We start from the raw sequence: 57,671 nt of genomic DNA, 5'->3' as shown, positions 1-57,671 counted from the left end.
ACACGACGCCGTCGGCCGCCGCATCGACGGGCGTGCCGCTCGGCGCGGCGAGATCGACGCCCGTGTGGAACGCCATCGCCTGCGACAGCGGATGGATGCGCTCGCCGAAGAACGAGCTGATGCGCGTCCACTTGACCGGCATCGTGAAGGCGGCGGCTTCGAGCGGCGCGCCGTCGAGCGTGTAGTACGCGCCGTGCTCGGCGCCCGGCGCGCGGAACCAGATCGCGCCGAACGTGCGGCCGGCCACACGCAGTTCGAACGCGGTGAGGCGCGGCGTGCCGTCGTTCGTATCGAACGCGACGCGGTAGTAGTCGCCGCGCTGCGCGCTCGCCCGCATCGCGACCTTGCCGCTGACGAGATCGCCGAGCTGGATGCGCACCTCGGGCGGCACGTCGAGACGGTTCAGCGTATCGGACAGCGTGAGCTCGATGTCGCCCGCGCGCATCCCGTGCTGTTTTTCAGGGGCGGCGAACTGGAACAGGGTCGCATAGCCGAGCATGTCGTTGCGGTGCGCGCTGAGCGGCGCGAACAGGCCCGGCTGCTGGCTGCGGTCGATACGTTCGCCGGCATCGTTGCGCTCGCCGATCGTGCGGGCGAGTTCGCTCGTCACGAAATGCTGCGCGGTGGGAAACGGGGTATCGGACAGCACGCGCTGCGGCAGCGCGGCCGTGCCCGACTCGACGGCGCCCGGCAACTGCGACACGGCCGGCAGCGCAGCGAGGCCGAGTGCGGCGAGGGCGCCGAGCACGGCGGCCGGCACGAGCGCGCGCACAATACGCTGCGCGCGGCCGGGCGCGAAAGCATCAGGTGTAGCGACAGACTTGACCAAGATGTCCACATCCAGGAAAGCGGTTCAAAGGGGTGTGGGCAGGGGCCGCCGGCGGCACATCCGTCGGGCGACGACGGGGCGGGCGGCGGGCGTGCAACAAAACAGGCCCCGCCAGGGGCCTGTGTCGTTTCCGTTCGACCCAACGCGCGGGGCGGGCCCGCTTCGAACGGCGGCGTGCATACCGGGTCGAACCCGGTTATCACGAAGACGCTAAAGAAAGATGACAGCGTCAGTCTACCGATGTTCCGCGAAACGTTAAAAATTTTAAAGAGGGTCAGCTCATTCGTTTCGCAGTGCGGTAAGTCGGGCTAAATCAGCATTTATTACGACGATTTACATCAGTCCGGCAATTTGTGCGCGCGGCTGCGTCGTCGGCTGCATCATCGGCAGCGTAATGCGGCGGACGTCCGCACGGTGTCGAAACCGGCGTCGAGCATCGCCTCGGCGTCGTTCCACAGGTTGCCGCGCAGCCGGTTGGTCCAGATCATCGACGCGAACACGCCTTCGAGCAGCGACACGAGATAGACGGCGGCCAGATGCACGTCGAGATCGGCGGCGATTTCGCCGGCCGCGATCGCGCGGCGCAGCAGCGCCTTCGTGATCCGCAGCATCTGCAGCTCGAGCAGCATGCGGCGGCGCTGCAGTGCGCCGTTTTCCTCGCTCTGCTCGCACTTCGTATAGAGGATCACGAGCACGCGCTGCATCGGCCCCGGCTCCCCGCATTCCTGCAGATAGTGCGATGCGGCGCGCCGCAGCGTGGCGAGCGGCGGCAGTCCGTCGCCGGCGTCGAAGCCTTCCGACGTGCGGGCGAACGCGCGGTCGCACATCGCGAGACACACTTCCATCTTGTTGCGGTAGTGGCCGTAGACGGCGCCGCGCGACATCCCGGCGGCTTCGGCGAGATCCGCCATCGCGGTTTGCGCGACACCCTTGTCGAGCAGCACCAGCTCGGCGGCGTCGAGGATCCGGTGCTTGATGGCGAGCGATTCTTCGCGGGTCTTGCGGGCCATGTGGGGAAATTCCTTACAGTTCGCTGTCGTTTTATTGAGACAGTGTGGCGGTCGGATTGAAACAGCGTGTATTTAATCAGTCGTGACTGATTATAATCGGCCACCCTGAGCCGCCGCATTGTATCGGTGGCGAACGATCCGAGGTCACACATGAATAACAATCGCTCCGTGTTGCGCCACCGGCTGGCGCCGTTCGCGCTGGCGGCCGTGCTGGCGCTGGCCGGATGTGGAAAGGGCGACAAGGACGCCGCGCCGGAGGCCGCGAAACAGGCGACGGTCGTGACGGTGCGGCCGACGGCCGTGCCGATGACCGTCGAATTGCCGGGCCGGCTCGACGCGTACCGGCAGGCGCAAGTGCGCGCGCGGGTCGCGGGCATCGTCACCGCGCGCACTTACGAGGAAGGCCAGGAAGTGAAGCAGGGCGCGGTGCTGTTCCGCATCGATCCCGCGCCGCTGAAGGCCGCGCGCGACGCCGCGCAGGGCGCGCTCGCGAAGGCGCAGGCCGCCGCGCTCGCGGCGAGCGACAAGCGCCGCCGTTACGACGATCTCGTGCGCGATCGCGCGGTGAGCGAGCGCGACCACACCGAGGCCGTCGCGGCCGACACGCAGGCGAAGGCCGACGTCGCGTCCGCGCGGGCCGAGCTCGCCCGCGCGCAACTGCAGCTCGACTATGCGACCGTCACCGCGCCGATCGCGGGCCGCGCGCGGCGCGCGCTCGTCACCGAAGGCGCGCTCGTCGGCCAGGACCAGGCAACGCCGCTCACGACCGTCGAGCAGCTCGATCCGATCTACGTGAACTTCTCGCAGCCGGCGGCGGATGTCGACGCGCTGCGCCGCGCGGTGAAGAGCGGACGGGCGACGGGTATCGCGCAGCACGACATCGCGGTGACGCTGCTGCGCGCCGACGGCACTGCTTATCCGCTGAAGGGCAAGCTGCTGTTCAGCGATCTGGCGGTCGATCCGACCACCGACACCGTCGCGATGCGCGCGCTGTTCCCGAATCCGGAGCGCGAGCTGCTGCCGGGCGCGTACGTGCGGATCGCGCTCGACACGGCGGTCGACCAGCGGGCGATCCTCGTGCCGCGCGATGCGCTGCTGCGCACGGCCGACCGCACGTCGGTGCGGGTCGTCGGCACGAACGGCAAGGTCAAGGACGTCGAGGTCGCCGCCGACCAGATGAGCGGCCGCGACTGGCGCATCACGCGCGGTCTCGCGGGCGGCGAGCGCGTGATCGTCGACGACGCCGCGCAATTCGCGCCCGATACGACCGTCAAGGCCATCGAGAAGGCGCCGCCGTCGAACGCGGCGCCGGCAGCGGCCGCTTCGCAGGCGGCTGCCCGTCAAACCTGACTGGTCAACACCACACCACCATGGCACGTTTCTTCATCGATCGCCCCGTCTTCGCGTGGGTGATCGCAATCTTCATCATGCTGGGCGGCCTGTTCGCGATCCGCGCGCTGCCCGTGGCGCAGTACCCGGACATCGCGCCGCCCGTCGTCAGCATCTATGCGACGTACCCGGGCGCATCCGCGCAGGTCGTCGAGGAATCGGTGACCGCGCTGATCGAGCGCGAAATGAACGGCGCGCCGGGGCTGATGTATACGTCGGCGACGAGCAGCGCCGGGGCGGCGTCGCTGTACCTGACGTTCAAGCAGGGCGTGAACGCCGATCTCGCGGCCGTCGAAGTGCAGAACCGGCTGAAGACGGTCGAGGCGCGGCTGCCCGAACCGGTGCGGCGCGACGGCATCCAGGTCGAGAAGGCCGCCGACAACATCCAGTTCGTGGTGTCGCTGACGTCCGACGACGGCCGGATGAGCGCCGTGCAGCTGGGCGAATACGCGTCGGCGAACGTCGTGCAGGCGCTGCGTCGCGTCGACGGCGTCGGCAAGGTGCAGTTCTGGGGCGCCGAGTATGCGATGCGGATCTGGCCCGACCCGGTGAAGATGGCCGGGCACGGTCTTACCGCGTCGGATATCGCATCGGCGGTGCGTGCGCACAACGCGCGCGTGACGATCGGCGACATCGGCCGCAGCGCGGTGCCGGCCAGCGCGCCGATCGCGGCGACCGTGTTCGCCGATGCGCCGCTGAAGACGCCGGCCGATTTCGGCGCGATCGCGCTGCGTACGCAGGCCGACGGCTCCGCGCTGTATCTGCGCGACGTCGCCCGCGTGGAGTTCGGCGGCAACGACTACAACTACCCGTCGTACGTGAACGGCAAGGTCGCGACCGGAATGGGCATCAAGCTCGCGCCGGGCTCGAACGCGGTCTCCACCGAGAAGCGCGTGCGCGCGACGATGGACGAGCTGTCCGCGTACTTCCCGCCGGGCGTGAAATACCAGATCCCGTACGAGACGTCGTCGTTCGTGCGCGTGTCGATGAACAAGGTCGTCACGACGCTGATCGAGGCCGGCGTGCTGGTGTTCCTCGTGATGTTCCTGTTCATGCAGAACCTGCGTGCGACGCTGATCCCGACGCTCGTCGTGCCGGTCGCGCTCGCGGGCACGTTCGGCGTGATGTATGCGGCCGGCTTCTCGATCAACGTGCTGACGATGTTCGGGATGGTGCTCGCGATCGGCATTCTCGTCGACGATGCGATCGTCGTGGTCGAGAACGTCGAGCGGCTGATGGTCGAGGAAGGGCTCGGGCCGTACGACGCGACCGTCAAGGCGATGACGCAAATCAGCGGCGCGATCGTCGGGATCACCGTGGTGCTGACGTCGGTGTTCGTGCCGATGGCGTTCTTCGGCGGCGCGGTGGGCAACATCTACCGGCAGTTCGCGCTGTCGCTCGCGGTGTCGATCGGCTTCTCGGCCTTCCTCGCGCTGTCGCTGACGCCCGCGCTGTGTGCGACGCTGCTCAAGCCGGTGTCGGGCGACCATCACGAGAAGCGCGGCTTCTTCGGCTGGTTCAACCGCTTCGTCGCGCGCGCGACGCAGCGCTACGCGACGCGCGTCGGCACGATGCTGAAGAAGCCGGTGCGCTGGCTCGTCGTGTACGGCGCGCTTGCCGGCGTCGCGGCGCTGATGCTCACGCAACTGCCGACCGCGTTCCTGCCGGACGAGGACCAGGGCAACTTCATGGTGATGGTGATCCGCCCGCAAGGCACGCCGCTCGCGGAAACGATGCAGAGCGTGCGGGACGTCGAAGCGACCCTGCGCCGCGACGAGCCGACCGCGTTCACGTATGCGCTCGGCGGCTTCAACCTGTACGGCGAAGGGCCGAACGGCGGGATGATCTTCGTCACGCTGAAGAACTGGAAGGATCGGAAGGCCCCGCACGATCACGTGCAGGCGATCGTCGCGCGTGTCAACGAGCGCTTCGCGGGCACGCCGAACACGACGGTGTTCGCGATGAACTCGCCCGCGCTGCCCGATCTCGGCTCGACGAGCGGCTTCGACTTCCGGCTGCAGAACCGCGGCGGGCTCGACTATGCGACGTTCAGCGCCGCGCGCGAGCAACTGCTCGCGGCGGGGCACCAGCATCCGGCGCTCACCGACCTGATGTTCGCCGGCACGCAGGACGCGCCGCAACTGAAGCTCGACATCGATCGCGCGAAGGCGTCCGCGCTCGGCGTGTCGATGGACGAGATCAACACGACGCTCGCGGTGATGTTCGGCTCCGACTATATCGGCGACTTCATGCACGGCACGCAGGTGCGGCGCGTGATGGTGCAGGCCGACGGGTTGCACCGGCTCGATCCGGACGACGTGAAGAAGCTGCGCGTGCGCAACACGCACGGCGAGATGGTGCCGCTCGCGGCGTTCACCACGCTGCACTGGACGCTCGGGCCGCCGCAGCTCACGCGCTACAACGGCTATCCGTCGTTCACGATCAACGGGGCGGCCGCGGCAGGCCACAGCAGCGGCGAGGCGATGGCCGCGATCGAGCAGCTCGCCGCGAAGCTGCCGGCCGGCGTCGGCTACGCGTGGTCGGGGCAGTCGTTCGAGGAGCGGCTGTCGGGCGCACAGGCGCCGATGCTGTTCGCGCTGTCGGTGCTCGTCGTGTTCCTCGCGCTCGCGGCGCTCTACGAGAGCTGGTCGATTCCGTTCGCGGTGATGCTGGTCGTGCCGCTCGGCGTGATCGGCGCGGTGCTCGGCGTCACGCTGCGGGCGATGCCGAACGACATCTATTTCAAGGTGGGGCTGATCGCGACGATCGGGCTGTCCGCGAAGAACGCGATCCTGATCGTCGAAGTCGCGAAGGATCTCGTCGCGCAGCGCATGTCGCTCGTCGATGCGGCGCTCGAAGCCGCGCGCCTGCGGCTGCGCCCGATCGTGATGACGTCGCTCGCGTTCGGCGTCGGCGTGCTGCCGCTCGCGTTCGCGTCGGGTGCCGCATCCGGCGCGCAGATGGCGATCGGCACCGGCGTGCTCGGCGGCGTGATCACCGCGACCGTGTTCGCGGTGTTCCTCGTGCCGCTGTTTTTCGTGATCGTCGGCCGCCTGTTCGACGTCGGCCCGCGCCGGCGCGGCGGTGCGCAGCCGGCGAAGATGGAGGGTTCGCAACCATGATGTCTGCGCTGAATGCACGCGCCGCGCTGCGGGCCCGGGTCGGGCTGGCCGCCGCGCTCGCGCTGGCCGGCTGCACGCTCGCGCCGCGTTACGAGCGGCCGGCGGCGCCGGTGCCGGCGACTTACGCGCCGCTCGACGGCGGCGCCGCGCCCGCGGCGGCGTCGCCCGCCGACGCCGCGCTGCTCGACGACTGGCGCACGTACTTTACCGATGCGTCTCTGCGGGCGTGGATCGACGCGGCGCTCGCGAACAACCGCGACATGCGGATCGCGGCCGGCCGGCTCGAGGAAGCGCGTGCGCTGTACGGCGTGCAGCGCGCGGACCTGATGCCGTCGGTCGACGCAAATGTCGGCTACGAACGTGCGCGCCAGTACGACCCGGTCGTGCGCCAGAGCGCGATCAGCGGGCTGTATCGCGCGGGCGTCGGCGTCAGTGCGTACGAGCTCGACCTGTTCGGCCGCGTCCGCAGCCTGTCCGATGCGGCGCTCGCCGAATATTTCGCGACGGCGGACGCGCAACGCACGGTGCGCATCGGCGTGATCGCCGACGTGGCGGGCGCGTATGTGTCGGAGCGCGCGCTGCACGAGCAGCTCGCGCTGGCGCAGCGCACGCTCGACGCGCGCGAGCGCATGGCCGCGCTCACGCAGCGCCGCTACGCGGCCGGCACGAGCGACGCGATCGAGCTGCGCTCGGCCGAGATGCTGGTGGCCTCCGCGCGCGCGTCGCAGGCCGAGCTGCAGCGCGAGCACGGGCAGTCCGTGCGGGCGCTGCAGCTGCTCGCGGGCGACTTCGCACGCAACGTGCCCGGCGACGCCACCGCGCTCGACACGTTGTCGATCGCGCCCGTGGCGCCCGGCGCACCGAGTGCGCTGCTCGAACGGCGGCCGGACATCCGGCAGGCGGAAGCGAGGCTCAAGGCGGCCAATGCGCAGATCGGCGCGGCGCGTGCGGCGTTCTTTCCGCGCATCGCGCTGACGAGCGACTACGGCTCGGTCAGCGACGCGTTTTCGAGCCTGTTTGCGGGCGGCACGAGCGTGTGGACGTTCGCGCCGCGCATCACGCTGCCGATCTTCGCGGGCGGGCGCAATCGCGCGAACCTCGACGTCGCGAACGCACGCAAGCACATCGCGGTGGCCGATTACGAGAAGACGGTGCAGACCGCGTTCCGCGAAGTGGCCGACGCGTTCGCCGCACGCGACTGGATCGATCGGCAGCTCGCCGCGCAGCAGGACGTGTATGCGGCCGACGGCGCGCGGCTGAAGCTCGCGGAGCGTCGCTACGCGGGCGGTGTCGCGACGTATCTCGAACTGCTCGACGCGCAGCGCAGCACGTACGAGTCGGGGCAGGAGCTGATCCGGCTCAAGCAGCTCAGGCTCGCGAATGCGATCGCGCTGTACCGCGCGCTCGGCGGCGGCTGGTCGCCGGCGTCGGCGGAGGCCGCGGCCTCCGCGTAATACCCGTCGCCTGATGCGAGAACGCATCGGGCGGCACGACGGCGGCGGTACGTTGCGACGTGCCGCCGCCGTTTCTTCTTCGGAGGAGGGCGCGGTTTTCGCGCCATCCTCTCTCTCCCGCGACAGTCCGGCCCGGACGTCTTTCACCCTGCAGCAGCACGCACGGACACGGTTCGCCACGGCGCGTGTGCGGCGAGCACGCGTGTCGCCATTGCGCGCGAACGTGTGCGGGCCGTTTCTCCGCTTCTCTTTTTTCCGCTCGAGATGCTGCCGAATATCGGATTCCGGCGGCCGCGGATGCACGTGATTTCCGATTCGCAATTGACGATCGGATTAATCAATGTATTGGAAATAATGGCGGCGGCAAAGTGTCGCAGTAAAACGTTTGTACGTATTTCGCAATCGTTTGCGCAAAATGGATGGCGCGATTGAATTGCCGTTTTAATTTCCTGTTTGTTGAAAATGATTTGATATTGGCGTTGTCGTCATGCAACGGTGGCGGCGTTGGACAGGGTTTTGTCATTTTCCGGGCGGGTCTCGTGAAAGCCAATACTGGCAATGGTGAGCCGGGCAGTGGCGGCTCGTTTCTGGAAATCTCTTTAATCTTCAATTGCTTCCTGAAAATGGAAAAGGACTGCTGATAAAAACGAAGCGATTGAGAATCGGCAGGAAATGGTGCCGAGTTAGAGGGAGGAATCGGACATTGTCAGAAGCATTTGACAATGATTTACAAAAAACTTTCACGATTATCTCGATAATGCGGCCTCGTGACGGACGGGAGCCCACCATGCGCTGCCGTTTGTGTCCGCCACGTCATCTATTCCATTTGCACTCCTTACGGGAAACGTCATGAAAAAATCACTCCTGACCGCTGTCGCACTCGCGGCCCTGTCGAGCTCGGCCTTCGCAGCGGGTACCGGCACGATCAACTTCACGGGCGAGATCGTCGCGGGCGCATGCGGCATCGATGCGGGTTCGGTCAACCAGACCGTGCAGCTCGGCAAGGTGCCGACCAACGTGTTCAAGCAGGCTGGCGACAAGTCCGGCCTGGTCCCCTTCGAGATCAAGCTGACGGATTGCGACACCAGCGTTTCGAAGCAGGCGAAGTTCACGTTCACGGGCACGTCGAACGCAACGCAGCCGAAGCTGATCGCGACGATCGGCTCCGCGACCAACGTCGGCATCCGCCTGCAGAGCTCGTCGGGTGAAGACCTCGACAACGGCGTCGAGCAAGCTGCACCGACGGTGCTGTCGAACGGCGACAACGTCGTGAAGTTCGGCGCGCGCTACGAAGCAACGGCTGCCGGCGTGACGCCGGGTACCGCCGATGCCGTTGCGAACTTCACGGTTCGCTACCTGTAAGCGTCGGTATCGGAGGAGGGGTGGACATCCCTTCCTCCTTCTTTTCTCTCCCTCGTTCTCTTCTCCCCGGACTTTCGGTAGCGCCGCGTGCGAATCAGACATTCCTTCCTTTGCGTCTCCGTGCTGGTTGTCGGCAGCCAGAGCCATGCGACGGAATTCAATTCGTCGTTCCTGAATATCGACGGCTCGAACAACGTCGACCTGTCGCAGTTCTCGCAGCCCGACTTCACGCTGCCGGGCGAGTACATGCTCGACGTACAGGTCAACGACCTGTTCTACGGGCTGCAGGCGATCGAATTCATCGCCGTCGATGCGTCGGGCGCGGGCAAGCCGTGCCTGCGGCCGGAACTCGTCGCGCAGTTCGGGTTGAAGCCGTCGCTCGTGAAGGACCTGCCGCGCTGGCAGGGCGGGCGTTGCGTGAGCCTCGACGCGATCGAGGGGGCGACCGTGCGTTACCTGAAAAGCGACGGGCGGCTCAAGATCACCATTCCGCAGGCCGCGCTCGAATTCAGCGACTCGAACTACCTGCCGCCGGCGCGCTGGTCCGAAGGGATTCCGGGCGCGATGCTCGACTATCGCGTGATCGCGAACACGAACCGCAATTTCGGCACGGGCGGCAGCCAGACGAATGCGATCCAGGCCTACGGGACGGTTGGCGCGAACTGGGGTGCGTGGCGCCTGCGCGGCGACTACCAGGCGCAATCGAACGTGGGCAGCCAGGTGTACGCGGACCGCTCGTTCCGCTTCAGCCGGCTGTACGCATTTCGCGCGCTGCCGTCGATCCAGTCGACGGCGACGTTCGGCGAGGACTACCTGAGCTCGGACATTTTCGACACGTTCGCGCTGACGGGCGCGACGATCCGCAGCGACGACCGCATGCTGCCGCCTTCGCTGCGCGGCTATGCGCCGCTGATCTCGGGCGTCGCGCGCACCAACGCGACGGTGACGGTGTCGCAGGCGGGCCGCGTGCTGTACGTGACGCGCGTGTCGCCGGGCGCCTTCGCGCTGCAGAACATCAACACGAGCGTGCAGGGCACGCTCGACGTCGCGGTCGAGGAAGAAGACGGCAGCGTACAGCGCTTCCAGGTGACGACGGCTGCCGTGCCGTTTCTCGCGCGCACCGGGCAATTGCGCTACAAGGCCGCCGTCGGCAAGCCGCGCCGGTTCGGCGGCGCCGGCATCACGCCGTTCTTCGGCTTCGGCGAAATCGCCTACGGCCTGCCGTTCGACGTCACCGCGTATGGCGGGTTCATCGCCGCGTCCGGCTACACGTCGATCGCACTCGGCGTGGGTCGCGATTTCGGCGCGTTCGGCGCGGTGTCGGCCGACGTCACGCATGCGCGGGCGCGCCTGTGGTGGAACGGCGCGACGCGCAACGGCAACTCGTACCGCATCAACTATTCGAAGCACTTCGACGGGCTCGGTGCCGACGTGCGTTTCTTCGGCTATCGCTTCTCGGAGCGCGAATACACGAACTTCGCGCAGTTCACCGGCGACCCGACCGCATACGGGCTCGCCAACAGCAAGCAGCGCTATTCGGCGACGTTGTCGAAGCGTTTCGGCGATACGTCGACGTATTTCTCGTACGACCAGACGACCTATTGGGAACGGGCGAACGAGCAGCGCGTCGGCCTCACGCTCACGCGCGCGTTCTCGATCGGCGCGCTGCGCAACCTGAACGTGAGCGTGTCGGCGTTCCGGACCCAGAGCGCCGGGGCGAGCGGCAATCAGGTTTCGGTCACCGCGACGTTGCCGATCGGCGGCCGCCACACGGTCACGTCGAACCTGACGACGGGCAGCGGCAGCACGAGCGTGAACGCGGGCTACATCTACGACGATCCGGATGGCCGCACTTACCAGATCACCGCGGGCGCGACCGACGGACGCGCGGCGGCGAACGCGAGCTATCGCCAGCGTTCGTCCGCGTATCAGCTGACCGCGCAGGCGTCGACGCTCGCCAACGCGTACGCGGCCGCGTCGCTCGAAGTCGACGGCTCGTTCGTCGCGACGCAATACGGCGTGTCGGCGCACGCGAACGGCAATGCGGGCGACACGCGCCTGCTGGTGTCGACCGACGGCGTGCCCGACGTGCCGCTGTCCGGCACGCTGTCGCATACCGACTCGCGCGGCTATGCGGTGCTCGACGGCATCTCGCCGTACAACGTGTACGACGCGACCGTCAACGTCGAGAAGCTGCCGCTCGAAGTACAGGTGTCGAACCCGATCCAGCGCATGGTGCTGACCGACGGCGCGATCGGCTTCGTGAAGTTTTCCGCCGCACGCGGCAGCAACCTGTACCTGACGATGACCGACGCGGCCGGCAAGCCGCTGCCGTTCGGCGCATCGGTGCAGGACGCGGCGAACGGCAAGGAACTCGGCATCGTCGGCGAGGGCGGTGCGACGTTCCTGACGCAGGTACAGCCGAAATCGATGCTGGCGGTGCGCGCGGGCGAACGCACGCTCTGCACGATCGACACGCTGCCGAACCAGCTCCAGCTCGAAGGCACGCCGATCCCGGTGACGTGCCACGCGCCCGGCGAGTCGCATGCAGCGGCCGCACGGGTCGAACGATGAATTCAAGGATCCAGCGATGAAAAAATCCTTCTCCTTTTCCTTTTCGCGGCACGCAGCGTGCGCGCTCATGACCGCCGGCGCGCTGCTCGCGGGTGCCGCGCACGCGGCGATCGTGCCCGACCGCACGCGCGTGATTTTCAACGAAGGCGAACAGGCCGCGATCGTCACGATCTCGAACAAGAGCACGACCTTCCCGTATCTCGTGCAATCGTGGCTCGAGGACGCGCAGGGCAACAAGATCACGTCGCCGCTGATGGTCGTCCCGCCGCTGCAGCGCATCGAGGCGAACGAGCGCAACGTGCTGCGGATCGCGAAGCTGCCGGGCACCGCGCTGCCGGCCGATCGCGAATCGGTGTTCTATCTGAACATCCGTGAAGTGCCGCCGAAGACCGATACGCCGAACACGCTGCAGATCGCGCTGCACACGCAGATGAAACTGTTCTACCGGCCGAAGGCCGTGCAGCCCGCGCGCGACGAGGACTGGACGCTGCCGATGACGTTGCGTGTCGATGCGGCCGCGCACCGGCTCGTGTTCGACAATCCGACGCCGTATCACATCACGATCGTCGAGGTGGCGTCGGGCGCGCAGAAGACGCCGGTGCCGCTGGACCCGCTGATGGTGAGCCCGATGAGCACGACCGACGTGCCGTTCAAGGCCGCGACGCCGTCGACGCTGTTCGTCACGCACGTGGACGACTACGGCGGCCAGGTGGCGGTGGAGTATGCGTGTGAGGCCGGTGCGTGCAAGAGCGTGAAGCGATGAGCGGCGTACGACGAAACGGCATGGTTTCGCATGTGCCGATCTGGCTCCGGTGGAGCGTGCTCGCGTTGTTCGTCGTGTTCGCGCAGCCGGCGTGGGCGCTGAAATGTATCGCGGACAGCGGCGGCCTGTCGCTCACCGAGACGATCGGCAACGTCGCGTCGTATCCGACCGACGCGCCGGACGGTTACGTGATCTGGGTGTCGCCGCCGCGCACGACGACGGGCTATTGCTACAAGGATATCGGCGGGCTGCAGAATTTCCCCGAGCAGATCTACTTCTATGCGAACCCGGAGAAACAGAACCCGGCCGCATGGGGGCTCGAAGTCGGCATTCGTTTCGAGGGTACCGACTACTACGGCCGCAGCAGCCAGCCGGGCAACGGCATCGACACGCACCTTTCGGTGGCAATCTGCAAGCTGAACGACCGGCAGGTCGACGCCGGGCTGTGTCCGAAATGGCCGATCAGCATCACGTACCAGGTGGTCATTCGCAAGCGGGGGGCGTGGACGCGGCCACCGTCGGATATCTACGCGGTGTTCCAGTTCGACGGCGAACGCGGGTTGAACAGCAAGGGAAGCTTCCGCTACAAGTTGAGCGGCCTGCAGAATCTCAAGCCGACGCCGTGCATGGTCGACGTGAAGGTGACGCCCGAGCCGGGTGTCGTGAAGTTCGGCCAGGTGCAGGCGACGGGCAACGGCTTCTCGCCCGCGGTGCCGCGCCGGTCGTTCAGCCTGGCGCTGACCAAGCAATGCAACGTGGCGGTGCGCGTGGACGGTTACTTCGAGACGTCGCAGACCGTGCGCAACGGGCTGCTCGTGCCGGATCCCAAGAGCAATTTCGGCATCGGCATCGAGGACCGCAACGGCAAGGCGATCGCGTTCAACGAACAGTTCGTGCTCGCCCAGATGCCGGGCAGCGTGAATTACGAGAGCGTGACGCTCGATGCCGTGCTGAAGGCGTTCGGGCCGCCGAAGATCGGCCCGTTCAACGGGACGGCGACGATCCGGTTGTTCATCTATTGACGTGCGTTGCGCGGCCAGTCAGCCCGGGACGTGTCGTCGTACACCGGACGTCTGTCGCGCGATCGTGGCCCCTGCGACGCGGTCGCCACCGCCGCGTCGATCAAAAAAAAACGCCGGCGAGCCGGCGTTCTTCACCTCAGCTGCGCGATGCTCAGCGCACCCAGCGGCACACCTTGTGATGGTGATGCTCGAAGTGGCACACGCGGTGCGGATGCGCTTCGGCGATGGCCGGCACGAGCACGGCGGCGGCGAGCGCCGCGACGGTCAGGGTTTTCAGTAGCGTTTTCATGTTGAGGTCCTGTCGTTGAAGTGTGGGTCACGGGGGCGGCCGCGCATTACCACTGCGGCCGCTGATCGTCGCGACGGTCGTCCCTGCGGTCGTCCCGGCGATCGTCGCGCCAGACGGGATGCTGTGCCTCCCAGTCGCGGCGTTCCCAGTAGCGATGTCCGTCCCAGTAACGGTCGCCATGCCAGCCGATCGTGACTTCAGCCGGTGCCGGATAGGCGACGCAACCGGTGAGCATGACGCTCGACAGCGCACCCACCATGACAGCGGATAAGACGATGGATTTCATGTTGTTCTCCCTTGGAAACGGCAAGTCGATCGTACGAGCCCTCAAAATTTCACGTGGTAATAAGTTGCTACCGCCGATGACAGGTGCAGGCGTTCCGCAAGAAACGTGAAAGGTCGCGGCGGCCCTGCGCGTGCCTTGCGCGCCGATCTGACGCGTCGCTATTGGCGTGCGGCGACCTTGCAGCCTGCGTCAAATCCGTTCGAACGACGGTTCCGTCGATTGTTCAGACAAATCCGGACGACTGAAAGGGGTACCAGTTAATCAGATTGAGAATGATTTGCGTTTACGTTAAATTGCGCTATCTCGAAATTTGACGGAGCAGATCGATGGCGATGGCGGAAGTGCTCGACCGACCGGCGGCGGCAGCGGCCAACCCGTTCCTCGGCAGTTATCCGGACCGGCCGCCGCGGGCGCGCCGTCCCGCGGAGCCTCGTGCGCAAGGCGCATTGCTCGACGTGCTGATTTCGCATCGCGCGATGCTCGTCAACGTCGCGCGCGGCTTCGTCGGCTGCGCGAGCCGTGCCGAGGACGTCGTGCACGACGTGTTCGTGAAGCTCGTCGAATTCCCGAACCAGGACGCGGTGCGCCAGCCGGTCGCGTACGTGACGCGGATGGTGCGCAACGCGTCGATCGACGCGTGCCGCCGGCAAAGCCTCGAGAACGTCTATCACACGGAAGAGGACGACGGCTTCGACGTGCCGTCGCCCGAGCCGACGCCGGAAGCCGCGCTGCTGACGCGCGACACGCTGCGACGCGTGTGGGCGGCCCTCGACGACCTGCCGGCGCGCAGCCGCGCGGCGTTCGAGATGGTGCGGCTGCGCGAGGAGACGCTGCAGACTGCGGCGCGCGCGCTGAACGTGTCGCAGACGCTCGTGCATTTCATGGTGCGCGACGCGGAGCGCCACTGCGCCGAATGCCTCGACGCGTGCCATCGCGGCGACGCGTGCCCGGTGTTCCTGGGCGGCCGCGCACGGCGCCGGTAAAAAACCGCGCCGGCCAAACGTCTATCAGACAGGAGCGGCCGAAACCGCCGCTTCGCCACCTTCAACCGCCTCAGCGATTTCCGATCATGACGCAAGCCACGACGCCTTCCGCCGACACCGACGATCTCGTCTATACGGTCGTCATCAACGACGAAGAACAGTATTCGATCTGGCCGACGTTCCGGCCCGTGCCGGCCGGCTGGCGCGAAGTGGGCGTGAGCGGCCCGAAAGCCGACTGCCTCGCTCATATCGAGACCGTCTGGACCGACATGCGCCCCGCGAGCCTGCGCCGCGCGATGGACGGCGAGCGCGCGACCCGCGCATCGTGACCCGCTGCGCCGCGCGAGCGGCGCGCCACCTGAAGAGGACGTTGCATGACCCAGCTTTCGTTGCCGACGCTCGACGACCTGCGTATCGAGCCGGGGCTACCCACCGTCGTGTCGCCGCGCGGCAGCGACGGGATGTCGATCGACGACGTCGCGCCGCTCGCGCGCGAGATCGCGGCCGACACGCTCGAACGGGCGGGCGGCGTGCTGTTCACGGGCTTTCACGTGCCGTCGATCGACGCGTTCCAGCAGTTCGCGGCGTCGTTCGGCGATCCGCTGATCGGCTATGAATACGCGTCGACGCCGCGCAGTCAGGTCGAAGGCGCCGTCTACACGTCGACCGAATACCCGCCGCACCGCGCGATTCCGCTGCACAACGAGCAGTCGTACACGCGCGAATGGCCGCTGCGGATCTGGTTCCACTGCGCGCTCGCGGCGCCGAAGGGCGGGGCGACGCCGATCGCGGACAGCCGTGCGGTGTATCGCGCGCTCGATCCGGCGCTGGTCGCGCGCTTCGAGAAGCGCGAGCTGCTGTACGTGCGCAATTTCGGGCAAGGGCTCGACCTGCCGTGGCAGCAGTCGTTCGGCACCGACGAGCCGGCCGAGGTCGAACGGATGTGCGCGGCGCGCGGCATCGAATGCGCGTGGCGCACCGACGACGACGGCGAACTGCTGCTGCGCACCCGCGAACGCTGCCAGGCCGTGGCGCGCCATCCGCGCACCGGCGATCGCGTATGGTTCAACCAGGCGAACCTGTTTCACCTGTCGGCGCTCGACGACGACATGCAGGAAGCACTGGTCGACGCGGTTGGGCTCGAGAACGTGCCGCGCAACGTGTACTACGGCGACGGCGAGCCGCTCGAAGCCGACGCGCTCGCGCAGATCCGCGGCGTGCTCGACCAGCAGCGCATCGTGTTCCCGTGGCGCACCGGCGACGTGCTGATGCTCGACAACATGCTGACCGCGCATGCGCGCGATCCGTTCGAGGGGCCGCGCAAGGTCGTCGTCGCGATGGCGCAGAGTTACACGGTCCCGCGCGACCGAACGGAGGATTGATGACGCGTCGTACCGCCGCGCTTGCCGCGCGCGGGCTGTCGGTGGGATATCGCGACCATGTCGTGATCGACGGGCTGGACCTGTCGATCGCGGCCGGCCGCGTAACTGCGCTGTGCGGACCGAACGGCTGCGGCAAGAGCACGCTGCTGCGCACGCTCGCGGGCCTGCAGCCCGCGCGTGCCGGCCATGTCGAAGTCAACGGCAAGCCGCTCGCGTCGTTTCGACGTCGCGCGCTCGCGCGCGAGCTGACGATGCTCGCGCAGTTCAACCAGATTCCGTCGGGCCTCACGGTGCGCGAGCTCGTCGCCTACGGGCGCTACGCGTACGGCGGGTTCCTGCGCGGCTTGTCGCGGGCCGACCATGCGGCGATCGACGAGGCGCTCGAAACCGGCGGCCTCGCCGACGATGCGCAGCGCGACGTCGGTGCGCTGTCGGGCGGCGAGCGGCAACGCGCGTGGATCGCGATGGCGCTCGCGCAGCAAGCGCCGATCGTGCTGCTCGACGAACCGACGACCTATCTCGACATCCATCACCAGCTCGACATCCTCGATGCGCTGCGCACGCTGAACCGCACGCGCGGGTTGACGATCGTGTGGGTGCTGCACGATCTGAACCAGGCAGCCGCGTACAGCGACGAGATCGTGCTGATGCGCGCGGGCCGCCTCGTCGCGCAGGGCTCGCCCGACGCGATGCTCGATCCGGCGCGGCTGCGTGCGGCGTTCGGCGTCGAGATGCTGAAGCTCGCGCATCCGCAGACGGGCGCGCCGATGTGCGTGCCGGCCTACGGGCCGTCGACCGACGGCGTGCCGCACGCGGCCGGCGTGTTCGACCGGGATCTCGCCGTATGACCACGTTCGCGATGCGCAAGCGCCTCGCGGCGGCGGGCAACGGCGCGGCCACGGGGCGCGCCGGCGCGATCGCGTGCGGCCTCGTCGTGCTGATCGCGCTGATCGCGGTGCTGCGCGTCGCCCCCGATCTGCGCGTGTGGTGGGACGCGGCGCCCGGCAGCGATGCCGCGGCGCTCGCGCACGTATTCCTGTTCGACCTCAACCTGCCGCGCGTCGCGGCCGCGCTCGTCGCGGGCGGCTGCCTCGGCATCGCGGGCGCGCTGTTCCAGTCGCTCACGCGCAATCCGCTCGCGTCGCCCGACCTGCTCGGCGTGACGGGCGGGGCGCAGCTCGGGCTGCTCGCGGCGATGCTCGTGCCGGCGCTCGCCGGCGTCGCGTCGGTGCCGCTGCTGTTCGTCTGCGGGCTCGCTGCCGCCGCCTGCGCGATCGTCGCGGCCGGCGGCTGGCGCGCGACGCCGCTGCGTCTCGTGCTCGCGGGCAGCGTGTGCATGCTGCTGTTCTCCGCGCTGTCGACGCTCGTGCTCGCCTTCTTCGAGCAGAACATCGCGGGCGCCGCGCTGTGGACCAACGGCAGCCTCTACCAGCCGGGCGCGACGGGCCTCGCGCTCGCCGCGCGCTGGCTCGTCGTGCCGCTCGTCGCGTTGCCGTTCGTGATCCGGCCGCTGAATCCGCTCACGCTCGGCGACGATGCGGCCGCCGCGGCCGGCGTGCGCGTCGATGCGACGCGGCTCGCCGCGACGATCGTCGCGGTCGCGTTCACGAGCGTGGCCGTCAGTATCGCGGGCCCGCTGTCGTACGTCGGCCTCGTCGCGCCGAACCTGCTGCGCCAGGTGCGCGGTGCGCGCGCGGCGCGGCTCGGCGTGCTGGTGCCGCTGTCGGCGCTCGCCGGCGGCGCGCTCGTGCTCGTGACCGACAGCGCGGTGCTCGCGTCCGGGCTCGACGCGACCCTGTCCACCGGCGTGGCGATCGCGCTGGTCGGCACGCCGCTGATGCTCGCGATGATCCGGCGCGGCGCCGCGTGGTCGGGCGTGCTGCACGCGAATGCCGAACGCGCGGCGGGCGGCGGCCCGACGCGGCTCGTCGGCTGGCTCGAACGGCTCGGCTGGCCGCTGCGCACCGCGCTGTTCGTCGTGGCGGGCGTGCTGGTGGTATTCGTCGGCGTGTCGGCCGGCCCCGAATGGCTGTCGATCGCGCGCTGGACCGATGCGCTGTCGGGCCACGATGCGCTCGCACGGATGCTGATCGACCTGCGCATGCCGCGCCTGCTGTGCGCGCTGCTCGCGGGCGCGCTGCTGGCGGTCAGCGGCGTCGCGATGCAGAGCGTCGTGCGCAATCCGCTCGCGGGCCCCGAGGTGCTCGGCGTCACGCAGGGCGCGGGGCTCGTCACGCTGTTCGCGCTGTCCACGTGGCCGCTGATGGGCCACGTGACGCTCGCGGCCGCCGCGCTGACGGGCGGCGCGCTGTCGCTCGCGATCACGCTCGCCCTGAATCACCGGCATCGCTATGCGCCGCTCGCGGTCGCGCTCACCGGCATCGTGATCGGCGCGCTGTGGACCACGCTCGCGCAATGGCTGATCACGCAGGAAAGCGTGCAGCCCGCGCGCTTCGTCGTGTGGCTCGTCGGCGGGACCTACGGCCGCAGCTGGGGCGAGGTGGCGATGCTGCTGCCGTGGTGCGTGCTCGCCGTGCCCGTGTTCGCGTGGCTCGCGAAGCCGCTCGACATGCTCGCGCTCGGCGACGACCAGGCGGCCGCGCTCGGCCTGCCGGTGGCCGCGCTGCGGCCGCTCGCGCTGACGATCGCGACGCTCGCCGCGTGCGCGGCCGTCGCGGCGGTCGGGCCGGTCGGCTTCATCGGATTGATGGCGCCGCACGTCGCGACGATGCTCGGCGCGCGCCGGCACCGTACGCGGCTGTGGCTCGCGGCCGCATGCGGCGCGCTGATCCTCGGTTGCGCGGATCTCGCCGCACGCACGGTCGTCGCGCCGCGCGAAGTGCCGGCCGGCGTGCTGACCGCGCTGATCGGCGCGCCGTACCTGCTCGGGCTGCTGATCCTAGAGGGGCGCCGCGCCCGGCGCGCGGGGCGATGACGCCCGCGCTCGACGGCGCACGCGCCACGCGCTTCTCGGCGTTCGCGCCCGAACCGTTCGCCGAACACCTCGATGTCGTCTGGCTCGGCATGCCCGACGACGCACCTGCGCCGGGCCGCATCGTCGTGCCCGTCAGCGCGTTGCCCGCGCACCGCGACAGCGTGCTCGACGCGATGGTCGGCCATTACGGCGGCGATCCGGCGCAGCATGCGCGCGCGCTGATGTCGCAATGGAGCAAATACTATTTCGGCCGCGCGGCGCCGGCCGGCGTCGTCGCCGCGCTGACGCTCGGCCGGCCGCTCGACATGGCGCCCGAGCGCACGCTCGTCGCGCTCGAGGACGGGATGCCCGTCGCGCTGTATTTCCCGCACGATGCGCTTGGCGAACCCTGCGACGATCCGGCGCTCCGCTATGCGGGGCTCATCGCGCATCTCGGCGCGGTGATCGACCTGCTCGCGGCGATGGGCCGCGTGACGCCGCGCGTGCTGTGGAGCAACGCGGGCAACCTGCTCGACTATCTGCTCGACACGTATCGCTCGCTGCCGTGCGCGGCCGATCCCGTGCGCGATGCGCACTGGCTGTTCGGCTCGACCTGCATGCACGGCGAACCGAATCCGCTGCGCGTACCGGTGCGCGATGCCGTGCCGCGCTCGGCGCTGCTGCCGACGCCGTTTCGCGCGCGCCGCGTGTGCTGCCTGCGCTATGAAATTCCTGGAGAAACGCAACTGTGTGGAAGCTGCCCCCTGCTACTGACGATGGACGACGCGGCGCTGGCCGGGCAGGACGCGATCCGGTGACGCATGCCGGCCGCCGGCACGCGCTCGGCATACTCGCGGCGCTCGGCGCCGCGGGCTGCGGCGCGCTTTGCGCGTCTTCCGGCGCCGTTGCCGCCGCCGTCCAGCGCGTACGTGCGCCGGATGCGGTGTCGCCGGCCGGCAATCCCGTCGTGTCGCAGGCGAGCGCGACGATGCCGGTGCGGCCGCAGCGCGTGGTCGCACTCGACTTCATGTTCGCGGAAAGCGTGATCGCGCTCGACCTGGTGCCGGTCGGGATGGCCGATACCGCGTTCTATCCCGGCTGGCTCGGCTATCGCAGCGACCTGCTCGCGAACGTGACCGACATCGGTTCGCGTCAGGAGCCGGGCCTCGAAGCGATTGCGGCGGTCAAGCCGGACCTGATCATCGGCGTCGGTTTCCGCCACGCGCCGATCTTCGAGGCGCTCGACCGGATCGCGCCGACGATCCTGTTCCAGTTCAGCCCGAACGTGTCGGACGGCGGCGTGCCGGTCACGCAGCTCGACTGGATGCGCCGGATCTTCCGGACGATCGGTGCGGTGACGGGGCGCGACGCGCGTGCGCAGGCGGTGGAAGCGCAACTCGATGCGGGAATCGCGCGCAATGCGGCGCGGCTCGCGGCCGCCGGCCGCCACGGCGAGCGCATCGCGCTGCTGCAGGATCTCGGCCTGCCGGACCGCTACTGGGCCTATACGGGCAACAGCACGTCGGCGGGCCTCGCGCGCGCGCTCGGGCTCGATCCGTGGCCGCGAAAACCGACGCGCGAAGGCACGCTGTACGTGACGTCGGCCGATCTGCTCCGGCAGCGCGAGCTGGCCGTGCTGTTCGTGACCGCGTCGGGGCTGGACGTGCCGCTGTCCGCGAAGCTCGATTCGCCAGTGTGGCGCTTCGTGCCCGCGATGAAGGAACACCGGATCGCGCTCGTCGAGCGCAACATCTGGGGGTTCGGCGGGCCGATGTCGGCGCTGAAGCTGGCGGACGTGATGACCGATACGATGCTGAAGCTGCCGGCTGCGCGTTGAGCGGGCGGCGGTCGGTCGGCGGGATGACGCCGCGTCGAATTTGGTTTCGGTTTCGGCTTCGACGGGCAGGGTGGTGCCGACGGTCTGACTCGCGGTGAAGCGCCCGCGATTTTCCGCGATCGCGCGACGCCCCTGAAACATGTCGTTCTGAAACGAACATCGCCGACGCACTGCCTTTGCAGCGCGTCGGCGATTTTATCATCGACCGTCGCTCAGGCGCTCAGCGCGTCGACACCGGCCTGCGCATGCAGCCGCGCCGGCTGCGTGTCGCTGACGATGCGCCCGTTGTCGAGCTTCAGCAGCCGGTCGGCGAGATCGAAGTAGCGGTCGTCGTGCGTGATCACGATCACGGCCTTGCCGCGCGCGCGCAGCTCGGGCAGCAGTTGCTCGTAGAACACGGCCTTGAACGACGGGTCCTGGTCGGCCGCCCATTCGTCGAACAGGTAGAACGGCCGGTCCTCCAGGTACGCGACGACGAGCGCGAGCCGCTTGCGCTGCCCGGTCGACAGCGCGCGGGTCGAGAACGCGCCGTCGACCACCTTCACCTTGTGATCGAGCGCGAGCTTCGCGACGAGCGCGTTCGCGCGGGCATCGGCCTGCGCGCGGGACGGATCGTCGGGATCGACGATCCCGAGCAGCGCGTCGAACAGGTGGAAGTCGTTGAATACCGCGCTGAAGCGCTGCCGGTACGCGGCGCGCTCGCGCCAGCCGATCGTGCGGCCGTCGACCTCGATCGTGCCTTCCTCCGGTTCGTAGAGCCCCGTCAGCACTTTGGCGAGCGTCGTCTTGCCGCTGCCGTTGCCGCCGACGATGAACACGAGCTCGCCCGGCCGGATCGTCAGGTCGATCGGCCCGATGCTGAACATCCGTTCGTCGCGTTCGTGGAAGTACGCATGCGTGACGCCGCGCAGCGTGACGGCGCCGGCCGGCGGCACGTCGGGTGCGTCGGCGGCGGGCGGCACCGTGCGCAGCGCGCCGAATTCGGCCATCACGCCTTCGATCCGCGTGAGCGACACGCGCGCCGCGTTGACGGTCGGCAGGTTGTTCAGCAGCCCGTCGAGCGGCACCAGCATGAACAGGAACACGACGACGTAGCCGGCGGCCGCGGCCGGATCGGCATGCACGCCGAGTTGCGGCCAGAACGACGCGATGCCGAGGAACACGTAGAACAGGAAGATGATCCAGCCGACGCCGACCGCGTACGCGCTGAATGCGCGGCGGCGGTGGTCGCGCACTTCGCCGATCGCGGCGCCGAGCTGGCCGTCGACGAACTGGCGGGCGCGTTCGTCGTGCAGCTTCAGTTCCTTCGCGCCGGAAAACAGCGAGCCGAGATAGCCGAACAGACGGTCCTGCGCGTGGCCGGCCGCTTCGAGCGACGCGATCGCGCGGCGGTCGCCGGTGTGATAGCCGAGCGAGCCGGCGACGATCGCGGCGAGCGCGAGCACGCACACCGGCCACGACAGCCACGCCAGGTAGCCGAGGCAGCCGAACACGATCGAGCCGTGCATCACGAGGTTCGGCAGCGCGAAGAACAGCATCGACACGTTGGTCGCATCGTCGGTCAGCACCGACTGCACGGGCGCCGCACCGATCCGTTCGATGTCGCGCAGCTCGGCCGCGCCGACGCGCCGCGCGAGATGCACGCGCAGCCGCGCCATCGTGTCCTGGGACAGTCGGGCAAACAGCGTGCCCGACACGATCCGCGTGACGAGCGCGATCACCGCGCACAGCGCGAAGCGCCACGCGAGCGCCGCGTCGGCCGCGCCCGGCTGCGACAGCGCGCGGTTCAGCGTCGCGACGAGCAGCACGCTCGCAACGCCGTTCAGCACGCACGCAGTGAGCGCCAGCGCGAGCGACGCGCGGCTTTCGCGCAGCAGCGCGAGGATCAGGCGCGCCGCGGGGCGGGAGGGGGAAGCGTCTAGGGACGGCGGGGAAGAAGGCTCGTGGGCGGCTGTCATCGGCAACGTCGGTAAAGGGAAGGCTAGCGAAAACGCGGAAACGGCAAAACTGACGTGAAAGCGGCGGACGCGGCGAGGCCCCGTTCCGGCTTTCCTCCCTGATAGACGAACGGGCCGCGCAAATATTTAGCGGTACGTTCAAAAAAACGTCAGCCCGTACTTTGCGCGCAAAACGGTAAAAAATCGGCCGCGCCGTTCGTCACACCAGTGAAGCCGCCCCGAGCGGCCCCGAGACTTGGCCGAAGCGGCCGGACCGAAGGACTTCACGCACATGACGAGTTTCCCGACTGCGCTGCATCACCGAATCCGCGAACTGGCGCGCCTCGTGCCCGACGCACCCGCGATCGCGGTCCCTTTCCAGAACGACTTGCGCCTGTCGCGCGGCGCGCTCGACGCACGGGCGTCGCGGCTGGCCCGGCAACTGCGCGCGGCCGGCGTCGGCGCGGAGGTGCGGGTGGGCGTGTGCGTCGAGCGTTCGGGCGAACTGTTCGTCGCGCTGCTGGCCGTGCTGAAGGCGGGCGGCGTGTTCGTGCCGCTCGATCCGCGCCATCCGGCCGCGCGCCTCGACTGGATCGTCCGGGATGCGCAACTGCGGCACGGGATCGTCGACGCGGCCGGCCGCGCGGCGCTCGGCCAGCCGTTCGAACACGCATTCGACGCGGCGGACGAAGCTGAAACGGAAACGACGGACGGGCAGGAGATCGCCACCGACGACGAAGCGGCGACCGTCCACCCGCGCTCGGCTGCGTACATGATCTATACGTCGGGTTCGACCGGTACGCCGAAGGCGGTCGTCGTCGAGCACGGCCCGCTCGCCGCGCATTGCCACGCGCTCGCGGCCGCACTGCCGATCGAGGCGGGCGATCGCCTGCTGCATTTCGCGTCGGTCAACTTCGACGCCGCGCACGAATGCTGGCTCGCGCCGCTCGCGATCGGCGCGAGCATCGTCGTCGCGCCGCCGCAACCGTTCGCGCCGGATGCCGCGCATGCATTGCTGAAGAACGAAGCGATCAACGTGGCCGCGTTCCCGCCCGCGTACCTGCGCGAGTTCGCGGCGGTGGCCGCGCGCGACGGCGTGCCGCCGACGCTGCGCGTGCTCGCGTTCGGCGGCGAAGCGCTGCCGCAGCAGGCGTTCGAATTCGTGCGCCGTACCTTCCCGTCGGTGCGCCTGATCAACGGCTACGGGCCGACTGAGGCCGTGATATCGCCGATGCTGTGGCCGGTCGAGCCGGGCGAAACGCCGGCGCTGGCCGCCGACGATGCGTATGCGTCGTTGCCGATCGGCCGCGTGATCGGCCCGCGCGTCGCGCGGGTGGACGCCGCCGACCCCGACGGCGTGGGCGAACTGCTGCTCGGCGGCGTCTGCGTTGCGCGCGGGTATCACGGCCGCCCGGCACTGACGGCCGAACGTTTCGTTCCCGATGCCGACGGCGAACCCGGCGCGCGCGTGTACCGCACCGGCGACCTCGCGCGGCGGCGCGCCGACGGCGCGTTCGATTATCTCGGCCGCCTCGACGACCAGGTCCAGGTGCGCGGCGTGCGCGTGGAGCCCGCCGAAATCGCCGCGTGCCTGCGCTCGCATCCGGCCGTGGCGGATGCGGCCGTGGTCGCCGAAACCGGCAACGGGCCGACGCGCCTGATCGCATGCGTCGCGCTGCGCGCGGCGACCGACGATGCGGCGCTGAAGGCCCACGTGGCCGCGCAACTGCCGGCCGCATGGCAGCCGCACCGGTTCGTGCGCTGCGATGCGCTGCCGTATACGCTGAACGGCAAGATCGACCGCGCCGCGCTGCGCGAGCAGATCGCCGCCGCGCGCGACACAGCGCCAGGGCGCGGCGACGCCCCGCGTACGCCGACCGAACGACAGCTTGCCGACCTGTGGCGGACGCTGCTCGGCCTCGACGCGATGCCGTCGCGTGACGATCGTTTCTTCGCGCTGGGCGCGGATTCGCTTGCGGCGATGCAGTTGCAGGCCGCGATCCGTGCCGCGTCGCGCGTGAACTTGCGGCTCGATACGCTGTTCGCCGATCCGGCGCTCTGCGAACTGGCCGACGCGGTCGACCGTGCGGAACGCGAAACCGGCGAACCGCTGGTCGCGATCGCCGCGCGCCGTCCGGCGGCCGGCACGGGCGCTTCGGCCGCGCCGTACGTCGATCGCGCGGCATCGCTCGCGCAGCAACGTTTCTGGGTGCTCGCGCAAACGCGTGACGCGAGCGCCGCGTATCACATCGCCGCGCACTGGACGATCGACGGCACGCTCGATCGCGTGGCGCTGCAGCGCGCGCTCGATCACGTGATCGTGCGCCACGACGCATGGCGCACGACGCTCGTCGACAACGACGACGGCGTCGTGATGCAGCGAATCCACGCGCATCTGCCGGTGTCGATCGCCGACGTCGACCTGCGCGACCAGCCGCCCGCCGCCCGCGACGCGCAAGCCGCGCGTCTGGCCGAGCGCGATGCGGCCGAGCCGTTCGACCTCGCGCGCGGCCCGTTGCTGCGCGCGACGCTGATCGCGCTCGCCGACGACCGTCACCGTCTGTTGCTGACCGCGCATCACGCGATCACCGACGGCTGGAGCTCGCGCTGCGCATTCGACGAACTGTCGGCTGCCTATCGCGCGTATGCGGAAGGCCGCGAACCGTCGCTGCCCGCGCTGCCGATCCAGTACGCCGACTATGCGGACTGGCAACGCGACATGCTGGCCGGCGGCGAGGGCGCGCGTCAGCTCGACTACTGGCGCGGCGCGTTGCGCGACGTGCCGGGCCCGCTCGCGCTGCCGGTCGACCGCGAGCCGCCGCCGGTGCGCACGCTGCAAGGCGCGCGCGTATCGATGCGGCTGCCCGATGCGGTCGCAGCCGACGTGCGGCAACTCGCGCGCGATGCGCACGCCACCATTTTCACGGTGCTGCTGGCTGCGCTCGACGCGTGGCTGTCGCGCGTGACCGGCGCAACGGACGTCGTGGTCGCGGTGCCGGTCGCGCATCGCCAGCATCCCGAAACGCGCGCGCTGCTCGGGCTGTTCCTGAACACGGTCGCGCTGCGCGTTCAGGTGGCGCCGACGCGGCCGTTCCGCGCGCTCGTCGATGCGGCGCGCACCGCGGCGCTCGACGCGGTCGCGCATCAGGACGTGCCGTTCGAGCGCGTCGTCGATGCGGTGAAGCCGCCGGTGCGGCGCGGCGACGAATGGCTGCGCGTGAAGTTCGCGCAGCAGTTCGACGCGCGGCACGACAGCGTGCTGCCGGGTGCGACGGCCGTCGCGACGCCGGGGCCCGATCTCGCCGCGCGCTTCGATTTCGCGGTGGATTTCACCGACGATGCGAACGGCATCGAACTGGTCGCCGCCTACGCGACCGACTGCATCGATGCGGACACCGCGCGCGCGTGGCTCGACAGCTATGCGGCGCTCGTCGGCGCGGCCGCGCACGACCCGCAACGCCCGACGGCCGCGCTGCCGTGCGACGCATCGGCGGCATCGCGCCAGCCGCGCGACGGCCGGGCGCTGCGCGTCGAACCCGCGGACATCGTGGCCGCGTTCGCTCGGCAGGCGGCCGCCTACCCGCATCGCGTCGCGCTCGCCGATGCGTCGGTGTCGCTCACGTTCGTCGAACTCGACGATGCGTCGAACCGCGTCGCCCGCGCGCTGAACCAGCGCGGCGTGGCGGCCGAAGCGGCCGTCATCGTCTGCATCGAACGCTCGGCGCGCTTCGTCGTCGGCCTGCTCGGTGCGCTGAAGGCCGGTGCGCTCGCCGTACTGCTCGATCCCGCGCAGCCGGCCGCGCGACTCGCCGCCGCGGCGGCCGATTGCGGCGCGCGCTGGGCGCTCGTCGCGGAACCGGCCGCGTGGCCGGCCGGCATCGACGCCCAGCCGCTCGACGTCGACGCGCTCGCGCAGGACGCGACGCTCGCGCATGCGGCCGGCGTGCGCGTCGCACCGCACCCGGAACAGGGCGCGTACCTGATCTACACGTCGGGCTCGACCGGCACGCCGAAGGGCGTCGTCGTGTCGCACGGCGCGCTTGCCGACTACGTGCAGGGGATGCTCGACGAACTCGCTTTCGCACCGGACGCATCATTCGCGATGGTGTCGACGGTGGCGGCCGACCTCGGCCACACGACGTTGTTCGGCGCACTGTGCGCGGGCCGCACGCTGCACCTGCTGCCGGCCGCGTGCGCGTTCGATCCCGACCTGTTCGCGGACGAAATGCGCCGCCGCGACGTCGGCGTGCTGAAGATCGTGCCGAGCCACCTGCAGGCGCTGCTCGACGCACGGGTGCCGGCCGACGTGCTGCCGCGCCATGCGCTCGTCACGGGCGGCGAAACGCTCACGTGGGCGCTCGTCGCGCGCGTGGCCGCGCTGGCGCCGGCCTGCCGCGTGATCAACCACTACGGGCCGACCGAAGCGACGGTGGGCGCGATCGCGTGCGACACGGCGTCGATTGCCGCCGACGCGCGCGACCCCGCGAGCGGCGTGCCGCTCGGCCTGCCGCTGCCGAATGCGCGCGCGCTGGTGCTCGACGCGTTCGGCGCATGCGTGCCGGCCGGCGCCACGGGCGAGCTGTATCTGGGCGGGCCCGGCGTCGCGCGCGGCTATCTCGGGCGCCCGGCGCAGACCGCCGAGCGTTTCGTCCCCGATCCGTTCGCGCGCGGCGCGCGGCTGTATCGCACCGGCGACCGCGTGCGGTTGCGCGCGGACGGCCGCCTCGCGTTCCTCGGCCGGATCGACGATCAGGTGAAGATTCGCGGCTACCGCGTCGAGCCGGGCGAGGTGAGCGCGGCGGTGCGGGCGGCCGGCCCGGTCGCGCAGGCCGAAACGCTCGCGATCGAACACGACGGCCGCGTGCGGCTCGCGACGTTCGTCGTGATGCGCGACGGCGCGCACTTCGACGAGGCCGCGCTGCGTGCGGCGCTTGTCGCGAAGCTGCCCGACTACATGGTGCCCGCGCAGTTCGTCGCGCTCGCGCGCCTGCCGGTGACCGCCAACGGCAAGATCGATCGCGCCGCGCTGCGTGACCTGGCGGCCGCGCCGGTTGCGAGTGCGGGCGGGAATGCGCCGCAGGGCACGGTCGAAACGGTGCTCGCCGAAGTCTGGCAGGCCGTGCTGAAGGCGCCGCAGGTCGGCCGCGACGACAACTTCTTCGAGCTCGGCGGCGATTCGATCCTCGTGCTCCAGGTGATCGCCCGCGCGCGCAAGCGCGGCGTGCGCTTCACGCCGAAGCAGCTGTTCGACGGGCCGACGGTCGCCGAACTCGCGCGCATCGCGAAGACCGAAGACGTGGCGGCGGCCGTCGCGCAGCCCGCGGTGGCGGCTACGGCCGGCGCGCCGGTGACGGCACAGGTCCTGACACCCGCGCAGCAGCGCTTCTTCGCGCTGGACATCCCGCATCCGGGGCACTGGAACCAGTCGGTCGCGTTCGACGTACGCGGGCCGTTCGACGCCGACGCATTCGCGCGTGCCTTCGACACGTTGCTCACGCATCACGACGCATTCCGTCAGCGCTTCGCGCGCGGCGCGGACGGCACGTGGCACGCCAGCGAGGCCGCGAAGCCGTACGACGCGCTGCCGTTCGTCGAAGTCGCCGCGCGCGACGAAGCCGATGCGCTCGCGCGCTTCGACGCGCTGCAGCGCCGTCTCGACCTCGGCCGCGGGCCGCTCGCATGCGCATGCGCGGCGCGCCTGCCGGACGGCTCGACGCAACTCTATGTCGCGATTCACCATGCGATCGTCGACGGCGTGTCGTGGCGCATCCTGCTCGACGACCTGGACACGGCGTACCGCGCCGCGTGCGAACGTACGCCGGCGCGGCTGTCGCAGCCGGGCATGCGCGCCGACGCATGGGCGGCGCGGCTCGCGCGTGCGGCGACGGATCCGGCCTCGCCGTTCGCGGCCGAGCGTGCGTACTGGGCCGGCATGGCGCAGGGCGACGACGTCGTGCCCGATCACCCCGATGCAACGGCGACGAACGCCGATGCGGCCGTCGTCGTGCAGACGATCGACGCGGCATTGACCCGCGCGGCGCTGACCGATGCGCATGCGGCCTATCGCACGCAGACGATCGAACTGCTGGCCGCGGCGCTCGCGCTGGCGCTGGCCGGCACGAGCGGGGCCGCGGCGTGCCGGGTCGAGCTGGAAGGGCACGGCCGCGAGGCGCTGTTCGACGATGCCGACGCGAGCCGCACGATCGGCTGGCTGACGAGCCATTACCCGGTGACGCTGCCGGTCGCGGACACCGCGCGCGACACGCTGTACGCGGTCAAGGACGCATTGCGCGCGGTGCCGCACAAGGGGCTCGGCTTCGGCGTGCTCGCGCACTACGGCGATGCGGCGACGCGCGCGGCGCTGGCCGCCGTGCCGCGTCCGCGCGTCACGTTCAATTATCTCGGCCAGTTCGACGCACCGCGCGACGCGACGCTCGTGCCGCGTTTCGGCGGCACCGGCGTCGAGCGCGACCCGCAAGGGCCGCTCGGCAATACGCTCGCGATCCACGCGTACCTCGATACGGATCGCGACGGCGCGCGCACGCTGAAAGTGCACTGGGTCTACGGCGCACCGCAATTCGAGCGTGCGACGGTCGACGCGTTCGCCGAACGCTTCGCGGCGGCGCTGCGCGAGCTCGTCGACGCCTGCGCGTCGCGTGTCGCGCATCGCGGCGGCGGCGCGACGCCCGGCGATTTCCCGCTCGCGCAGGCCGCCGGTCTCACGCAGGCCGCGATCGAACGCGCGCCGCTCGACTGGCGCACGATCGACGACGTGTATCCGCTGTCGTCGATGCAGCAGGGCATCCTGTTCCATGCGCTGTTCGCCCCCGGCCATGCCAGCTACGTGAACCAGCTCGTCGCGACCGCGACCGCGGCCGCGCTCGACGTCGACCGGCTCGCCGCCGCGTTCGACGCGTCGATCGCGCGCCACGACATCCTGCGCACGAGCGTGATGCCGGACGAAGCCGCGCCGCTGCAGTGCGTGCATCGCCACGCCCGGATGCCGGTCGAACGGCTCGACTGGCGCACGCGCGGCGACACGCTCGACGCCGATTTCGACGCGTGGCTCGCCGCCGACCGCGCGCGCGGTTTCGACTGGCGCGAGCCGCCGCTGATGCGGCTCACGCTGATCCGCGTGACCGACGACGCATGGCGCGTCGTCTGGACGCGTCACCACGTGCTGCTCGACGGCTGGAGCACCGCGCGCCTGCTCGCCGACGTGCTGCGCGACTATCGCGACCCGGACGCCGTGTCGCCGTTCGCGAGCCGCCCGGCGCTGCGCTATCGCGACTTCATCGCCTGGCTCGGCACGCGCGATCGCGAAGCCGACGAACGTTTCTGGACCGCGCGCCTCGCGCGACTCGACGCGCCGACGCTGATCGCGGAGCGGACGGCCGACCGCGCGGAGGCCGACATGCTCACGTGGCGCGCGACGCTCGACGCCGACACGACCATGCGGGTCGCGCAGACGGCGCGCGCGTTGAAGCTGACCGTCAACACGCTGGTGCAGGGCGCGTGGGCGCTCGCGCTGCAGCGGATGACGCACCAGTCGGCCGTCGCATTCGGCGCGACCGTCGCGGGCCGTCCCGACGCGCTCGCGGACGTCGACTCGGTGCTGGGCCTCTTCATCAACACGCTGCCGGTGATCACCGCGCCGGCGCCGCAGCAACGCGCGGCCGACTGGCTGCAGACGCTGCAACGCGAAAACGCGGCGGCGGCCGAGCACGCGCACACGCCGCTTGCCGACATCCAGCGCTGGGCGCGCGGCGCGGGCGGCGCGTTGTTCGACACGCTGGTCGTGTTCGAGAACTACCCGGTCGACGACACGGCACACGACGCCGATCCGCGCGCGCTGGCGTTGAGCGGCGTACGCAGCATCGAATCGACCGATTTCGCGCTGACGCTCGTGATCGAGAGCGGCGCCGAACTGACGATTGACTACGGCTACGACACCGCGCGCATCGATGCGCGCCAGGTCGAAACCTGGCACCGCGCGTTCGCGTGTGCGCTCGACGCGCTGGCCCGCACGCCGGATGCGCGGCTCGGCACGCTGTCGATCGCCGACGACGCAACCCGTAACGCACTCGCGCTCGCGCAGGACACGGCGCGTGCATGGCCGGCGTCGCAACGGCAGCCGCTGCACCTTCAATTCGCCGATGCGGCACAGGCGACGCCCGACGCGATCGCGCTCGAATACGCGGATGTCCACGGCGGTGTACACCGCGCGACCTATCGCGAGCTCGACGTCAGCACGTCGCGCATCGCGGCCGCGCTGCGCCGCCGCGGCGTGCAGCCCGACACGCCGGTCGCGCTGTGCGTCGAGCGCTCGTTCGACATGGTGATGGCGCTCGTCGGCGTGCTGAAGGCCGGTGCGGCTTACCTGCCGGTCGATCCCGACTATCCCGCCGAGCGCATCGCGTACCTGCTGCGCGATGCGCGCCCGGCTGTCGCGATCACTCAGGCCCATCTGCGCGCGCAGGTCGAGGCCGCGCTCGGCGACGATTCGACGACGCAGTTGCTGACGGTGGCGGACCTGCTCGCCGAAGAAGCCGATCAAGCCGGCGCCGCAGCAGCCGCTGCCGACTCGATCGACGACGCCCGGCTCGCGTACCTGATCTACACGTCCGGCTCGACCGGCAAGCCGAAGGGCGCCGGCAACACGCACGGCGCGCTCGCGAACCGCATCGCGTGGATGCAGCACGCGTACCGGCTGACGCGCGACGACGTCGTGCTGCACAAAACGCCGTTCGGCTTCGACGTGTCGGTGTGGGAATTCGTGTGGCCGCTCGCGATCGGCGCGAAGCTCGCGATCGCCGCGCCCGGCGACCATCGCGATCCGGCGCGTCTCGCGGCCGCGATCCATGCGCACGGCGTGACGGTGCTGCATTTCGTGCCGTCGATGCTAGCCGCGTTCGCCGCATATCTCGACGATTTCTCGGCCGCGGCGCAATGCGACAGCGTGCGCCTGATCGTCGCGAGCGGGGAAGCGCTCGCGCCCGAACTCGTCGCGAAGGTGGCGCGGCTGCTGCCGAACGCGACGCTCGTGAACCTGTACGGGCCGACCGAGGCCGCGATCGACGTGTCGCACTGGACCTGCGGCCCCGACGACGCGAACGCGGTCGCCGTGCCGATCGGCCATCCGATCGCGAACCTGCGACTGCACGTGCTCGACGCCGCATGGCAGCCGGTGCCGGCCGGCGCGACCGGCGAACTGTATCTCGCGGGCGCGGGCCTCGCGCGCGGCTATCTCGGCCGTCCGGCGTTGACCGCCGAGCGTTTCGTGCCCGATCCGTTCGTGCCGGGCGCGCGCATGTACCGCACCGGCGACCTCGCGCGCCGGCGCGCCGACGGCGCGCTCGACTACCTCGGCCGCGTCGACACGCAGGTGAAGCTGCGCGGCCAGCGCATCGAGCCGGGCGAGATCGAGGCGCTGCTGCGCGCGGCGCCCGGCGTGAACGATGCGGTCGTGATCGTGCGCGACGAGCAACTGATCGGCTACGTCGCCCGCGGCGACGCGGGCCCGCTCGACCGTACGGCGCTGCTCGACGCGCTGCGCGCGCAGTTGCCGGCCTACATGGTGCCGTCGCAGCTGATCGAACTCGATGCGTTGCCCGTCACGCCGAACGGCAAATGCGACCGCCATGCGCTGCCCGCGCCGGTGCGCGAAGCGGCCGCCGAAGTCGAACTCGCGACCGACACGGAGCGCGCCCTCGCCGACATCTGGCAGCGCGTGCTGCACGTGGACGCGATCGGCCGCGACGGCGATTTCTTCCTGCTCGGCGGCCATTCGCTGCTCGCGACGCAGGCCCACGCGCAGGCGAACCTGCACTGGGGGCTCGCGCTGCCGCTGCGCACGCTGTTCGACACGCGCACGCTGGCGCGCTGCGCGCAGGCGATCGACGCGGCCTGCGCGGCACGCGGCGCGACCGATGCGGCGAGCGCGATCGACGCGCTGCTCGGCGAACTGGAAACCCAATAAGGACGACGGATGACGAAGGTTCAACCCGACTGGCTCGCGCTCGCGACGCGTTTCGCGCAACTGCCCGACGCGCAGCGCGCGGTCTTCATCGACAAGCTCGGCGCGGCCGGCATCGACTTTCGCGTGCTGCCGATCCCGCCGCGCACGCCGCGCAGCGACCGCGTACCGGCGTCGTTCGCGCAGACGCGGCTGTGGCTGCATGCACGGCTGATCGATGCGCCGGATGCATATCACATCACCGAGCGCCTCGCGCTGACGGGCCCGCTCGACGCGCATGCGCTGCGTCTCGCGTGCGACGCGCTGATCGCGCGCCACGAAGCGCTGCGCACGACCTTTGACGAAGCATCGGACGGCGTCGCGCAGACCATCCACGCACCGTTGCGCTGCCCGTGGCGTGAAACCGACCTCGAAGCGCTGCCGGACGCGCAGCGCGCGGCGCGCGCGCAAGCCGTCGCGACGGCCGACGAAGCCGAACCGTTCGATCTCGGCGTCGCGCCGCTCGTGCGGGCTCACCTGGTGCGCTTCGATGCGACGCATCACTGGCTCGCGCTGACCGTGCACCACATCGTGTCGGACGGCTGGTCGTCGGGCGTGATGCTCGAGGAACTCGCGGCGTTCTATCGCGCGTATGCGTCCGATCGGCCGGTGCCGCTCGCGCCGCTGCCGATCCAGTACGCCGACTACGCGCTGTGGCAGCGCCGCTGGCTCGACGCCGGCGAGCGCGACCGCCAGCTCGCGTTCTGGCGCGAGCGGCTCGATCCGCAGCGCGGTGTGCTGACGCTGCCGGGCGCGGCCGCGCGGCCCGCACGCCGCAGTGCGCGCGGCGCACGTCACGTGTTTTCGCTCGACGCGCGCATCGGTGCGCAACTGCGCGCCTTCGCGGCCGCATCGGGCGCCACGCCGTTCGCGGTGCTGCTGGCCGCGCTCGATGCGCTGCTGGCGCGCGCGACCGGCGATGCACGGATCTGCGTCGGCGTGCCGGCCGCGAACCGCGAGCGCGCGGAAGTCGCCGGCCTGATCGGCTTCTTCGTCAACACGCTGGCGATCGACGTCGACGTGCCCGCGCACGGCGATTTCTCGTCGCTGGTCGCGCGTACGCAGCGCGCGCTCGTCGATGCACAGATGCACCAGGACGTGCCGTTCGAGCAGGTGGTCGACGCACTCGGCGTGCCGCGCAGCGCGAGCCACCATCCGCTGTTCCAGGTGATGGCCGCGTACGGCGAGCGCCGCGCGCTGCCGGCGCTCGGCGCGGCGGCGGCCGCGTTGCTGCCGTCGGGCACACCGTCCGCGAAATTCGACCTGACGCTGTCCGTCGAAGCGACGCCGGACGGCACGTTCGACGCGGCCTTCATCTACGCGCTCGACCTGTTCGACGCGGACGCGATCGCGCGGCTCGCCGCGCGCTTCGTCACGCTGCTCGGCGATGCACTCGCACGCCCCGAGCTGCCGGTCGGCGATCTCGACTGGCTGCCCGCGCACGAGCGCGCGCAGCTCTTCGCGTGGAACGCGCCGGCCGGCGCGACCGACGCCGAACCGTTCGTGCCCGTGCATGCCCGCATCGCGGCGCACGCGCGGGCACGGCCCGACGCACGCGGCGTGGCCGACATCGATCGCGCGTTCACGCGCGGCGAAGTCGACGCGCGTGCGGCGCGCCTCGCGCGTCATCTGGTGGCGGCCGGCGTGCGGCCCGAGATGCGCGTGGGCGTCGCGCTGCAGCGCTCGGTCGACCTGCTCGTCGCGCTGATCGCGGTGCTGAAGTCGGGCGCCGCGTTCGTGCCGCTCGATCCCGCGCACCCGCGCGAACGGCTCGCGCAGATCGTCGGCGACGCGAACATCGCGCACGTGCTGACCGACGGCGCGAGCGCCGCGTCGCTGCCCGACCTGCCGGCGCTGCGCGTGTGGCGCGCCGACGCAATCGATGCGCTCGACCCGGCCGTCGAGGTCGCGCTGCCCGACGTGCTGCCGGGCCACGCGGCCTATGCGATCTACACGTCCGGCTCGACCGGCAAGCCGAAGGGCGTGATCGTCGACCATGCGTCGTTCGCGCTGCACTGCGCGGCGATCGCCGAGCGCTACGGCGCGGGCGAGAACGACGTGTTCCTGCTGTTCCAGTCGGTCAACTTCGACGGCGCGCACGAGGGCTGGTTTTCGCAGTACATGTCGGGCGCCGCCGTATCGGTGACGGCCGACGTGCTGTGGCCGCCGGCGCAGACCTGCGCGATGATGGTCCGCGACGGCGTGACGATGACCTACGTGCCGCCCGGCTGCGCGGCGCAGCTCGCCGAATGGGCGCTCGCGCACGGCGCGCCGCCGACGCTGCGTTCGCTGACCGTCGGCGGCGAGGCGACGTCGCGCGAGGCATTCGCGATGCTGCGCCGCGCGCTGCCGAACGTGCGCGTGGTGAACGGCTACGGCCCGACCGAAACGGTCATCACGCCGACGCTGTGGATGTTCCGGCCCGGCGACGACCTCGCGAAGCTCGGCGACGCCGCGTACCTGCCGATCGGCACGCTGGTCGGCGCGCGCACCGCGCACGTGCTCGACGCGCGGCTGCATCCGCTGCCGGTCGGCGTGATCGGCGAGCTGTACCTGGGCGGCGAGGGGATCGGCGTCGCGCGCGGCTATCTCGACCGTCCGGCGCTGACGGCCGAGCGCTTCGTGCCCGATCCGTACGGCGCGCCGGGCGCGCGGCTGTACCGCACGGGCGACCTCGTGCGGCGCCGCGCGGACGGCGTGTTCGACTTCATCGGCCGCGTCGACCATCAGGTGAAACTGCGTGGGCTGCGCATCGAACTCGGCGAGATCGAGGCCCAGCTCGCCGCGCACGACGCGGTGCGCGAAGCGTGCGCGGTCGTGCACGGGCAGGGCGCGCTCGCGCAGCTCGTCGCGTACGTCGAGCTGACGGCCGATGCGCAGGCGGCCGCGCAACCCGTCGAAGCCGCGACGCTCGACGCGCACCTGCGCCGCACGCTGCCCGATTACATGGTGCCCGCGCAACTGATCGTGCTCGACGCGCTGCCGCGCAACGCGAACAGCAAGGTCGACCGTGCGCGGCTGCCGGCGCCGGTGCGGGTCGAACGCACGTACGAAGCGCCGCACGACGGCGACGAAGCCGCGCTCGCGGCGATCTGGTGCGACGTGCTGAATCTCGAACGGGTGGGCCGCGGCGATCACTTCTTCGATCTCGGCGGCCATTCGCTCGCCGCCGTGCGCGTCGCGACGCGCGTGGCCGAACGGCTCGGCCGCGACGTGCCGGTGCGTGCGCTGTTCGAAGCGCCGGTGCTCGCGCAGTACGCGCAGCAGGTGGCCGATGCACCGCGCGCCGCGCATGCCGGTGCCGCGGCGCCCGGCGTCGCGGTGGCCAGACCGGACGCACACGGCGTGTGGCCGCTGTCGCCCGCGCAGCTCGGCCTGTGGTTCCTGTGGCGCGCGCAGCCGGACAGCGCCGCGTACAACATTCCGGTCGCGCTGCGCGTGCGCGGCCCGCTCGACGTCGACGCGCTGCGTGCCGCGTTTTCGGAGGTCGCGGCCGTGCATCCGGCGCTGCGCGCGCGGCTCGTCGCGCGTGACGGCGCACTGCCGGGCCAGCGGATCGACGCGAACGTAGCCGTCGACCTGCCGGTGATCGACCTGTCGGCGCATGCCGATGCGCTCGCACGGGCGGCGGCGCTGACCGACGAAGACGCGCTCGCGCCGTTCGACCTCGCGGCCGATGCGCCGCTGTGGCGTGCGCGCGTGCTGCGGCTCGGCGCTGACGATCACGTGCTGTCGGTGACGATCCATCACATCGTGTCGGACGGCGAATCGATCGAGCTGTGGCTCGACGCGGTTCGCGCGTGCTACGTCGCTCGCGTGCAGGGCGGCGCCGCACCGGCCGACGCAGCCGTCCGGCCGATCGTGCTGCCCGCGCCGTGCCATTCGGCCCGCGTCGCGTACTGGCGCGACGCGCTGGCCGACCTGCCGGCGCGCGTGCTGCCGCTGCGCGCCGATGCGCCGGCCGTCCCGCAATGGCGCGCGGCGCGCATCGCGTTCGAATTCGACGGCGCGCTGGTCCGTGCGGCACGCGACACGGCGTCGGCCGCGCATGCAACGCTGCCGATGCTGCTGCACGCGGCGCTCAACACCGCGCTGTTTCGCACGACGGGGGCGGCCGACCAGCCGGTCGGCGTGCTCGCGTCGACGCGCGAGCTGACGGGCGACGCGGCCCGCGATGCGCTCGGCCTCTTCATCAATTCGGTCGTCGTGCGCACGCGGATCGACCCGGCCGCGCGTCGCGCGGACGTGCTCGCGCACGTGCGCGACACGGCGCTGGCCGCCTATGCGCACGCCGACGTGCCGTTCGCGGACGTCGTCGCGGCGCTGCGCGCGCCGCGCGCCGCGCAGGCCAATCCGCTGTTCCAGGTGATGTTCAACTACCTGCGCCCGACCGGCGCCGCCGCCCGCGACTGGGCCGGCCTGTCGCTGGCCGGATTCGACGACGTGCGCCACCGCGTCGTGTTCACGCTGGAGCTGGACGTCGTCGAGCATCCGGACGGTCGCGTGAGCGCCGCGTTCTCGTATGCGGACGAACTGCTCGAGCGCGGCTTCGTCGACACGCTCGTCGACGTCTATCACGACGAGGTCGCGCGCTTTGCCGGCGCGCCGGAAGCGGCGCTCGGCGCACCCGACAAGGCTGCCGTCGCGCACGCGTCGCCGCGCGCGCACGCGCAACGCAGCGCACCCGCTGCCACGCCGCCGCACGCTCCGCATGCGGCCGCCGTGCTCGCGGCGCTGTGGTCCGACACGTTCGCGACGCCCGCGCCCGGCCCGGACGCGAACCTGTTCGAAGCCGGCGCGACCTCGTTCGACGTCGTGCGCTTCGTCGATGCGGCGAACCGCGCCGGTCACGCGCTGACGGTGGCCGACCTGTTCGCGGCGCCGACGCTCGCGGCACTCGGCGCGCGGCTCGATGCCCACACGGAAACGGGACAGGAGGCGCGCCATGCTGGCTGAAGTGCGTCCGGACGGATTCACGATGCTCGATACCTACCGCCTCGCGTTCGCGGACGGCCTGTTCGCGGTGCGCGACGGCGCGGAGATCCGCGTCGCGCAGGGTGACAGCATCGGCGCGCAGCTGCTGCGCGCGCAACTCGGCGACGACGGCGCGCTGCGCGTCGTCGCATACAACCATCGCGCGGCGCCGGCCGACCAGCGGCGTGCGCTGCTCGCCGCGCTGGCCGCGGCGTTTTCGGACAGCGCGCGCCACGCGGCGATCCGGATCGACCCGGCCGCGTGGCCGGCGGTCGCGCTCGATGCGCTGCGCGCGAGCGGCGTGCTGGCGGACGCCGGCCGCTGCATGCGCGAGGGCTGGGCTCAGCAGGCCGATCTGTGGCGCGTCGGCCCGCATCTGCCGTGCGCGACGCTGCCGATGCTCACCGACGGCCGCCGTCATCCGCGCCGTCCGCCCGCGCCGCGCGGCGACGTCTATGCACGCGACCTGCCGGCGCTCGGCGTGCGCTTCACGCTGCGCGGCTGGCAGCCGGCCGAGGACGCCGCTCGGCTCGCACGCTGGTTCGACGCGCCGCGCGTGCGCGACGGCTGGCCGGGTGCACAGCCCGGCGCGCAGGGCCCGCAAGGCGCCGCACCCGATGCCGATCCGCACGTGACGCCGCTCGTCGGCTGCTTCGACGGCGAACCGTTCGCGTATTTCGAGGCGTTCTGGCTGAAGGAAGACGCGCTCGGGCCGCACGTCGCGGCGCGCGACTACGACCGCGGGCTGCGGATGCTGGTCGGCGAGCCTCGCTGGCGCGGCCCGCATCGCGTGGCGGGCTGGCTGCCGTCCGTCGTGCATTACCTGTTTCTCGACGACCCGCGCACCGAAGCGGTCGGCTGTGCCGTTCCGGCCGGCCATGCACGGGTTGCCGACCATCTCGCGCGGCACGGCTTCGCGCGCCGGCGCCGTCTCGCGCTGGCCGACGCGCAGCCGCTGTGGATGTGCACGCTGCGCGAGACGTTCTTCTCCGGCCGTCACGTCTGACGGGCCGGATTCATCGACAAGGGAGCTGAGACATGCAAAGAGAAACCGTATTCGACCTGATCGGCGTCGGCTTCGGGCCGTCGAATCTGGCGCTGGCCGTGCGCCTCGCGGAGCGCAGCGGCACGCGGGCGTTCGCCCATTGCTTCGTCGAACGCCAGCCTGAATTCGGCTGGCATCGCGGGATGCTGCTCGACGATTGCCGGATGCAGATCTCGTTTCTGAAGGATCTCGTCACGATGCGCGATCCGAAGAGCCGCTACACGTTCATCAACTACCTGTTCGAACGCGGCCGGCTGAACGAATTCGTCAACCTGAAGAACTTCTATCCGACCCGCGTCGAATTCCACGACTACCTGAGCTGGGTGGCCGAAGCGTTCGACGATCGCGTCCACTACAGCGAGACCGTGCTCGGGATCGAACCCGTGCGCGGCGACGGCGCGAAGATCGACGCGCTGCGCGTGCTGTCGCGCGACGCGACCGGCCGCGAGCGCCAGCGCGTCACGCGCGCGCTGTCGGTCGGCGTCGGCGGCACGCCTGCGATTCCGGACGCGTTCGCCGCGCTCGGCCGCGACCGCGTGATCCACTCGTCGTCGTACCTGACCGACATCGACCGGCTCGTCGCGTCGCCCGACGGCGAGCGCCGCCGCGTCGCGGTGATCGGCGCGGGGCAGAGCGCGGCCGAGGTGTTCATCGATCTCGCGCGCCGCTTCCCGCACGTCGACGCAAGCCTCGTGATGCGCGCGGGCGCACTGAAGCCGGCGGACGACAGCCCGTTCGTCAACGAGATCTTCAGCCCCGAGTTCACCGACGTCGTCTATGCGCAGCCGCACGACGCGCGCCGCGCGCTGCTCGAGCGCTACCGCGACACGAACTACGCGGTGGTCGACCGGCCGCTGATCGAACAGATCTACGAAATGCTGTACCTGCAGCGCGTCGACGGCACCGCACGTCACGCGCTGCTCGCGAACAGTGCGATCGAGGCCGCGGTGCGTACCGCCGACGGCCGCGTCGAACTGACGCTGCGCGACCGGCTGAACGGCGACACGCGCGTCGAGCGCTTCGACGCGCTCGTGCTGGCGACCGGCTACCGCCGCGACACGCATTCGGCGCTGCTCGACGGGCTCGCGCCGCACCTGGGCGATGCGCTCGTGCGCGGCGACGTCGCGCGCGACTACCTGCTCGCGACGCCCGAGCACTTCACGCCGCGCATCTACCTGCAAGGCTGCTGCGAAGACAGCCACGGCTTGTCCGACACGCTGCTGTCGGTACTGGCGCGCCGGGCGGACGAGATCTGCGCGTCGCTCGAAAGCGGGATCGCGCCCGCCCATGACGAAGGGGCGGCCCGGGCAACACAGGAAAAACGAAAGGACAACGGGGTGAGCGCGGGCCGGATGGCTTTCGCTCTTTGACAAAGGCGCGGTCGGAGACCGCATGAAAAAAGTGGAGCAGAGAAAGATGGAGTGGGCAACAGGCACGCGTTTGCGTGCGATCGCAGCCGCGGCAAGCGTGGCGTTCGGTGCGGCGGCAGGGCATGCATACGCCCAGACGGCGCCCGCCGTGAACGCAGGCGCCGCGGCGCCGGCCAGCAGTGCGCAGAACGGTGCGGCGGCCGGTACGTCGACCGGCACGCTGCCGACGATCAACGTCAACGCGGCCTCGGACGGCGACGGCACGGTCGGGCTCGTCGCGAAGCGCAGCCGGACCGGTACGAAGACCAATACGTCGATCAACGAGATCCCGCAGACGATCAACGTCGTCACCGCGCAGCAGATCGAGATGACCGGCGCGACCGACGTGAACGCGGCGCTGCGCTACGTGCCGGGCTTCTCGTCGTACGGGTCGGACAACCGTTCGGACTGGTACGCGGCGCTGCGCGGCTTCACGCCGACCGCGTACGTGAACGGGCTGCAGGTGCCCAACACGATCAACCTCGCGAGCTGGCGCGTCGATCCGTACATGATCGACAGCATCAGCGTGCTGCGCGGGCCGACCTCGGTGCTGTACGGCGCGGGCGACCCCGGCGCGATCGTCGACGTGCAGACCAAGCTCGCCGACGGCGAGCGCGTGCGCGAAGCGGGCGTGCAGATCGGCAATTACGCGCGCAAGCAGTTCATGATCGACGTCGGCGACAAGCTCGACCCGGACGGCAAGTACGCGTACCGGTTCGTCGGCGTCGCGCGCGACGGCAATGCGCTGACCGGCCCGAACAACGACCAGCGCGTCGCGCTCGCGCCGTCGTTCCGCTGGCGCCCGGACGCGGATACGTCGCTGACGCTGTCGGCCACCTATCTGCAGGACTGGGGCGACATCTCGTCGAACTTCCTGCCCGCGGTCGGCACCGTGCTGCCGAACCCGAACGGCCAGATCAACAAGGACGTGTACGAGGGCGACCCGAACTTCAACTACTACCGCAAGAAGCAGTGGTCGGTCGGCTACCAGTTCGAGCGGAACCTGACGCCGGCGTGGACGTTCCGCCAGAACACGCGCCTGATGCACCTGTCGCTCGACAACGGCTCGGTGTTCGGCAACGGCTTCGTCGACGGCAGCACGACCGACGTGTCGCGCTGGGCCGGCGTGTTCCAGATGAACTACAGCCGCTTCGACATCGACAACAACCTCGAAGGCCGCTTCGCGACGGGCCCGCTCCAGCACACGCTGCTGCTCGGCTTCCAGTACAACCGCCAGACCGCGACCGACAGCGAATGGCTCGCCGCCGCGCCGCCGCTGAACATCTACAACCCGGTCTACCAGCCCGTCACGACGGCGGTGTTCACGCCCGATTCGACGTTCCGCACCAATATGTACACGACGATGAACACGTTCGGCCTGTACGCGCAGGACCAGATCAAGTGGAACCGCTGGACGCTGACGCTCGGTGGCCGCGAGGACTGGGTCAACATGCGGATGGACGATCGCGCGGGCGGCACGTCGACGAAGGCGGACGTCACGGCGTTCACCGGCCGCGTCGGCCTCACGTACCAGGGCGATTACGGGCTGTCGCCGTACGTCAGCTACGCGACGTCGTTCAACCCGCTGATCGGCGTGAACCTGCTCGGCGGCGGGCTGCCGCAGCCGACGCGCGGCAAGCAGATCGAGGCCGGCCTGCGCTGGCAGCCGCCCGGCAAGAACCTGATGCTGAACGCGGCGATCTACCAGATCAACCAGACCAACGTGCTCACGAACGCGCTGCCGGACCAGGACCCGACCGGCACGAAGTCGGTGCAGGCGGGCGAGGTGCGTTCGCGCGGGATCGAGCTGAGCGCGACCGGCAAGGTCACGCGCAACCTGTCGGTGATCGCGTCGTACGTGTATCAGGACGTGAAGAACGTGAAGGCCAACGACGTGTCGCTGAACAACTGGCCGGTCGACATTCCGCGGCCGCGCCAGATGGCGTCGCTGTGGACCGACTGGACGTGGCACACGGGGCCGCTCACGGGCTTCGGCCTCGGCGGCGGCATTCGCTACCAGAGCGCGTCGGCCGGTGCGGCCGACAACTCGCTGACGGTATCGAGCGTCACGCTGTTCGACGCGGGCGTGCATTACGACACGCGCAACTGGCGCTTCGCCGTGAACGGCACGAACCTGTTCAACCGCCACTACATCAGCGGTTGCCAGTCGGCGAACGTCTGTGTGTTCGGTACCGACCGTACCGTGATCGCCACCGCGAAATACAACTGGTGACGCTGCGCGCCGCGGCCCGCCGGCCGGCCTTCGCGGCCGGCGCGGGCGGGTCGCCGCGCCTTCGTCCGCTTTTTCACCACGCATCCATGCCGAAGAAAAATCTCGTCTACATCCAGTCGCTGCGCAACGGCGCGGCCGATCGTGCCGGGCAGCCGGTCGCCTATCGGGGCGGCACGCGCTACATGAAGGCGCCGCTCGAATTCCTCGTCGAACGCCTGAACGACTCGCCGCTAGGCGAGCGCTACACGCTGCAGGGCGTGATCGTCGACGACGACGAAGGCTCGCCGGCCGACCGCGCGAAAGTCGCCGACTACGGCTTCGCACGCACGCCGGGCCGCCCGTGGATCCTGCCGGACGGGTTGACCGTGCGGGGCCGGCCGGTCGACGAACTGTTCTGCACGATTGCGTCGACGTACCGGCGGCTGCCGCGCGACGCACGCGAGCAGCGCGTGGCCGGCAAGCAGGCGTTCGAGCGCCGCCTGCTCGAGCGCCTGCTCGAACTCGACGCCGACGTCGTCGTGCTCGACGGGCTGCTCGTGATCCTCGACGAACTCGTGCGGCCCGGTGCGCGCTTTCACCGGCGCATCGCCAACATCCACCCGGGCATCACCGCCGACGATTCGCCGTACCAGCGGCGCGGCGCATGGGCGACGCTCGACGCGCTGCACGGCGCGCGCGGCGAACGGGTCGACTGGGCGAGCGGCACGACGTCGCGCGTCGAACCCGTGACGATGACCGGGGCGTCGTTCCACTACGTCGACAACGGCATCGATTCCGGCGAAGTGATCTGCGACGTGCTCGACACGCCGATCGCGCCGGACGACACGATTCTCGAACTGCGCTGGAACAACTTCCAGCGCAGCCTGTTTCCGGCACTCGAGCGCGGGCTGCACGTCCTCGCCGACCGCCACGACGCGGGAGCACTGTGATGGAAGACACGCTGACGAAACCGGCCGGCGCAGCGGACGCGATCGAAGGGCACGTGGCCGTCGCGCTCGACGGCGCCACCCCCGCGCCGCTGGCGATCGCCGAGCGCACGCTCGACGCGTGGCGGCCCGACGACGCGCCGGACCTCCTGCTCGACGCGTTCGTCGCGCTCTTCAACACCGACACGCGCTACGACGCGGCGACGATCACTGTGCCGCTCGGCGGCGCCGATGCGGCCGCTGTCGCGTCGTACGTCGCGCGCGCGGTGCGCGAAGGTGTGATCGACGGCGCACAGACGGCCGGCGACACGCTGCGCGCCACCGTGTCGCGCGCGACGTTCTGGCAGAACCCGCGGCCCTGGCTGAAGGCGCCCGCATCGGGCGGGATGCCGCTGCGCCATGCGATCACGAACGGCCACCGGCACCCGGTGCGCCCGCCGTCGCCGGCCGGCGAGATCTACGCGCGCTACATGCCGCAGGTCGGGATGACGTTCAGCCTGCGCACCGTCGACATCGGCGCGCACGCGGACCTGTTCAGCGGCTGGATGAACCTCGATCGCGTCGCGCATTTCTGGGACCAGCGCGGCACGCGCGACGAGCACGCGACGTATCTCGCCGAGCGGCTAGCCGATCCGCACATGCATCCGATGATCGGCTATTTCGACGACACGCCGTTCGGCTATTTCGAGTTCTACTGGGCGAAGGAAGACCGTCTCGCGCCGTTCTACGATGCGCACGACTACGACCGCGGGCTGCACCTGCTGATCGGCGACTCGCGCTTCCAGAGTGCCGGCAAGCTGCATGCATGGTGGAGCGGGGTGCTGCACTACATGTTCGTCGACGAGCCGCGCACGCAGCGGCTCGTCGGCGAGCCGCGCGTCGATCACGTGCGGCACATCGCGTACATGCACCGGCTCGGGTTCTACACGCTGAAGGAATTCGATTTCCCGCACAAGCGCGCGGCGCTCACCGTGATCGAGCGCGACACATTCTTCGACACTTTCCGGTTGCCGTGACGGGGCGGATGCGCGGGGCGGCGCGACGGTGCGCGTCGCGCCCTGACGTGCCGGCATAAGCCGTCCGGCGTATGAATCGCGCGGCCTGCGTCGTGAAGAATGGATCGTTCTCCTCATCGACGGCAGGCCCGCAACCATGGCGAAAATATCTTCCGCAGCATGGGGCGCGACCTTCGGGTTACGTACGCCCATATTGACATATGCCAGCATATGTCCAGACTGGGTGCATCGTACTCCCGTGGAGTGGCTCATGCGCACCGTTTCCATTTTCAAGAATGCCCGTAACCAGGCAATCCGCATCCCGAAGGACATGGAGTTCGAGGGGGTGACGGAACTCGAGATCCGCCGCGAAGGCGACACGCTGCTGCTGCCGATGCGGCCCACGTGGCTGTCGTTCGCGAGCGAACCGCTGGCCGACGCCGACTTTCTCGCCGAACGCCCGGCTGTGGTCGAGTTCGGCCGCGTCGCCGGGTTGCCGCTCGAAGACTGGGCGGCCTGAGCGCGGCATGCCGTCCGCACGGTCGCGCGGCTGTGCTGCCGCGACGCGTCACGTGCGCGGTGCGGGGCGATCTGCGAGAAAGGCGGTGCGGAATGCGTCGAGATACCGGTCTGCGTCATCGCTGAATTCGCCGGGCAACAGCGCGAACGCGCGTGCCAGCAGATCCTGGCCGAGCGCGGCATAAGTCGCTTCGTCCGACAGCAGCGCGCGGATCGCGTCCCGCGTATGCGGCAACGCAATCCGTTGCGCGTCGCGCGCGAGCAGCGCGGCAGCGGCGAGTGCCGGCTGGAACGCGTGCATTTCGAGCAGGTCCGGTGCGACATCCCAGATGCGCTCGCGATTACCGGCGTCGTGGAAATGCGTGAGCAGGAACAGCAGGTCGTACGCGTCGCTGTTCTGGCGCGCGCGCCGATCCTTCCACGCGAGCAGCTTCAGCAGCGCGAGCGCAGGCAGGCTGGCCACCGGCACCACGGTGTGCGCGTCGATCGACACCGGCTGCGCGGTGTCCACCGCTTCCTGAAAACCGAGCACGTTCAGCACGAATTCACCGCCGGGCGGCCACGCGATCTCGCCGGGCGGCGTTTCGAGCGGCCCGAACGGCACGAGATCCAGCTCCGTGCGAAAACCGTGTGTGCCGCTGTCGAACAGCAGTTTCTGCTGCTGTTTCGGCGCGCGGCTGAACTGTCCGGTTGCGACGAGCGCGTCGATGAGTCGCGCGTGAAACGGCCAACTTACCGCGCACACCGCAATGTCGACATCGCGCGTCGCGCGCACCGGCTGGATGCCGTGAACGTGCCACATCAGGATGTCGCGCGCGGTTGCGCCGGCGACCACGAACGCCGCGTCGAGGCGTGCGCAGGTCGAGCACACGCTCTGCAGCAGCGTGATCGCGGCGGGCGCCAGCGGCCGGCGTGCGTCGACCTCAAGCGGGCGGGTGGGTGAGGTATCGGTCATGGATGCGCTCGGCGATGGCGAGATTGCGACTGTCGCCGGACGCGACGAGATCCGCGTAGATCAACAGCGGCGGCACGACCGGTACGTCCTGCTCGCGCCACGCGAGCGCCGCCGGCGGCGGCCAGAACGCTTCGACGAGCTCGACGTCGCCGTGCTCGTCAGCGCGCAGGCGGCCTTGTAGCAGCAGCTTGTTCGATGCGGTGCCGTGCATATAGACGGTGATCGCGGCCGGCTTCAGATCGTGTGTCAGCAGGTCGGCCGCAGGCTCGCCGCCGAGCCGCGCTTCGAATGCGGCGAAATCGAAGCCGCGCCACCAGTCGGGCGAGAGCGCGGCAAATCGCCGGCTCGGCAGTTTCGCGCGCAAGCGGCTCGGGTAGAGCGCGACCCATTCCTGCACGAAACGCGGCCAGTCTGGAATCAGGCGTTCGCCGTTGCGGCGCTGCCCGACGAGGCCGCGCGCGATCAGATCGTCCATCGCGAGATTGATCGTGCCGAGTGCGACGTCCGATGCGGCCGCGATCGCACGGTACGGTTGGGCGACGAGGCCCGGCTGCGTCGCGAGCGCGAACATCACGGCCAGCCCCTTGGGCGTCGTGGCGCGCGATGCCTGCCGGCGTGGTGCGCGTGCGGGTTTCGGCCGGCCCGCGATCATCACGGTCGCCTCCGGCTGAATCAGGCACGCGTTGCCGGCGGTATCGAGATACGGGATGCCCTGATCGGTCAGGCCGGCGGCCAGTTCGGCCGAGAGGTATGGCGCGACGAGCATCAGCGGCCGCTCCCCGGGCGTCGCGGTATCCGCGCCGCTGCGGCGCAGTGTCGCGAGCGCGCCCGCCAGCGATTCGACGCGCAGGCTGACGGCGGCCGGCATCTCGAACGCGTGCCCGGCAACGTCGAAGCGGATCATTGCGTCGGCGCGCGCGCGGCCGGCGGCCGGCACGCGTACGGGCCGCGCGCGAAAGCGCCGGGTCGCGCGTTCGAACGCGGCGCAGGCTTCGTCGAGCACCTGCTGTTCCGACAGGGAGAGGGGAGGGTTCGCGGGCATCGAAGGCAATCGGTTGTTCACCTTTTTGCCATCGTACACAAAAAATGTACGAGCGTCAAAAAGTGAACAAATATTCGCAAACCTTTGATTATAAGTAGCTATTTCAAGATGTCGAGCGATAGTCACGGCAGTCCTCGTACAGAAGAATTCGACAGGTAGCGCACAGTTTCGCGTGTCCGGCCCTGGCGCGGCAGTCGTCCGGACAGCCAGCTTGCGCGGGGCGCACACCGTTCCCAATATGGCAACTGCGAGTTGCTACCGTGACGACTTTCCGTCTGCCCGGTTGCCGTTGAACCGACTATCCTTGCCTGCACATCCCGGCAGTACCCCCGCACATCAGGAGACGACACCGTGACGCACAGCGTGATTCCCGCAGGCCTCGCCGACGAAATGATCGAGATCCGGCACCGCATCCATGCCCACCCCGAGCTCGGCTTCGAGGAATTCGCGACGAGCGACCTCGTCGCGGAGCAATTGCAGTCGTGGGGCTACACGGTGCATCGCGGGCTTGGCGGCACAGGCGTCGTCGCGCAGTTGAGGGTCGGCGACGGCACGCGGCGCCTCGGCCTGCGCGCCGACATGGACGCACTGCCGATCCACGAAACGACGGGCCTGCCGTACGAGAGCCGGATCGCCGGCAAGATGCACGCATGCGGCCATGACGGCCACACGGCGATGCTGCTCGCGGCCGCGAAGCACCTCGCGCGCGAGCGCCGCTTCTCGGGCACGCTGAACCTGATTTTCCAGCCGGCCGAGGAAGGGCTCGGCGGCGCGAAGAGGATGCTCGACGAAGGGCTGTTCGACCTGTTCCCGTGCGACGCGATCTTCGCGATGCACAACATGCCCGGCTTCCCGACGGGCAAGTTCGGTTTCCTGCCGGGGCCGTTCATGGCATCGTCGGATACGGTGATCGTCGACGTGCAGGGCCGCGGCGGTCACGGCGCGGTGCCGCACAAGGCGGTCGATTCGGTGGTCGTCTGCGCGCAGATCGTCATTGCGCTGCAGACGATCGTGTCGCGCAACGTGTCGCCGCTCGACATGGCGATCGTCACGGTCGGCGCGATCCACTCGGGCGACGCGCCGAACGTGATTCCCGATCGCGCGCAGATGCGCCTGTCGGTGCGCGCGCTGAAGCCCGAGGTGCGCGACCTGCTCGAGACGCGCATCAAGGAGGTCGTGCATGCGCAGGCGGCCGTGTTCGGCGCGAGCGCGACGATCGACTACCAGCGCCGCTACCCGGTGCTCGTCAACGATGCGGACATGACCGCGTTCGCGCGCGGCGTCGCGCGCGAGTGGGTGGGCGACGCCAACCTGATCGACGAGATGGTGCCGCTCACCGGCAGCGAGGATTTCGCGTTCCTGCTCGAGAAGCGGCCGGGCTGCTACCTGATCATCGGTAACGGCGACGGGGAGGGCGGCTGCATGGTGCACAACCCCGGCTACGACTTCAACGACGCGGTGTTGCCCACCGGCGCGTCTTACTGGGTGGAGCTCGCGCAGACGTTCCTGGTTTGACCGGGGAAACACCGCATATGGCGCGAGGCGGGACATCGACAAGCTTGCCGCAGAAGCAAGCACGCACGGGATCGTTGCGACTGGGCAGGCAATCCCGGCATGACCTGAGCCGTCCCGAATCTAGAACGCGTCCCCGCTGAACAGCGCCACGACCGCCTGCGGATTCGACGGCCAGTACATGTGCATGTACGTCGCGACGATCGCGTCGTGGCGATAGACGGCTTCGCCGCTGCCCGCCCCACCGTCGGGGCGCGCGGCGAACGCGACCGGCTCCAGCGTCGTCGCGAGCCGCGAATAGTGGAACGTATGGCCGCGCATCGGCCCGGTGCGCGTGTCGAGCTGCTGCATGCCGAGCGCAGCGAACCTTCGCTGCATCGTCGCATGACCCGGCAGCACACCCAGCATCGGCGTGGTCACGCCGTCCACATCGGTCAGCGATTCGCACAGATACACCATCCCCCCGCATTCCGCGACGATCGCCCGGCCGGCCGCCGCGTGTGCGCGAATCGTTCGCGCCGTCGCTGCATTCGCCGCGAGCGTCGCCGCATGCAGCTCGGGATAGCCGCCCGGCAGGAACAGCGCGTCGCAATCGTCCGGCACGGGTTCGTCGGCGAGCGGCGAGAAAAACCGCAACTGCGCACCGAGTGTGTCCAGCAACGCAAGATTGGCCGGATAGATGAACGAGAACGCCGCATCGTGCGCCACTGCGATCCGCTGGCCGGCGAGCGCGCGCGGCAGCGGCGCCGCGGCGTCCGGTTCCGCGAACGCGACGGCCGGCGGCAATGCGGCGAGCGCCGTGTGCGCGAGCACGTCGGCCGCCCGCTCGAGCCGCGCATCGAGATCGTCGATGTCGGCCGGTTGGTGCAGGCCGAGATGCCGCTCGGGCAGTGCGATGCCAGCGTCGGCCGGTACGTGCCCGAGCCAGCGCAGGTCGTCGGGCAGCGCCTGTTGCAGCAGTTCCGCATGCCGGACCGAGCCGACCCGGTTCGCGAGCACACCGTGAAACGGCAGCCCCGGCCGGAACCGCGCGAGCCCGAATGCGATCGCCGCGAACGTCTGCGCCATCCCCTTCGCGGCAATCACGGCGACGACCGGCACGCCGAACGCGGCCGCGAGGTCGGCACTGCTCGGCGTCCCGTCGAACAGCCCCATCACGCCTTCGATCAGGATCAGGTCCGCGTCGCGCGCGGCGTCGGCCAGCAGTGCACGGCAGCCGGCCTCGCCGACCATCCCGAGGTCGAGCGCATGCACGGGCGCGCCGCTCGCGCGTTCGAGCAACATCGGATCGAGAAAATCGGGCCCGGTCTTGAACACGCGCACGCGGCGGCCGAGCCGGCGGTGCAGCCGCGCGAGGCCGGCCGTCACCGACGTCTTGCCCTGGCCCGACGCGGGCGCGCTGACGAACAGCGCGGGGCAGTCCGGCATGCTCAGAACTCCACGCCGCGCTGCGCCTTCACGCCTTGTTCCTTGTACGGATGCTTGACGAGCCGCATTTCGGTGACGAGGTCGGCCGCGTCGATCAGCGCATCGGGCGCATGCCGGCCGGTCACGACGACGTGCACCGAAGCGGGCCGCGCGGCGAGCGTCGCGAGCACTTCGTCGAGCGGCAGGTATTCGTACTTCAGCACCGTGTTCAGCTCGTCGAGGATCACCATCCGGTAGTCGCCGCTTTCGATCATCCGGCGCGCCTCGTCCCAGCCTTTGCGCGCGGTCGCGATGTCGGCGTCGCGGTTCTGCGTGTTCCACGTATAGCCATCGCCCATCGTCACGAAATCGCATTCGGCCACCGCGCCGAGGAAGTCGCGCTCGGACGTGTGCAGCGCGCCCTTGATGAACTGCACGACACCGAGCCGCATGCCGTGACCGAGCACGCGTACGGCCATGCCGAACGCGGCGGTGCTCTTGCCCTTGCCGTTGCCGGTGTTGACGATCAGCAGGCCCTTTTCGTTGACGGCGGCGGCCTGCTTCTTCTCGTGGCCCGCGCGGCGGCGTTCGGTCATCCGTTGATGGGATTCGGCGTCGGTTTTCATCGGATTCGTCCTGTCGAAAGAAAGCGGAACAAAGGGTTCACAGCGGGCCGGCGAGCGCGACCGTCACGCCGTCCCGGATGGATCGGGGGCCCAGCAGCCGGCCGCGCGGCGCCGCGAGCTGCGCGCACGGCTCGGCCACGCCCGCGACGCCGAAGCGCGCGAGCGCGGCATCCGACGGGCCGCTCGCGGCCAGTTCGGGGCGGCTTGCGAGTTGCGCCGCGTCGAATGCGACGAGCGGCCAGCCGCGTCGCGCGCACAGCGTGCGCAGTGCGCGGGCGCGCGCCTTGTCGGCGAGCGTGGCGACGAGCGCCGGTTCGGCGGCCGGATACCGCACCAGCGCCGCACGGATTGCGGCATCGAGCTGCGCGGCCGTCACGCCCGCGCGGAAACCGACGCCCAGCGCGACGCGCATCATGCGTTGCCGCCGAGCGCGGCGCGTACCGCGGGATCGTCGGCGAGCGCCGCGACGCGGCCGATTACGACGATGGCCGGTGAGCCGATGCCGGCCGCGCCGATGCGCGCGACGAGCGTATCGAGCGTCGCGAGTACGTGACGCTGTTCGGGGCGCGTCGCATGCTCGATCGCCGCGCACGGCGTGTCGCCGGGCAGGCCGCCAGCACGCAGCGCCGCTGCGATCGTGTCGAGCCGGCGGATGCCCATGTAGATGACGATCGTCATGCGGGTGGCCGCGAGCGCGCGCCAGTCGGGCTCGTCGGCGCCCGCGCCGTGGCCCGTGACGAAGATCACGCCCTGCGCGTCGCCGCGCTGCGTGACCGGAATGCCGAGTGCGGCCGGCGCGGCAATGCCCGCGGCGACGCCGTTCACGACCTCGACCGGGAATCCCGCCGCGCCGAGCGCCGCGAGCTCCTCGCCGCCGCGGCCGAACACGAACGGATCGCCGCCCTTGAGCCGCGCGACGCTGCGGCCCGCGCGCAGGTGCGCAAGCATCGCGGCGACGATCGCCTCCTGCGGCGTCGACGCATGACCGCCGCGCTTGCCGACGTACTCGATGTGCGCATCGGCACGCGCATGGCGCAGCACGTCGGGATTCACGAGATCGTCGACGAGCAGCACGTCCGCCGCGCCGATCGCGTGCACGGCCTTGAGCGTCAGCAGGTCGGCGTCGCCGGGGCCGGCGCCGACGAGCCACGCGCGGCTCATCGGGCGCGGCACGGCGCGCACCGTGTCGAAACAGTGGAAAAGGGCAGGCGGCCGGCACGGCGGCGGCCAGCTAGGAAGTCACGCATCACGGATCGAACGAAGCCCGCGCGAACGCGGGCGGAAGGCGCACCCCATCCGTTCCCCGCGGATCGGGCGTTCGGCGAGCGTCGGGCTCGCCCCTTGCGTCGGCCGGTATCCGGGCTGGCCGCTTGCCAGGCCGCGGCCTTCCCGCCCGGCTGAAGGGCAGTGGCATCGTGGGCGGCATGGGCGCGTGCGCGGGGAAGCGCGTCGCGCGGGCGGCGTACCGTTGCGGGGACAGCACAGGCCGGGCGGGGAGCCGCCTCCTGTTTCCCGTTTAACTGCGGGCGCGGAATGCGCCTGCGAGCACCGAACGCGGCGCATACGATAGCACAGCGATCCGCCCGCGCGAACCGCCGCGCGTGGCCTGCGGCGCGGCGCGACGGCCGTGCCGGATGCGGCCCGGCGGCCCCGTTCGCCTTGACGCTCCCCGCACCGCCGCCTACACTCGCACGCGTTTTGGTGCTCGCGCGCGCCGCTCCGGTGCGCGCAGTTAAACGGGAAACAGGGAGCCTGCCTGCGCCGCAGTCGAGCCAACCTGTGCTGCCCCCGCAACGGTAAGCGAACGCGTCGCGCGCAAGCGCCACGCAACGCCGCTTCGCCGCATGCCGATGCATGCGGACGACCGCCACTGGATGCCGCGCGCATCCGGGAAGGCGAAGCGGCGTGTTCGTCAGCCCGGATACCGGCCCGAACATTGGGGTACAGCGCCGCGGGGAGGCGGCGCATCGTCCACGGCCGCAGCAGGCCCGACGCCCGCGCGTTGCACGCTGCCTCCGCCGATCTGCCGCCGCGCGAGCGCGCGCCGGCCGGCGCGGCGAACGGCAGGCAGCGCGAGCCGGGCCGGCGGCAGCCGTGTTGGCATTCACGATGTCGACCGTTCGCAAGGAAGCACCATGTCCGATTCGTCGTTCCGCCCGTGCCGCGGCTGTCCGCGCGGCGGCATGCGCGCGATCCGCCAGCCGAACTGCCACGCCGCCCTCGACGCGACGATCCCGCGCTGATCCATTTCCGACACAGGACCTACCATGACCCTACGCAAGCTTCCCGTCACGATCGTCACGGGCTTTCTCGGCAGCGGCAAGACGACGCTGATGCGCCACATCCTGCAGCACGCCGAAGGCCGCCGCATCGCGGTGATCGTCAACGAATTCGGCGAACTCGGCATCGACGGCGAAATCCTCAAGGGCTGCGGCATCGGCTGCGAGGATGCCGACGGCGCGCAGGGCGAAGCGTCGGGCCAGCTGTACGAACTCGCGAACGGCTGCCTGTGCTGCACCGTGCAGGAAGAGTTCTATCCGGTGATGGAGGCGCTCGTCGAGCGCCGCGCGGACATCGACCACGTGCTGATCGAGACGTCGGGCCTCGCGCTGCCGAAGCCGCTCGTGCAGGCGTTCAACTGGCCGACGATCCGCAACAGCTTCACGGTCGACGCGGTGGTGACCGTCGTCGACGGGCCGGCGGCCGCGAGCGGCCAGTTCGCGGAAAACCCGCAGGCCGTCGACGCGCAGCGACGCGCCGACCCGAACCTCGATCACGAATCGCCGCTGCACGAACTGTTCGCCGATCAACTGTCGTCCGCCGATCTCGTGATCGTGAACAAGGCCGATCTCGTCGGCGACGCGCAATTCGCGCAGATCGAAACCGCGATCCGCGACGAGATCCCGCCGCAGGTGAAGATCGTGCGCGCGACGCGCGGCGAACTCGATCTCGCGATGCTGCTCGGGCTCGAATCGGCATCGGAAGAAACGATCCACCTGCGTCACGATCATCACGGCTCGGCCGACGACGGCGATCACGACCACCATCACGACGATTTCGACTCGGTGGTCGTGTCCGGCGACGCCGGCACGCGCGAAGCGACGATCGCCGCGCTGCAGCGTGTGGTCGAAGCGCACACGATCTACCGCGCGAAAGGCTTCGCGGCGCTGCCCGATGCGCCGATGCGGCTCGTGATCCAGGGCGTCGGCCGCCGCTTCGACAGCTATTTCGACCGTCGCTGGCAGGACGGCGAAACGCGCGCGAGCCGCTTCGTGCTGATCGGCGAGGATCTCGACGCGGCCGCGCTGCAGCGTGCGTTCGACGCCGCTTGCGCGGCCGAGCCGCAACAGGCGTAACGGACGATGCATCTCCTGCGCACCACGCCGGGCGGCTTCGTCGACGATACGCAGGGCGTCGTCCGGATCGATCAGCAACCGGCCGACATCGTGATCCTGAGTTCGGCCGACACGACGCTGTCGCTACTCGCGAGCGTCGTGCCGCGGCTGCCGGCCGGTTTCCCGAGCGTGCGGCTCGCGAACGTCACGTTCCTGCGGCAGCCGGCGTCGGTCGATTTCTATGTCGACGACGTGCTGCGGCACGCGAAGGCGGTCGTGATCGACCATCTCGGCGGCGAGGCGTACTGGCCGTACGGGATCGAGCAGGCCGTGTCGCTCGCGTCGAAGCGCGGGCAGCAGCTCGCGATGTTCTCGGGCGACCTGCAGGAAGACCCGAACCTCGTCGCGAAGAGTACCGTCGCGCCCGACCTGTGCCGGCTGTGGTGGCGCTATCTGCGCGAAGGCGGCGTGCACAACGCCGACGCGCTGCTGCGCAGCATTGCGTTCCATACGCTCGGGTTCGGCGACGCCCCCGAACTGCCGCGCCCGCTGCCGGCCGCGGCGCTGTATCACCCGGCGCGCGACCGCGCGAGCGTCGACGACTGGCGGCCGCGCTGGACGCCCGGTGCGCCCGTCGTCGCGATCCTGTTCTATCGCGCGCACTGGCAGGCCGCGAACACGGCCGTGTTCGATGCGCTGGGCGATGCGCTCGTCGAGCAGGGGCTCAATCCGTTGCCGATCGCGGTCACGTCGCTGAAGGACGCGGTGAGCCGCGAAGTCATCACGCAGCTTTGCGACACGCACGAGGTCGCGCTCGTGCTGAATACGACCGCGTTCGCGGCCGGCGCGATCGACAGCCCCGAACACGACGTGCTCGCGGGCGACGCGCCGGTGCTGCAGGTGATCCTGTCCGGCGGCAATCGCGACGCGTGGGTCGCCGACAACCAGGGGCTGCATGCGCGCGACATCGCGATGCACATCGCGCTGCCCGAGGTCGACGGCCGCATCGTCACGCGCGCGGTGAGCTTCAAGGGGCTCGCGTATCGCTGCCCGCATACCGAAGTCGACGTCGTGCGCTACCAGCCGGACGCCGAGCGGATCGCGTTCGTCGCGGCGCTCGCGCGCGGCTGGTGCCGGCTGCGCACGCTCGACAACGCCGACAAGCGCATCGCGCTGATCCTCGCGAACTATCCGCAAAGCGAAGGGCGGATCGGCAACGGCGTCGGCCTCGACACGCCGGCGTCCGCGCTGCGCGTGCTCGCGGCGCTGCGCGACGCGGGCTACGCGGTGGCCGACCTGCCGCCCGACGGCGACGCGTTGATCGCGCGCCTCACCGAAGGCGTGACCAACGACCCGGCCGTGCACACATTGCGCCCCGCGTTCCAGAGCTACCCGCTGGCCGACTACGTCGCGCGTTTCGCGCGGCTGCCGGCGGCGGTGCGCGATGCGCTGAACGCACGCTGGGGTCCGCCCCAAGCCGACCCGACGCTGCGGCAAGGCCGCTTCACGATCGCCGGCTGGCGCGCGGGCAACGTGTTCGTCGGCATCCAGCCGTCGCGCTCGCGCGGCGAGAACGACTACGCGAGCTACCACGATGCGGATCTCGTGCCGCCGCACGCGTATCTCGCGTTTTATTTCTGGCTGCGCGATGCGTACCGCATCGACGCGGTCATCCACCTCGGCAAGCACGGCAACCTCGAATGGCTGCCGGGCAAGAGCGTCGCACTGTCCGACGCGTGCTGGCCCGACCTGACGCTCGGGCCGTTGCCGCACCTGTATCCGTTCATCGTCAACGATCCGGGCGAGGGCAGCCAGGCGAAGCGCCGCGCGCAGGCCGTGATCGTCGATCACCTGATGCCGCCGCTCACGCGCGCGGAAAACTACGGCCCGCTGCAGGATCTCGAACGGCAGGTCGACGAATACTACGAAGCGCTGATGGTCGATGCGCGGCGCGCGAAGCTGCTGCGCAAGACGATCCTCGCGACGATCGCCGAGCATCGTCTGCATGACGAACTGAGCGTGTCGCCGCCACGCGATACGGGCGACGAAGATGCGCTGCTCACGCGCGTGGACGCATGGCTGTGCGAACTGAAGGAAGCGCAGATCCGCGACGGGCTGCACGTGTTCGGCCTGTCGCCGGCCGATCGGCAGCGCCGCGACACGCTGCTCGCGCTCGCGCGCTTTCCGCTGGGCGACGGCAAGGGCGGCCGCGCAGGGTTGATCGGTGCGCTCGCGCGCGATCTCGCGCTCGGCGACGACTTCGATCCGCTCGCGGCCGACTGGGCCGCGCCGTGGGTCGGCCCGCGCCCGGCGATCCTGCAGGCGCTCGACGCGTCGCCGTGGCGCCATGCGGGCGATACGCGCGAGCGGCTCGAACGGCTCGCGCAGCAATGGCTCGACGCGCTGTGCGCGGCGGACGATGGCGACACGGGCACCGACGCGACGCCTCCCGGCGAATGGCAGCACACGCTCGCCGTGATCGAACGCGTGCGCGCGACGCTGCTGCCCGCGCTCGACGCGTGCGGCGGCGAGGAAATGCGCCAGCTGCTGCGCGGGCTCGACGGCCGCTTCGTGCCGCCGGGGCCGAGCGGCTCGCCGTCGCGCGGCCGCCCCGACGTGCTGCCGACCGGCCGCAACTTCTACTCGGTCGACACCCGCGCGGTGCCGACGCAGGCCGCGTGGTCGCTCGGCCTGAAATCCGCGCAGCAACTGATCGAGCGCCACCTGCAGGATCACGGCGACTATCCGCGCGCGATCGGGCTGTCCGTCTGGGGCACGGCGACGATGCGTACCGGCGGCGACGACATCGCGCAGGCGTTCGCGCTGCTCGGCGTGCGGCCGAAATGGGCGCACGGCAGCCACCGGGTGACCGACTTCGAGATCCTGCCGATCGAGATCTTCGACCGGCCTCGCATCGACGTGACGCTGCGCGTGTCGGGCTTCTTCCGCGACGCGTTCCCGAACCTGATGCACCTGTTCGATGCGGCCGTGCAGGCGGTGGCCGCACTCGACGAGCCCGAGGCACTGAACCCGATCCGCGCGCGCATCGAGCGCGAACGCGCAAAATGGATCGCGCAGGGCGTCGCGCCGGACGAGGCGCGGCGCCGCGCCGGCTGGCGCGTGTTCGGCGCGCGGCCGGGCAGCTACGGCGCGGGCTTGCAGGACCTGATCGACCAGCGCCGCTGGCAGACCGACGCCGACCTCGCCGACGCATATCGCCAGTGGGGCGGCCACGCGTATGCGCAGAACAGCGCGGGCGACGCGGCGGCCGACGTGTTCGGCGAGCGGCTCGCGACGATCGACGTCGTCGTGCAGAACCAGGACAGCCGCGAGCACGACATCCTCGATTCGAACGACTACTACCAGTTCCAGGGCGGGATGACCGCGGCCGTGCGGCATCTGTCCGGGCAGCAGCCGAGCCTCTACCACGGCGACCACGCGAACCCGGCCGCGCCGAAGATGCGCACGCTGCGCGAGGAAATCGCGCGGGTGATCCGCTCGCGCGTGATCAACCCGAAATGGCTC

At 70.2% G+C, this 57,671-nt stretch carries 37 protein-coding genes and 2 riboswitches (2 of these 39 running past the window's edge); of the genes, 26 read left to right on the top strand and 11 right to left on the bottom strand.

All coding sequences use genetic code 11. From position 1 onward, the window contains the following. Both HWX08_RS20760 and HWX08_RS20755 read right to left on the bottom strand, forming a co-directional pair. Window positions 1-829 carry the 5' portion of a M23 family metallopeptidase gene (locus tag HWX08_RS20760; protein WP_174922678.1) on the bottom strand. Its footprint begins 434 nt before the window's first position, so 829 of the gene's 1,263 nt are visible here — the first part of the coding sequence; its start codon is at window positions 827-829; its stop codon lies beyond the left edge, outside the window. Window positions 830-1,209: 380 nt separating this feature from the next. Next, complete coding sequence (locus HWX08_RS20755; protein WP_069256623.1) at window positions 1,210-1,839, bottom strand: TetR family transcriptional regulator; 630 nt, start codon at window positions 1,837-1,839, stop codon at window positions 1,210-1,212. 150 nt (window positions 1,840-1,989) lie between these two features. Between HWX08_RS20755 and HWX08_RS20750 the strand changes: the two genes are divergently transcribed. The 8 genes from HWX08_RS20750 to HWX08_RS20715 all read left to right on the top strand — a co-directional run bounded on the left by HWX08_RS20750 (window position 1,990) and on the right by HWX08_RS20715 (window position 13,525). Further along, a complete protein-coding gene (locus HWX08_RS20750) occupies window positions 1,990-3,189 on the top strand; it encodes a MexX/AxyX family multidrug efflux RND transporter periplasmic adaptor subunit (RefSeq protein WP_174922679.1) in 1,200 nt (399 codons plus the stop codon). Between the two features lie 20 nt (window positions 3,190-3,209). Next, window positions 3,210-6,350 carry a multidrug efflux RND transporter permease subunit gene (locus HWX08_RS20745; RefSeq protein WP_174922680.1) on the top strand — a complete coding sequence of 1,047 codons (3,141 nt, stop codon included), beginning with the start codon at window positions 3,210-3,212 and terminating at the stop codon, window positions 6,348-6,350. Continuing rightward, complete coding sequence (locus tag HWX08_RS20740; RefSeq protein WP_174922689.1) at window positions 6,350-7,804, top strand: efflux transporter outer membrane subunit; 1,455 nt, start codon at window positions 6,350-6,352, stop codon at window positions 7,802-7,804. Before HWX08_RS20745 ends, HWX08_RS20740 begins: the two co-directional genes overlap by 1 nt. Window positions 7,805-8,223: 419 nt before the next feature. Further along, the gene (locus HWX08_RS20735) at window positions 8,224-8,445 is read left to right on the top strand and encodes a hypothetical protein (protein ID WP_174922681.1); all 222 of its coding nucleotides are present in this window, start codon (window positions 8,224-8,226) and stop codon (window positions 8,443-8,445) included. Between the two features lie 208 nt (window positions 8,446-8,653). Beyond that, a complete protein-coding gene (locus HWX08_RS20730; protein ID WP_069256626.1) occupies window positions 8,654-9,166 on the top strand; it encodes a fimbrial protein in 513 nt (170 codons plus the stop codon). An 87-nt stretch (window positions 9,167-9,253) separates the two neighbouring features. Continuing rightward, window positions 9,254-11,740, top strand: a complete 2,487-nt coding sequence (locus tag HWX08_RS20725; protein WP_481969224.1) for a fimbria/pilus outer membrane usher protein — start codon at window positions 9,254-9,256, stop codon at window positions 11,738-11,740. A gap of 16 nt (window positions 11,741-11,756) precedes the next feature. Beyond that, window positions 11,757-12,503 carry a fimbrial biogenesis chaperone gene (locus tag HWX08_RS20720; RefSeq protein WP_069258003.1) on the top strand — a complete coding sequence of 249 codons (747 nt, stop codon included), beginning with the start codon at window positions 11,757-11,759 and terminating at the stop codon, window positions 12,501-12,503. Further along, entirely contained in the window at window positions 12,500-13,525 is a 1,026-nt protein-coding gene (locus HWX08_RS20715) for a fimbrial protein (RefSeq protein WP_069256628.1), read from the top strand. Before HWX08_RS20720 ends, HWX08_RS20715 begins: the two co-directional genes overlap by 4 nt. 151 nt (window positions 13,526-13,676) lie before the next feature. Here HWX08_RS20715 and HWX08_RS20710 read toward each other — a convergent pair whose 3' ends face one another. Together HWX08_RS20710 and HWX08_RS20705 are read right to left on the bottom strand one after the other, a co-directional pair. Continuing rightward, a complete protein-coding gene (locus tag HWX08_RS20710; protein WP_163008971.1) occupies window positions 13,677-13,814 on the bottom strand; it encodes an HHHH-motif protein in 138 nt (45 codons plus the stop codon). 46 nt (window positions 13,815-13,860) lie between these two features. Next, window positions 13,861-14,100: a hypothetical protein gene (locus tag HWX08_RS20705; protein WP_069256629.1), complete on the bottom strand. Its 240-nt coding sequence runs from the start codon at window positions 14,098-14,100 to the stop codon at window positions 13,861-13,863. A 326-nt stretch (window positions 14,101-14,426) separates the two neighbouring features. Here HWX08_RS20705 and HWX08_RS20700 point away from each other — a divergent pair, with 326 nt between their 5' ends. The 7 genes from HWX08_RS20700 to HWX08_RS20670 all read left to right on the top strand — a co-directional run bounded on the left by HWX08_RS20700 (window position 14,427) and on the right by HWX08_RS20670 (window position 21,216). After that, window positions 14,427-15,083 carry an RNA polymerase factor sigma-70 gene (locus HWX08_RS20700; protein ID WP_069256630.1) on the top strand — a complete coding sequence of 219 codons (657 nt, stop codon included), beginning with the start codon at window positions 14,427-14,429 and terminating at the stop codon, window positions 15,081-15,083. A gap of 86 nt (window positions 15,084-15,169) precedes the next feature. Beyond that, window positions 15,170-15,412, top strand: coding sequence for an MbtH family protein (locus HWX08_RS20695; RefSeq protein WP_047900635.1), 243 nt, complete (start codon window positions 15,170-15,172; stop codon window positions 15,410-15,412). 45 nt (window positions 15,413-15,457) lie between these two features. Beyond that, window positions 15,458-16,465, top strand: a complete 1,008-nt coding sequence (locus HWX08_RS20690; RefSeq protein ID WP_174922683.1) for a TauD/TfdA family dioxygenase — start codon at window positions 15,458-15,460, stop codon at window positions 16,463-16,465. After that, window positions 16,465-17,313 carry an ABC transporter ATP-binding protein gene (locus HWX08_RS20685; RefSeq protein WP_069256632.1) on the top strand — a complete coding sequence of 283 codons (849 nt, stop codon included), beginning with the start codon at window positions 16,465-16,467 and terminating at the stop codon, window positions 17,311-17,313. Before HWX08_RS20690 ends, HWX08_RS20685 begins: the two co-directional genes overlap by 1 nt. After that, window positions 17,310-19,400, top strand: a complete 2,091-nt coding sequence (gene fhuB / locus HWX08_RS20680; protein WP_174922684.1) for a Fe(3+)-hydroxamate ABC transporter permease FhuB — start codon at window positions 17,310-17,312, stop codon at window positions 19,398-19,400. The genes HWX08_RS20685 and fhuB overlap by 4 nt, the downstream gene beginning before the upstream one ends. Beyond that, complete coding sequence (gene fhuF / locus HWX08_RS20675; protein ID WP_069256634.1) at window positions 19,397-20,197, top strand: siderophore-iron reductase FhuF; 801 nt, start codon at window positions 19,397-19,399, stop codon at window positions 20,195-20,197. The genes fhuB and fhuF overlap by 4 nt, the downstream gene beginning before the upstream one ends. Continuing rightward, window positions 20,194-21,216 carry an ABC transporter substrate-binding protein gene (locus tag HWX08_RS20670; RefSeq protein WP_069256635.1) on the top strand — a complete coding sequence of 341 codons (1,023 nt, stop codon included), beginning with the start codon at window positions 20,194-20,196 and terminating at the stop codon, window positions 21,214-21,216. Before fhuF ends, HWX08_RS20670 begins: the two co-directional genes overlap by 4 nt. Window positions 21,217-21,428: 212 nt before the next feature. On the opposite strand, the gene HWX08_RS20665 is transcribed toward HWX08_RS20670, so the two are convergent. Then, window positions 21,429-23,174: a cyclic peptide export ABC transporter gene (locus HWX08_RS20665; protein ID WP_174922685.1), complete on the bottom strand. Its 1,746-nt coding sequence runs from the start codon at window positions 23,172-23,174 to the stop codon at window positions 21,429-21,431. A 271-nt stretch (window positions 23,175-23,445) separates the two neighbouring features. Between HWX08_RS20665 and HWX08_RS20660 the strand changes: the two genes are divergently transcribed. The 8 genes from HWX08_RS20660 (at window position 23,446) to vapB (ending at window position 45,270) form a co-directional block, all read left to right on the top strand. After that, complete coding sequence (locus HWX08_RS20660; RefSeq protein ID WP_174922686.1) at window positions 23,446-33,132, top strand: non-ribosomal peptide synthetase; 9,687 nt, start codon at window positions 23,446-23,448, stop codon at window positions 33,130-33,132. Window positions 33,133-33,141: 9 nt separating this feature from the next. Beyond that, window positions 33,142-38,124 (top strand): non-ribosomal peptide synthetase, encoded by a 4,983-nt coding sequence (locus HWX08_RS20655; protein WP_174922687.1) that lies wholly within the window; start codon window positions 33,142-33,144, stop codon window positions 38,122-38,124. Further along, window positions 38,114-39,148, top strand: a complete 1,035-nt coding sequence (locus HWX08_RS20650) for a GNAT family N-acetyltransferase (protein WP_175807058.1) — start codon at window positions 38,114-38,116, stop codon at window positions 39,146-39,148. Before HWX08_RS20655 ends, HWX08_RS20650 begins: the two co-directional genes overlap by 11 nt. A 32-nt stretch (window positions 39,149-39,180) precedes the next feature. Next, a complete protein-coding gene (locus HWX08_RS20645) occupies window positions 39,181-40,557 on the top strand; it encodes a lysine N(6)-hydroxylase/L-ornithine N(5)-oxygenase family protein (RefSeq protein ID WP_174922927.1) in 1,377 nt (458 codons plus the stop codon). Window positions 40,558-40,603: 46 nt separating this feature from the next. Continuing rightward, a complete protein-coding gene (locus HWX08_RS20640; protein WP_481969237.1) occupies window positions 40,604-42,829 on the top strand; it encodes a TonB-dependent siderophore receptor in 2,226 nt (741 codons plus the stop codon). A gap of 86 nt (window positions 42,830-42,915) precedes the next feature. Next, on the top strand, window positions 42,916-43,758 hold the full coding sequence (locus HWX08_RS20635) for a formyltransferase family protein (RefSeq protein ID WP_069256641.1): 843 nt from the start codon (window positions 42,916-42,918) through the stop codon (window positions 43,756-43,758). After that, entirely contained in the window at window positions 43,758-44,771 is a 1,014-nt protein-coding gene (locus HWX08_RS20630; RefSeq protein WP_174922929.1) for a GNAT family N-acetyltransferase, read from the top strand. The genes HWX08_RS20635 and HWX08_RS20630 overlap by 1 nt, the downstream gene beginning before the upstream one ends. 250 nt (window positions 44,772-45,021) lie before the next feature. After that, a complete protein-coding gene (gene vapB / locus HWX08_RS20625; protein ID WP_174922930.1) occupies window positions 45,022-45,270 on the top strand; it encodes a type II toxin-antitoxin system VapB family antitoxin in 249 nt (82 codons plus the stop codon). Between the two features lie 48 nt (window positions 45,271-45,318). Here the strand turns inward: vapB and HWX08_RS20620 are convergent, their stop codons facing one another. Continuing rightward, the gene (locus HWX08_RS20620; RefSeq protein ID WP_174922931.1) at window positions 45,319-46,224 is read right to left on the bottom strand and encodes a nucleotidyl transferase AbiEii/AbiGii toxin family protein; all 906 of its coding nucleotides are present in this window, start codon (window positions 46,222-46,224) and stop codon (window positions 45,319-45,321) included. After that, window positions 46,193-47,266 (bottom strand): type IV toxin-antitoxin system AbiEi family antitoxin, encoded by a 1,074-nt coding sequence (locus HWX08_RS20615; protein ID WP_174922944.1) that lies wholly within the window; start codon window positions 47,264-47,266, stop codon window positions 46,193-46,195. Before HWX08_RS20615 ends, HWX08_RS20620 begins: the two co-directional genes overlap by 32 nt. A gap of 351 nt (window positions 47,267-47,617) precedes the next feature. Here HWX08_RS20615 and HWX08_RS20610 point away from each other — a divergent pair, with 351 nt between their 5' ends. After that, window positions 47,618-48,781, top strand: a complete 1,164-nt coding sequence (locus HWX08_RS20610) for a M20 aminoacylase family protein (RefSeq protein ID WP_174922932.1) — start codon at window positions 47,618-47,620, stop codon at window positions 48,779-48,781. A gap of 120 nt (window positions 48,782-48,901) precedes the next feature. Here HWX08_RS20610 and HWX08_RS20605 read toward each other — a convergent pair whose 3' ends face one another. The 4 genes from HWX08_RS20605 to cobA are packed head-to-tail and all read right to left on the bottom strand — an operon-like array spanning window position 48,902 to window position 51,972. After that, window positions 48,902-50,206: a cobyrinic acid a,c-diamide synthase CobB gene (locus tag HWX08_RS20605; protein WP_174922933.1), complete on the bottom strand. Its 1,305-nt coding sequence runs from the start codon at window positions 50,204-50,206 to the stop codon at window positions 48,902-48,904. Window positions 50,207-50,208: 2 nt separating this feature from the next. Continuing rightward, window positions 50,209-50,811, bottom strand: a complete 603-nt coding sequence (gene cobO / locus HWX08_RS20600; RefSeq protein WP_069256647.1) for a cob(I)yrinic acid a,c-diamide adenosyltransferase — start codon at window positions 50,809-50,811, stop codon at window positions 50,209-50,211. Window positions 50,812-50,848: 37 nt separating this feature from the next. After that, window positions 50,849-51,226: a cobalamin biosynthesis protein gene (locus tag HWX08_RS20595; protein ID WP_069256648.1), complete on the bottom strand. Its 378-nt coding sequence runs from the start codon at window positions 51,224-51,226 to the stop codon at window positions 50,849-50,851. Beyond that, window positions 51,223-51,972, bottom strand: a complete 750-nt coding sequence (gene cobA, locus HWX08_RS20590) for a uroporphyrinogen-III C-methyltransferase (RefSeq protein WP_174922945.1) — start codon at window positions 51,970-51,972, stop codon at window positions 51,223-51,225. Before cobA ends, HWX08_RS20595 begins: the two co-directional genes overlap by 4 nt. Before the next feature lie 170 nt (window positions 51,973-52,142). Next, a riboswitch (cobalamin riboswitch) is annotated at window positions 52,143-52,380 on the bottom strand. 113 nt (window positions 52,381-52,493) lie between these two features. Beyond that, window positions 52,494-52,758: riboswitch (cobalamin riboswitch) on the top strand. Between the two features lie 320 nt (window positions 52,759-53,078). Here cobA and cobW point away from each other — a divergent pair. Continuing rightward, window positions 53,079-54,167: a cobalamin biosynthesis protein CobW gene (cobW, locus tag HWX08_RS20585; protein ID WP_069256649.1), complete on the top strand. Its 1,089-nt coding sequence runs from the start codon at window positions 53,079-53,081 to the stop codon at window positions 54,165-54,167. A 6-nt stretch (window positions 54,168-54,173) separates the two neighbouring features. Continuing rightward, a protein-coding gene (gene cobN / locus HWX08_RS20580; RefSeq protein WP_174922934.1) for a cobaltochelatase subunit CobN crosses the window boundary here: on the top strand, window positions 54,174-57,671 show its 5' portion. Its footprint extends 312 nt past the window's final position; 3,498 of the gene's 3,810 nt are visible here — the first part of the coding sequence; the start codon lies at window positions 54,174-54,176; the stop codon falls past the right edge of the window.

The organism is Burkholderia metallica (assembly GCF_902832845.1).
Lineage (GTDB): Bacteria > Pseudomonadota > Gammaproteobacteria > Burkholderiales > Burkholderiaceae > Burkholderia > Burkholderia metallica.
The sequence above is the reverse complement of the archived record's forward strand: the minus strand, read 5'-3'. Positions and strand labels throughout refer to the sequence as shown.

What these genes read in the sequence shown, in the direction of transcription:
- HWX08_RS20710 (WP_163008971.1), bottom strand. Translation starts at nt 13,814, where the DNA reads ATGAAAACGCTACTGAAAACCCTGACCGTCGCGGCGCTCGCCGCCGCC.
- HWX08_RS20750 (WP_174922679.1), top strand. Translation starts at nt 1,990, where the DNA reads ATGAATAACAATCGCTCCGTGTTGCGCCACCGGCTGGCGCCGTTCGCG.
- HWX08_RS20595 (WP_069256648.1), bottom strand. Translation starts at nt 51,226, where the DNA reads ATGATGCGCGTCGCGCTGGGCGTCGGTTTCCGCGCGGGCGTGACGGCC.
- HWX08_RS20650 (WP_175807058.1), top strand. Translation starts at nt 38,114, where the DNA reads ATGCTGGCTGAAGTGCGTCCGGACGGATTCACGATGCTCGATACCTAC.
- HWX08_RS20705 (WP_069256629.1), bottom strand. Translation starts at nt 14,100, where the DNA reads ATGAAATCCATCGTCTTATCCGCTGTCATGGTGGGTGCGCTGTCGAGC.
- HWX08_RS20685 (WP_069256632.1), top strand. Translation starts at nt 16,465, where the DNA reads ATGACGCGTCGTACCGCCGCGCTTGCCGCGCGCGGGCTGTCGGTGGGA.
- HWX08_RS20720 (WP_069258003.1), top strand. Translation starts at nt 11,757, where the DNA reads ATGAAAAAATCCTTCTCCTTTTCCTTTTCGCGGCACGCAGCGTGCGCG.
- HWX08_RS20755 (WP_069256623.1), bottom strand. Translation starts at nt 1,839, where the DNA reads ATGGCCCGCAAGACCCGCGAAGAATCGCTCGCCATCAAGCACCGGATC.
- HWX08_RS20690 (WP_174922683.1), top strand. Translation starts at nt 15,458, where the DNA reads ATGACCCAGCTTTCGTTGCCGACGCTCGACGACCTGCGTATCGAGCCG.
- cobW (WP_069256649.1), top strand. Translation starts at nt 53,079, where the DNA reads ATGACCCTACGCAAGCTTCCCGTCACGATCGTCACGGGCTTTCTCGGC.
- vapB (WP_174922930.1), top strand. Translation starts at nt 45,022, where the DNA reads ATGCGCACCGTTTCCATTTTCAAGAATGCCCGTAACCAGGCAATCCGC.
- HWX08_RS20735 (WP_174922681.1), top strand. Translation starts at nt 8,224, where the DNA reads ATGGCGCGATTGAATTGCCGTTTTAATTTCCTGTTTGTTGAAAATGAT.
- HWX08_RS20640 (WP_481969237.1), top strand. Translation starts at nt 40,604, where the DNA reads ATGGAGTGGGCAACAGGCACGCGTTTGCGTGCGATCGCAGCCGCGGCA.
- HWX08_RS20660 (WP_174922686.1), top strand. Translation starts at nt 23,446, where the DNA reads ATGACGAGTTTCCCGACTGCGCTGCATCACCGAATCCGCGAACTGGCG.
- HWX08_RS20665 (WP_174922685.1), bottom strand. Translation starts at nt 23,174, where the DNA reads ATGACAGCCGCCCACGAGCCTTCTTCCCCGCCGTCCCTAGACGCTTCC.
- HWX08_RS20620 (WP_174922931.1), bottom strand. Translation starts at nt 46,224, where the DNA reads ATGACCGATACCTCACCCACCCGCCCGCTTGAGGTCGACGCACGCCGG.
- HWX08_RS20745 (WP_174922680.1), top strand. Translation starts at nt 3,210, where the DNA reads ATGGCACGTTTCTTCATCGATCGCCCCGTCTTCGCGTGGGTGATCGCA.
- HWX08_RS20695 (WP_047900635.1), top strand. Translation starts at nt 15,170, where the DNA reads ATGACGCAAGCCACGACGCCTTCCGCCGACACCGACGATCTCGTCTAT.
- HWX08_RS20730 (WP_069256626.1), top strand. Translation starts at nt 8,654, where the DNA reads ATGAAAAAATCACTCCTGACCGCTGTCGCACTCGCGGCCCTGTCGAGC.
- cobO (WP_069256647.1), bottom strand. Translation starts at nt 50,811, where the DNA reads ATGAAAACCGACGCCGAATCCCATCAACGGATGACCGAACGCCGCCGC.
- HWX08_RS20615 (WP_174922944.1), bottom strand. Translation starts at nt 47,266, where the DNA reads ATGCCCGCGAACCCTCCCCTCTCCCTGTCGGAACAGCAGGTGCTCGAC.
- fhuF (WP_069256634.1), top strand. Translation starts at nt 19,397, where the DNA reads ATGACGCCCGCGCTCGACGGCGCACGCGCCACGCGCTTCTCGGCGTTC.
- fhuB (WP_174922684.1), top strand. Translation starts at nt 17,310, where the DNA reads ATGACCACGTTCGCGATGCGCAAGCGCCTCGCGGCGGCGGGCAACGGC.
- HWX08_RS20740 (WP_174922689.1), top strand. Translation starts at nt 6,350, where the DNA reads ATGTCTGCGCTGAATGCACGCGCCGCGCTGCGGGCCCGGGTCGGGCTG.
- cobA (WP_174922945.1), bottom strand. Translation starts at nt 51,972, where the DNA reads ATGAGCCGCGCGTGGCTCGTCGGCGCCGGCCCCGGCGACGCCGACCTG.
- HWX08_RS20655 (WP_174922687.1), top strand. Translation starts at nt 33,142, where the DNA reads ATGACGAAGGTTCAACCCGACTGGCTCGCGCTCGCGACGCGTTTCGCG.
- HWX08_RS20605 (WP_174922933.1), bottom strand. Translation starts at nt 50,206, where the DNA reads ATGCCGGACTGCCCCGCGCTGTTCGTCAGCGCGCCCGCGTCGGGCCAG.
- HWX08_RS20700 (WP_069256630.1), top strand. Translation starts at nt 14,427, where the DNA reads ATGGCGATGGCGGAAGTGCTCGACCGACCGGCGGCGGCAGCGGCCAAC.
- HWX08_RS20630 (WP_174922929.1), top strand. Translation starts at nt 43,758, where the DNA reads ATGGAAGACACGCTGACGAAACCGGCCGGCGCAGCGGACGCGATCGAA.
- HWX08_RS20635 (WP_069256641.1), top strand. Translation starts at nt 42,916, where the DNA reads ATGCCGAAGAAAAATCTCGTCTACATCCAGTCGCTGCGCAACGGCGCG.
- HWX08_RS20715 (WP_069256628.1), top strand. Translation starts at nt 12,500, where the DNA reads ATGAGCGGCGTACGACGAAACGGCATGGTTTCGCATGTGCCGATCTGG.
- HWX08_RS20645 (WP_174922927.1), top strand. Translation starts at nt 39,181, where the DNA reads ATGCAAAGAGAAACCGTATTCGACCTGATCGGCGTCGGCTTCGGGCCG.